This window comes from Mesorhizobium sangaii (assembly GCF_014207355.1).
Taxonomy (GTDB): Bacteria; Pseudomonadota; Alphaproteobacteria; order Rhizobiales; family Rhizobiaceae; genus Mesorhizobium; species Mesorhizobium sangaii.
This window is the reverse complement of record NZ_JACHEF010000003.1, coordinates 261186-317916: the sequence shown is the minus strand read 5'-3', so window position 1 is coordinate 317916 and position 56731 is coordinate 261186. Positions and strand designations below refer to the sequence as shown.

Annotated in this window: 53 protein-coding genes, 2 tRNA genes and 3 pseudogenes (1 of these 58 running past the window's edge); 28 read left to right on the top strand and 30 right to left on the bottom strand. The window is 59.1% G+C overall.

All coding sequences use genetic code 11. From position 1 onward, the window contains the following. Window positions 1-3985 carry the 5' portion of a GAF domain-containing protein gene (locus HNQ71_RS16570; RefSeq protein WP_184873621.1) on the bottom strand. It extends 662 nt beyond the left edge of the window, so only the first 3985 of its 4647 coding nucleotides appear in the window; the start codon lies at window positions 3983-3985; its stop codon lies off the left edge, out of view. A gap of 672 nt (window positions 3986-4657) precedes the next feature. Between HNQ71_RS16570 and HNQ71_RS16565 the strand changes: the two genes are divergently transcribed. From HNQ71_RS16565 to HNQ71_RS16545, 5 genes and pseudogenes are all read left to right on the top strand, one after another. Next, window positions 4658-5194, top strand: a complete 537-nt coding sequence (locus HNQ71_RS16565) for a cytochrome b (RefSeq protein WP_184873620.1) — start codon at window positions 4658-4660, stop codon at window positions 5192-5194. A gap of 78 nt (window positions 5195-5272) precedes the next feature. Then, window positions 5273-5470, top strand: a pseudogene (locus tag HNQ71_RS16560) (hypothetical protein); the annotation flags it as partial. Between the two features lie 503 nt (window positions 5471-5973). Next, window positions 5974-6720, top strand: a complete 747-nt coding sequence (locus HNQ71_RS16555; RefSeq protein ID WP_246461604.1) for a phosphatase PAP2 family protein — start codon at window positions 5974-5976, stop codon at window positions 6718-6720. Beyond that, on the top strand, window positions 6684-7643 hold the full coding sequence (locus HNQ71_RS16550) for a diacylglycerol/lipid kinase family protein (RefSeq protein ID WP_246461602.1): 960 nt from the start codon (window positions 6684-6686) through the stop codon (window positions 7641-7643). The genes HNQ71_RS16555 and HNQ71_RS16550 overlap by 37 nt, the downstream gene beginning before the upstream one ends. Window positions 7644-7659: 16 nt before the next feature. Beyond that, window positions 7660-8469: a metallophosphoesterase gene (locus HNQ71_RS16545; RefSeq protein WP_184873619.1), complete on the top strand. Its 810-nt coding sequence runs from the start codon at window positions 7660-7662 to the stop codon at window positions 8467-8469. 289 nt (window positions 8470-8758) lie between these two features. Here the strand turns inward: HNQ71_RS16545 and HNQ71_RS16540 are convergent, their stop codons facing one another. Then, window positions 8759-9163, bottom strand: coding sequence for an MAPEG family protein (locus HNQ71_RS16540; RefSeq protein ID WP_184873618.1), 405 nt, complete (start codon window positions 9161-9163; stop codon window positions 8759-8761). 264 nt (window positions 9164-9427) lie between these two features. Between HNQ71_RS16540 and HNQ71_RS16535 the strand changes: the two genes are divergently transcribed. The 6 genes from HNQ71_RS16535 (at window position 9428) to HNQ71_RS16515 (ending at window position 12200) form a co-directional block, all read left to right on the top strand. Further along, window positions 9428-9619, top strand: coding sequence for a hypothetical protein (locus HNQ71_RS16535; RefSeq protein WP_184873617.1), 192 nt, complete (start codon window positions 9428-9430; stop codon window positions 9617-9619). Between the two features lie 106 nt (window positions 9620-9725). Further along, window positions 9726-10004 carry a PepSY domain-containing protein gene (locus HNQ71_RS16530; protein WP_184873616.1) on the top strand — a complete coding sequence of 93 codons (279 nt, stop codon included), beginning with the start codon at window positions 9726-9728 and terminating at the stop codon, window positions 10002-10004. A 43-nt stretch (window positions 10005-10047) separates the two neighbouring features. Further along, window positions 10048-10578, top strand: a complete 531-nt coding sequence (locus tag HNQ71_RS16525; protein WP_184874377.1) for a cytochrome b/b6 domain-containing protein — start codon at window positions 10048-10050, stop codon at window positions 10576-10578. A gap of 400 nt (window positions 10579-10978) precedes the next feature. After that, a complete protein-coding gene (locus HNQ71_RS16520) occupies window positions 10979-11278 on the top strand; it encodes a hypothetical protein (protein WP_184873615.1) in 300 nt (99 codons plus the stop codon). Beyond that, window positions 11266-11643, top strand: a complete 378-nt coding sequence (locus HNQ71_RS36065; RefSeq protein WP_484502679.1) for a hypothetical protein — start codon at window positions 11266-11268, stop codon at window positions 11641-11643. Before HNQ71_RS16520 ends, HNQ71_RS36065 begins: the two co-directional genes overlap by 13 nt. Then, complete coding sequence (locus tag HNQ71_RS16515) at window positions 11565-12200, top strand: recombinase family protein (RefSeq protein WP_184873614.1); 636 nt, start codon at window positions 11565-11567, stop codon at window positions 12198-12200. The genes HNQ71_RS36065 and HNQ71_RS16515 overlap by 79 nt, the downstream gene beginning before the upstream one ends. Before the next feature lie 418 nt (window positions 12201-12618). On the opposite strand, the gene HNQ71_RS16510 is transcribed toward HNQ71_RS16515, so the two are convergent. Genes HNQ71_RS16510 through HNQ71_RS16490 form a run of 5 tightly spaced genes read right to left on the bottom strand, consistent with a single transcriptional unit; the run spans window position 12619 to window position 17327 of the window. Further along, window positions 12619-13539 carry a phosphorylase family protein gene (locus HNQ71_RS16510; protein ID WP_184873613.1) on the bottom strand — a complete coding sequence of 307 codons (921 nt, stop codon included), beginning with the start codon at window positions 13537-13539 and terminating at the stop codon, window positions 12619-12621. A 14-nt stretch (window positions 13540-13553) separates the two neighbouring features. Continuing rightward, complete coding sequence (locus HNQ71_RS16505; protein WP_184873612.1) at window positions 13554-14345, bottom strand: ABC transporter permease; 792 nt, start codon at window positions 14343-14345, stop codon at window positions 13554-13556. Beyond that, on the bottom strand, window positions 14338-15225 hold the full coding sequence (locus HNQ71_RS16500) for an ABC transporter permease subunit (RefSeq protein WP_184873611.1): 888 nt from the start codon (window positions 15223-15225) through the stop codon (window positions 14338-14340). Before HNQ71_RS16500 ends, HNQ71_RS16505 begins: the two co-directional genes overlap by 8 nt. Next, window positions 15222-16259 (bottom strand): ABC transporter ATP-binding protein, encoded by a 1038-nt coding sequence (locus HNQ71_RS16495; RefSeq protein WP_184874376.1) that lies wholly within the window; start codon window positions 16257-16259, stop codon window positions 15222-15224. Before HNQ71_RS16495 ends, HNQ71_RS16500 begins: the two co-directional genes overlap by 4 nt. A gap of 27 nt (window positions 16260-16286) precedes the next feature. After that, the gene (locus HNQ71_RS16490) at window positions 16287-17327 is read right to left on the bottom strand and encodes an ABC transporter substrate-binding protein (RefSeq protein WP_184873610.1); all 1041 of its coding nucleotides are present in this window, start codon (window positions 17325-17327) and stop codon (window positions 16287-16289) included. A 146-nt stretch (window positions 17328-17473) separates the two neighbouring features. Here HNQ71_RS16490 and HNQ71_RS16485 point away from each other — a divergent pair, with 146 nt between their 5' ends. Continuing rightward, complete coding sequence (locus tag HNQ71_RS16485) at window positions 17474-18523, top strand: LacI family DNA-binding transcriptional regulator (protein ID WP_246461600.1); 1050 nt, start codon at window positions 17474-17476, stop codon at window positions 18521-18523. 289 nt (window positions 18524-18812) lie between these two features. Here the strand turns inward: HNQ71_RS16485 and HNQ71_RS16480 are convergent, their stop codons facing one another. After that, window positions 18813-19754 carry an alpha/beta hydrolase family protein gene (locus tag HNQ71_RS16480; RefSeq protein WP_184873609.1) on the bottom strand — a complete coding sequence of 314 codons (942 nt, stop codon included), beginning with the start codon at window positions 19752-19754 and terminating at the stop codon, window positions 18813-18815. 469 nt (window positions 19755-20223) lie between these two features. On the opposite strand from HNQ71_RS16480, the gene HNQ71_RS16475 reads away from it, so the two are divergent. Continuing rightward, complete coding sequence (locus tag HNQ71_RS16475) at window positions 20224-20433, top strand: hypothetical protein (protein WP_184873608.1); 210 nt, start codon at window positions 20224-20226, stop codon at window positions 20431-20433. Window positions 20434-21058: 625 nt separating this feature from the next. Here HNQ71_RS16475 and HNQ71_RS16470 read toward each other — a convergent pair. Next, window positions 21059-21694: an SDR family NAD(P)-dependent oxidoreductase gene (locus HNQ71_RS16470; protein WP_184873607.1), complete on the bottom strand. Its 636-nt coding sequence runs from the start codon at window positions 21692-21694 to the stop codon at window positions 21059-21061. 463 nt (window positions 21695-22157) lie between these two features. Between HNQ71_RS16470 and HNQ71_RS16465 the strand changes: the two genes are divergently transcribed. Both HNQ71_RS16465 and HNQ71_RS16460 read left to right on the top strand, forming a co-directional pair. Next, the gene (locus tag HNQ71_RS16465; protein ID WP_184873606.1) at window positions 22158-22988 is read left to right on the top strand and encodes a hypothetical protein; all 831 of its coding nucleotides are present in this window, start codon (window positions 22158-22160) and stop codon (window positions 22986-22988) included. A gap of 647 nt (window positions 22989-23635) precedes the next feature. Next, window positions 23636-23938, top strand: coding sequence for a hypothetical protein (locus HNQ71_RS16460; RefSeq protein ID WP_184873605.1), 303 nt, complete (start codon window positions 23636-23638; stop codon window positions 23936-23938). 193 nt (window positions 23939-24131) lie between these two features. Here HNQ71_RS16460 and HNQ71_RS16455 read toward each other — a convergent pair whose 3' ends face one another. Next, window positions 24132-24536, bottom strand: coding sequence for a host attachment family protein (locus HNQ71_RS16455; RefSeq protein ID WP_184874374.1), 405 nt, complete (start codon window positions 24534-24536; stop codon window positions 24132-24134). A gap of 574 nt (window positions 24537-25110) precedes the next feature. Here HNQ71_RS16455 and HNQ71_RS16450 point away from each other — a divergent pair. Together HNQ71_RS16450 and HNQ71_RS16445 are read left to right on the top strand one after the other, a co-directional pair. Continuing rightward, a complete protein-coding gene (locus tag HNQ71_RS16450; RefSeq protein ID WP_184873604.1) occupies window positions 25111-26151 on the top strand; it encodes a sensor histidine kinase in 1041 nt (346 codons plus the stop codon). 79 nt (window positions 26152-26230) lie between these two features. Then, the gene (locus HNQ71_RS16445; RefSeq protein ID WP_184874373.1) at window positions 26231-26623 is read left to right on the top strand and encodes a response regulator; all 393 of its coding nucleotides are present in this window, start codon (window positions 26231-26233) and stop codon (window positions 26621-26623) included. Window positions 26624-27114: 491 nt separating this feature from the next. Here the strand turns inward: HNQ71_RS16445 and HNQ71_RS16435 are convergent, their stop codons facing one another. From HNQ71_RS16435 to ligD, 3 genes are all read right to left on the bottom strand, one after another. Beyond that, the gene (locus HNQ71_RS16435; protein WP_184873603.1) at window positions 27115-27330 is read right to left on the bottom strand and encodes a hypothetical protein; all 216 of its coding nucleotides are present in this window, start codon (window positions 27328-27330) and stop codon (window positions 27115-27117) included. Between the two features lie 408 nt (window positions 27331-27738). Beyond that, window positions 27739-28758 (bottom strand): ATP-dependent DNA ligase, encoded by a 1020-nt coding sequence (locus HNQ71_RS16430; RefSeq protein ID WP_184873602.1) that lies wholly within the window; start codon window positions 28756-28758, stop codon window positions 27739-27741. Next, window positions 28755-31403 carry a DNA ligase D gene (gene ligD, locus HNQ71_RS16425; protein WP_184873601.1) on the bottom strand — a complete coding sequence of 883 codons (2649 nt, stop codon included), beginning with the start codon at window positions 31401-31403 and terminating at the stop codon, window positions 28755-28757. Before ligD ends, HNQ71_RS16430 begins: the two co-directional genes overlap by 4 nt. Window positions 31404-31675: 272 nt before the next feature. Here ligD and HNQ71_RS16420 point away from each other — a divergent pair, with 272 nt between their 5' ends. The 3 genes from HNQ71_RS16420 (at window position 31676) to HNQ71_RS16410 (ending at window position 34435) form a co-directional block, all read left to right on the top strand. Next, a complete protein-coding gene (locus HNQ71_RS16420) occupies window positions 31676-32671 on the top strand; it encodes a L,D-transpeptidase family protein (RefSeq protein WP_184873600.1) in 996 nt (331 codons plus the stop codon). Between the two features lie 39 nt (window positions 32672-32710). Continuing rightward, window positions 32711-33346 (top strand): LolA family protein, encoded by a 636-nt coding sequence (locus HNQ71_RS16415; protein WP_184873599.1) that lies wholly within the window; start codon window positions 32711-32713, stop codon window positions 33344-33346. Between the two features lie 198 nt (window positions 33347-33544). Beyond that, window positions 33545-34435 carry a DUF72 domain-containing protein gene (locus HNQ71_RS16410; RefSeq protein WP_210333936.1) on the top strand — a complete coding sequence of 297 codons (891 nt, stop codon included), beginning with the start codon at window positions 33545-33547 and terminating at the stop codon, window positions 34433-34435. 281 nt (window positions 34436-34716) lie between these two features. On the opposite strand, the gene HNQ71_RS16405 is transcribed toward HNQ71_RS16410, so the two are convergent. From HNQ71_RS16405 to HNQ71_RS16370, 8 genes are all read right to left on the bottom strand, one after another. After that, window positions 34717-35379, bottom strand: a complete 663-nt coding sequence (locus tag HNQ71_RS16405; protein WP_184873598.1) for a hypothetical protein — start codon at window positions 35377-35379, stop codon at window positions 34717-34719. Beyond that, window positions 35360-35773, bottom strand: coding sequence for a phage holin family protein (locus tag HNQ71_RS16400; RefSeq protein ID WP_184873597.1), 414 nt, complete (start codon window positions 35771-35773; stop codon window positions 35360-35362). Before HNQ71_RS16400 ends, HNQ71_RS16405 begins: the two co-directional genes overlap by 20 nt. A 15-nt stretch (window positions 35774-35788) precedes the next feature. Beyond that, window positions 35789-36307: a hypothetical protein gene (locus HNQ71_RS16395; protein ID WP_184873596.1), complete on the bottom strand. Its 519-nt coding sequence runs from the start codon at window positions 36305-36307 to the stop codon at window positions 35789-35791. Between the two features lie 633 nt (window positions 36308-36940). Beyond that, window positions 36941-37780, bottom strand: coding sequence for a PRC-barrel domain-containing protein (locus HNQ71_RS16390; RefSeq protein WP_184873595.1), 840 nt, complete (start codon window positions 37778-37780; stop codon window positions 36941-36943). Window positions 37781-37982: 202 nt separating this feature from the next. Further along, the gene (locus tag HNQ71_RS16385; protein ID WP_246461599.1) at window positions 37983-38369 is read right to left on the bottom strand and encodes a response regulator; all 387 of its coding nucleotides are present in this window, start codon (window positions 38367-38369) and stop codon (window positions 37983-37985) included. Between the two features lie 45 nt (window positions 38370-38414). Further along, window positions 38415-39416, bottom strand: coding sequence for a YhjD/YihY/BrkB family envelope integrity protein (locus HNQ71_RS16380; protein WP_184873594.1), 1002 nt, complete (start codon window positions 39414-39416; stop codon window positions 38415-38417). 340 nt (window positions 39417-39756) lie between these two features. Then, window positions 39757-40659: a GGDEF domain-containing protein gene (locus HNQ71_RS16375; RefSeq protein WP_184873593.1), complete on the bottom strand. Its 903-nt coding sequence runs from the start codon at window positions 40657-40659 to the stop codon at window positions 39757-39759. A gap of 707 nt (window positions 40660-41366) precedes the next feature. Beyond that, window positions 41367-41900 carry an inorganic diphosphatase gene (locus HNQ71_RS16370; RefSeq protein WP_184873592.1) on the bottom strand — a complete coding sequence of 178 codons (534 nt, stop codon included), beginning with the start codon at window positions 41898-41900 and terminating at the stop codon, window positions 41367-41369. A 118-nt stretch (window positions 41901-42018) separates the two neighbouring features. Between HNQ71_RS16370 and HNQ71_RS16365 the strand changes: the two genes are divergently transcribed. Next, the gene (locus HNQ71_RS16365) at window positions 42019-42228 is read left to right on the top strand and encodes a hypothetical protein (RefSeq protein WP_184873591.1); all 210 of its coding nucleotides are present in this window, start codon (window positions 42019-42021) and stop codon (window positions 42226-42228) included. 148 nt (window positions 42229-42376) lie between these two features. Here the strand turns inward: HNQ71_RS16365 and HNQ71_RS16360 are convergent. The 3 genes and pseudogenes from HNQ71_RS16360 to HNQ71_RS36060 form a co-directional block, all read right to left on the bottom strand. Beyond that, window positions 42377-42654: pseudogene (locus HNQ71_RS16360) on the bottom strand (hypothetical protein). A 987-nt stretch (window positions 42655-43641) separates the two neighbouring features. After that, window positions 43642-44248, bottom strand: a pseudogene (locus HNQ71_RS16355) (cysteine hydrolase family protein). A gap of 385 nt (window positions 44249-44633) precedes the next feature. Beyond that, entirely contained in the window at window positions 44634-44921 is a 288-nt protein-coding gene (locus tag HNQ71_RS36060) for a DNA ligase-like domain-containing protein (protein WP_246461597.1), read from the bottom strand. A 637-nt stretch (window positions 44922-45558) separates the two neighbouring features. Here HNQ71_RS36060 and HNQ71_RS16345 point away from each other — a divergent pair. Continuing rightward, window positions 45559-45750, top strand: coding sequence for a hypothetical protein (locus HNQ71_RS16345; RefSeq protein WP_184873590.1), 192 nt, complete (start codon window positions 45559-45561; stop codon window positions 45748-45750). Between the two features lie 724 nt (window positions 45751-46474). Here the strand turns inward: HNQ71_RS16345 and HNQ71_RS16340 are convergent. The 4 genes from HNQ71_RS16340 to HNQ71_RS16325 form a co-directional block, all read right to left on the bottom strand. Next, on the bottom strand, window positions 46475-47620 hold the full coding sequence (locus HNQ71_RS16340) for a hypothetical protein (protein WP_184873589.1): 1146 nt from the start codon (window positions 47618-47620) through the stop codon (window positions 46475-46477). Next, window positions 47610-47951, bottom strand: coding sequence for a hypothetical protein (locus HNQ71_RS16335; RefSeq protein ID WP_184873588.1), 342 nt, complete (start codon window positions 47949-47951; stop codon window positions 47610-47612). Before HNQ71_RS16335 ends, HNQ71_RS16340 begins: the two co-directional genes overlap by 11 nt. Before the next feature lie 205 nt (window positions 47952-48156). Beyond that, window positions 48157-48357, bottom strand: coding sequence for a helix-turn-helix transcriptional regulator (locus HNQ71_RS16330; RefSeq protein WP_184873587.1), 201 nt, complete (start codon window positions 48355-48357; stop codon window positions 48157-48159). Between the two features lie 197 nt (window positions 48358-48554). After that, window positions 48555-49691: a tyrosine-type recombinase/integrase gene (locus HNQ71_RS16325; protein WP_184873586.1), complete on the bottom strand. Its 1137-nt coding sequence runs from the start codon at window positions 49689-49691 to the stop codon at window positions 48555-48557. Window positions 49692-49978: 287 nt separating this feature from the next. On the opposite strand from HNQ71_RS16325, the gene HNQ71_RS16320 reads away from it, so the two are divergent. Both HNQ71_RS16320 and HNQ71_RS16315 read left to right on the top strand, forming a co-directional pair. Beyond that, window positions 49979-52999: a caspase family protein gene (locus HNQ71_RS16320; protein ID WP_184873585.1), complete on the top strand. Its 3021-nt coding sequence runs from the start codon at window positions 49979-49981 to the stop codon at window positions 52997-52999. Between the two features lie 96 nt (window positions 53000-53095). Beyond that, complete coding sequence (locus HNQ71_RS16315) at window positions 53096-53644, top strand: histidine phosphatase family protein (RefSeq protein WP_184873584.1); 549 nt, start codon at window positions 53096-53098, stop codon at window positions 53642-53644. Here HNQ71_RS16315 and HNQ71_RS16310 read toward each other — a convergent pair. Continuing rightward, the gene (locus tag HNQ71_RS16310; RefSeq protein ID WP_184873583.1) at window positions 53641-54111 is read right to left on the bottom strand and encodes an SRPBCC family protein; all 471 of its coding nucleotides are present in this window, start codon (window positions 54109-54111) and stop codon (window positions 53641-53643) included. The two genes, HNQ71_RS16315 and HNQ71_RS16310, sit on opposite strands and share 4 nt — an antisense overlap. Continuing rightward, entirely contained in the window at window positions 54108-54347 is a 240-nt protein-coding gene (locus HNQ71_RS16305) for a hypothetical protein (protein ID WP_343068174.1), read from the bottom strand. Before HNQ71_RS16305 ends, HNQ71_RS16310 begins: the two co-directional genes overlap by 4 nt. Before the next feature lie 268 nt (window positions 54348-54615). Between HNQ71_RS16305 and HNQ71_RS16300 the strand changes: the two genes are divergently transcribed. The 4 genes from HNQ71_RS16300 (at window position 54616) to HNQ71_RS16285 (ending at window position 56730) form a co-directional block, all read left to right on the top strand. Beyond that, window positions 54616-54689, top strand: a tRNA-OTHER gene (locus HNQ71_RS16300). Between the two features lie 2 nt (window positions 54690-54691). Continuing rightward, a tRNA-Leu gene (locus tag HNQ71_RS16295) sits at window positions 54692-54760 on the top strand. Window positions 54761-55128: 368 nt separating this feature from the next. Continuing rightward, entirely contained in the window at window positions 55129-56271 is a 1143-nt protein-coding gene (locus tag HNQ71_RS16290) for a slipin family protein (RefSeq protein WP_184873582.1), read from the top strand. 177 nt (window positions 56272-56448) lie between these two features. Then, window positions 56449-56730, top strand: coding sequence for an acyl carrier protein (locus HNQ71_RS16285; RefSeq protein WP_010909964.1), 282 nt, complete (start codon window positions 56449-56451; stop codon window positions 56728-56730). Window position 56731 lies beyond the last annotated feature (1 nt).

Here is a 56731-nt window from a genome sequence, read left to right as displayed (position 1 = left end):
CCAAAGGCGCTCCGGCCAGCACACTGTTCAAATCATCGATGAGTTCGCCGGAGAGCGTTGAGAAGTTGTTGACGAAGTTGAGCGGGTTCTTGATCTCGTGGGCGATACCGGCGGTCAACTGGCCGAGTGAGGCGAGCTTCTCCGTTTGCACGAGGCGGTCCTGCGCGGTCCTCAGATCTTCGAGCGAGCGTGACAATTCGCGGGTACGCGCCTGCACCTCGTCGAACAGCCGGACGTTCTCGATCGCTATGCCGGACTGGTCGGCAAACGTCTCGACGAGCTCGATCTGCCTCGGCGTGAAGTCCCGCACCTGTGACCGCGTCAGCGCGAACACGCCGACCGGCGCGCCTTCGCGCAAGATCGGAACGCATAGAATGGTCCGGTAGCCGCCGAGCTTCTGAAGCTGCGTTGCCCCGTAGTCCGGGTCGGCGAGGACGTCCGAAACGTGGACGGCGCGGGCTTCGAGGGCCACCCTTCCGGTGACGCTGTCGCGACCGGCGGCGAAGGGATTGGCTTTGGCGAAAGTCGCGGCTTCAGGCAAATTGCCGTACTCGGCCGACCACCGGTAAAGATCGCCGTCACGCTTGAAGATGACGCTCGTGTCCGCGTCGCACAGCTTGGCCGCTGATTCTGCCAGCGTGTCGAGAACCGGCTGCAGGTCGAATGTGGAACGGCTGATCGCCTTCAGAACATCCGCCGTTGCCGTCTGCAGCTGCAGCGATTCGCTCAATTCCGCCGTGCGGGCCTGTACCTCGTCGAACAGACGGACATTTTCGATGGCGATCACTGCCTGGTCGGCAAAGGTTTCTACGAGTTCGATCTGCCTTTCGGTGAAGGGCCGCACCGTCGAGCGGGTGAGTGAGAAAACGCCGATTGGAACCCCCTCGCGCAGCAGCGGCACGGCCAGCACTGTGCGGTATCCGCCGAGCCGCTGTCCTTCCCACAGCGTGTAGTCGGCGTCAGCCAGCACGTCCGGAATCTGGACGGCATTGCCTTCGAGCAGGACTCGGCCGACCCCGGTGCCGCGCCCCGGGACGTGCACAAAGCCGCTGAAATATTCCTCGAGCTCGGCCGGATAGCCGTAACTTGCAGCCTCGACGAATTTGCCGTCCGTCTCACGCACGATCGAGGCGTTGTCCGCCTCGCACAGCCGGGTCACCGATTCGGCTAGAGCGTCGAGCACTGCCCGTAGGTCGAACGTCGAGCGGCTGATCGCCTTCAGCACATCCGCAGTCGCCGTTTGCTGCTGCAGTGACTCGCTCAGTTCCGCCGTGCGTGCCTGTACCTCTTCAAACAGGCGCACATTCTCGATGGCGATCACCGCCTGATCGGCAAAGGTCTGGACAAGTTCGATCTGGCTCTCGGTGAAGGGCCCGGGTTCGGGCCGCGTCATTGCGAAGACGCCAATTACCGATCCTTCGCGCATGAGCGGTACACAGAGCACAGCCGAATAACCTCCGAGTCGCGGAGCTTCGGGAAGGCCATGTTCGGTGTCCTTGGTAACATCCGGAATATGGACGACTGCCTTGTCGAGTGCTGTTCGGCCGACCCAGGATTGTCGGCTCATCGGACTCGGATTCGCCTCTTCATACGCGCGATACTTCGGGGTTTGGTCGTAGCCTGCCGCAAGTCGGAAGACATCGCCGTCCCGCATAAAGATGCCAGACGTTTTCGCACCGCAGAGCCTCACAGCAGAATCGATAAGTGTCTGCAGGACGCTCTGCAGGTCGAATGCGGAGCGGCTTATGACCTTGAGCACATCCGCGGTCGCGGTCTGCTGCTGTAATGCTTCGCCAAGCTCGGCGGTGCGAGCCTGCACCTCCTCGAAGAGCCTCACATTGCCGATTGCGATGACAGCCTGGTTGGCGAAAGTTTTGAGAAGGCCAATTTGGCTGTCGCTAAAGGGCCGCGCCTCGATGCGCCGGATCATAAGCGCTCCGATTGCTTTTCCTTCCTGCAACAGCGGAGTGGCGAGAATCGCGCGAAAACCAAGGCGTTGAGCCATCATTCGGCCAGTTGCAAACTCCTCTCCAGCGATCGTCAAGTCGTGAACGTGGACCGGAACCCGATCCAATACGGCGCGGCCGGTAACGATGTCGCGCGCGACCGGCAAGCCAGCACTGTCAATCGGAATCGGTCCGTGATGCGCTCCCACAGCCAGCCTGTCGGAGCGCAGCAGATAGATCGTTGCGTCATAGGCGTCGCAGAGCCGAGCGGCACTTTCAGCGACGGCGTCCAGCACAGGCTGAATATCCGTAGGAGACCCGGCGATCACTTGCAATATTGCGCCGGTGGCCATCTGCTGTTCCAGCGACTCGGCTAGGTCGCGGTTGCGGGACTCCACCTCTTCGAACAGCCGCACGTTCTCGATCGCGATGACCGCCTGATCCGAAAATGTCTGCACCAGTTCGATTTCGCGCGTACTGAACGGCGAGACCGACGAACGGGCGAGGACGAAGACGCCGGTCACGGCGCCGTCACGCATCAGCGGAACGCCCAGCAGGGTGCGGAAGCCGCCGAGCCGCTGGCCTTCGATGTTGGTATACTCCGGATCGTCGAGAACGTCGGTAATCTGCTCTACGGACCCGCTCTGGGCAACACGGGCGGCGATGCTGCCCCGGCCCGGCGTGACCGGGAGGTTATTCATGTGGTCCTGGAATTCTTGGCTCCATCCGATCTGTACCGTCGGCTGCAACACGTCGCCCTGGCGAAGATAGATGTAGCCCATCCCGGAATGACAGAGGTCGGACGCGGACTTCACAAGCGTATGCAGCACGGAATCGAGATCGAACACCGAACTGCTGATCGTCTTCAACACTTCGGCCGTCGCCGTCTGCTGATCCAGCGACTCGGCCAGTTCACGATTGTGCCCCTCGACTTTCTCGATCAGCCGGGCATTCTCGATCGCGATCACGGCCTGGTCGGCGAAGCTCTCGACCAGTTCGACTTGACGCGGTGAAAATAGCCCGATCGTCCGCCGCGCCAAGCCGAATACGCCGATGGTCTCCTGACCCCGCTTCATCGGAACAGAAAGTACTCCGCGGAAACTGCCCATGATTGCCGCTTCCGGCCTTTCGTATTCCGGGTCTTCAAGCGCGTCCGCCACGTGGATCGTCAATCCCTCCAGCGCGGCGCGGCCCTGGAACGTCCCTCGTCCCACGACATGTGGGTTGGCTCGTTCGTATGCATGCAGCTCAGCAGCCTGCCCGCCGCCTGCCATGAACCGCAACGTATCGCCAACGCGCAACGTGATTGCGCCCATGTCCGCCCCGGCCAGGCGTATTGCCGAGTCGACCAGCGTCTGCAGTACAGGTTGGAGATCGAAGGCCGACCGGCTGATTGCCTTGAGCACCTCGGCGGTCGCGGTCTGCTGCTCCAGCGCCTCGCCGAGATCGCGCGTGCGCGCCTGCACCTCGTCGAACAGGCGCACGTTCTCGATGGCGATGACCGCCTGGTCGGCGAAAATCTTGAGCAGCTTGATCTGCTTCTCGCTGAAAGACTTGACCTCGATGCGCCTGATGACGAGCGCGCCGATCGCCTCGGTGTCACGCATGAGAGGTGTTGCGAGCATCGTGCGGTGGCCAAGCCTTTCGGCAAGTGTTTGGCTGACAGGAAACTCCGCACCTGCAACTGCTATGTCGTTGACATGCACAGTCTTGCAGTCGGCGAAGGCGCGACCGCAGACCCAATCGCGTGCGACCGGCATCGGTTCGAAGTCGAAGGCGATGGGTCCGTAGTGCGCTTTGGGGAATAGTGTTCCGTCTCGCGCCAGGAAAATGCCGGCGTCGTAGGTGTCGCAAAAGCGCGCAGCACTCTCCGCCACGACCTGCAGGACGGGTTGGATGTCGGTCGGCGATGCGGCGATCACCCTGAGGATCGCACTCGTCGCATTCTGCTGTTCAAGGAGATTGGCGACCTCCGCGGTGCGTACCTGATTTTCTTCGCGCGCCGCTGTCAACTCGGATCGAAGCGAGCTGATCGTCATCTCAGAGTCGGAGTCGGGCCCTCCCATTGAGGCGCTCCTTTTTTCTCTGCTGAGTGTCGGCTTTGGCCAGCCCAGCGTCAAGTTTGGTGACCTGCAACGTCCGTTTGTGACGCAGCTCGGCCGCTTTGGTGATGCACCTGAGCGTCGGCTTTGGGAGCTGTTGCAGATAGGGAATACGTCCGAGATGGGGGTCGTAGGCTGAGTGCCCGCTTCTTCGCACTTTGACCTACCAGTCGGTCGTCAAGTGTTCCCCGCGGTGCCCCATCATCATCATCCGGAAGCATACATCGTGACTGATAGAACGAGTGCGCGCACGGCAGATCGCCAGTTGTGGTCGGCAAGCGCTAGTTCGGCTTTCAGGGTTGTCGTCCAAATCCAACCGGCTATTGCGATCATACACCGCTATGACTCAGCCAGCTGGACTGCTGGCCGCTTTGACCGTTGTTGGCTTAGGACAGGCAGACGGCAAGTCGGGGGCACCAAAGTTAGCGAACCGGAACCCGCCGGGAGTGCGAGCGCCTATTGGAGGCACCGTTGAAGCCCCGCGCGGCTGGACACCGTTGAAGGCAGGACCGGGGGCGAGATCGTTACAAAACCGTAATTTGGCGGCCACAAGTCTGACAGGAAGCCAACGGAAGAAGGATATCCTTTTTAACAGGAGCCCCTCGTCGGATGACATCTCCCGCGTACACTTCCACCCAGAAGTTTCTTCACTGGTCTCTCTTCGTGCTTGTCCTTTTGCTCTACGCACTGACCTTCGGCGAGGACCTGTTGCCTCGTGGCGATCCTACGGTCGATTCCATCTGGCGGCTGCATATTTCGTTTGGCCTTCTGTTGGCTGGCCTGGTGCTTTGGCGGGTCGTTCTGCGCGGCCTGAAAGGAGCCCCCGGTCTTCCGGATGAGATGTCGGCGCCAGAGCGGGCGACGGCCAAGTTTGGTCACCTTGTCCTCTATGCATTATTGATTGCGATCCCTGTCCTAGGTATCCTTTTGACTTGGTTCAGGGGCAACGAGTTGAGCTTCTTCGGCCTGTTCACGGTCCCGGCTCCTTTTCCACCTGATCGAACTACGGCTCGCACGATCCGAGAACTTCACTCATTGTGCGCGAATGGCATTCTGATAGCCGTCGGCCTGCATGCCTTGGCTGCGCTGTACCATCATTTCATCCGCCGCGATGCAATTTTGACGAGAATGCTCCCAAAGGGTTGAGCCTTTGTGGGCGCTAACGCCACGGGCAGGGTCCAGTGATCTTGGCGTCAGGTGGTTCGCGTTTCGAGGTATCTAGGTTTGGGACGCCATCCACGAGGTCATCGAAATGAACCTGGCCGCTTCCTCTGGCAATTCTGGGCGCTGCTATCACCGACTTTCGCCGCGCTGACGGCAATTTTCGCCAAGGTTTGCATCGAGAACATCAATTCCGATTTCGCGACCTTAATCCGCACGGCCATCATCCTGATCGTGTTCGCGGCCGTTCTCGCCGCCAGCGCCAGTTCGTGAGGCGGAGCTAGAAGTTAAATTTGCCGCGCCGCCTGCCGAACCGCTCTATGCGGCGAAGTTTTCACCCGCAGTGGATGCCTTCTGGATGGGCACTGTCCCAACATGGAAAGGCGATGTCCCTCATCCAGAACTCCATTCGGGCGCCGTGCGCTTGTCAATTGCCCATCCCTCGAATACGTCGGCTGGCGCAATTTTCCGGGCTTTGGAGAGACACCGAAGGCGAGGATTATATGTGAGATTCAGACAATAGCGGCAGCGAAATTGCTCCCCGGCGAGCTAGGAAGACAGTTTTACTGCTGGAACAGTCAACCTGCTCAAATTCTTTGCGCAGGTATTCCCGTCACACATGCGCCCCCAAGCAAGGGGTTAGCTAGCCGGGTGCGTCATGCAGCCGGTCAGCCAACCGCGTGGACCGGGGTCTGGACCGCATTTATGATTGGGGAACCTGGTTCATACGAAGCCGTTGTGGACTATAGATCGAGGTGCTGCGCTTGAGCGAACCAGTCCCAGATACCGAGCGCCGGCGCCTAGGGAGTTACCAGCCTCGCCCGCCATGTCAAATCAGCGGTGCGTCCGCGCAAGGCAAAAACAGGCTTGTTGCGGCGATGCTTGTAGCATGCCTCGTTTTCGGCTTCGGGGTGCTGGCAGAGGAAGTCCTGGAAGGTGACACGACCAAGTTCGACCTGGCCATCATGTCGGCTCTTCGCGCAGCCGATCCGGCCTACCCGATCGGTCCGCCATGGCTTCAGGAAGCGGCCCGGGATGTGACCTCAGTGGGCAGCGTGGTGTTTCTTGGCTTCGTGTTGCTGGCAGGGGTTGTCTATCTTCTTCTGATCCACAAGCGGGCTCTCGCCATCTGGATGGCGGTGGCGGTGGTTGGCGGTGAACTGCTTGGCACGATCCTCAAGCTGAGCTTCAACCGGCCCAGGCCAGAGATCCCTCATGTCACGCGAGTATTCACGGCAAGCTTCCCGAGCGGACATGCAATGCTTTCGGCGATCGCGTTCCTGACCGTGGGCGCTCTCCTTTCACACGCAAATCAGGAACTGCGTCTCAACGTGTATTTCATGTCCATCGCCGTGTTTCTGACGGTGGCCGTTGGAATAAGCCGGGTCTATCTCGCGGTCCACTATCCCACAGATGTCCTGGCGGGATGGTGCATTGGTTCTGGCTGGGCGATCCTGTGTTGGATAGCCGCGTTATGGTTTCAGGAAAGGCCGAAGCGGGTGGAAACTTGAAGGTCCTGGCCCTCATCAACAAAAATGCCGGCGCTGCGGCGCACAAGGGTGACATAGAGAGAGCCGTACGGGATGAGTTCGCCGAACGTGGCGTCGAGGCGGATGTCCGATTGGTGGTTGGGCGAGAGGTTGGAGAGCTGGCTCAGCGCTTCGTCGACGAAAACAAGTCGAAGTCCGGCCATGGATCAATATTGGTGGTGGGCGGTGGCGACGGCACCCTCAGCAGCGCAGCCTCCGCGCTGGCGGGGACCGATCTGGTGCTCGGTGTCCTTCCGCTCGGCACATTGAACCACTTTGCCAAGGATTTGGGTGTGCCTCTCGACCTCGCAGCGGCGATCGATACAATCACGACAGGCAAGCCTGTGGCAGTCGATGTCGCCGAGGTCAACGGCCGCGTCTTTCTCAACAACTCATCGATTGGGATCTATCCCTTCTTTGTTGCAAAGCGTTCAGCCGAGCAGCGGCGCCGTGGGTTCGGCAAGCTTGCCGCCATCGGACCCGCCCTCATGAGAACGTTGAGATCCGCCTCGTGGCAGGCTGTCCACGTCGCTGCTCAGGGCACCCGCGAAAGACTGCGGACGCCCTGTGTGTTTGTTGGTAACAATCTTTACGACATCGCCGATCTTGGCCGTCGCCGCAGCCTGTCGTCAAAAGAGCTGTGCGTTTACGTCGTCAAGCAGCAGTCCTGGCTTGGACTGGCATTGCTTCCGTTCAAAATCGCGTTCGGCATGATCGACGCCACCCGAGATCTTGAAACCTATCGGGCAAGCTCACTCCAAATCACATCGCATCGCCACGCCATGCTGGTTTCTCTGGACGGCGAAGCCGTCAGTATGGACATGCCCTTGAACTTTCAGATTCGACCAGCTGCCTTGCAGGTCCTTGCGCCTGCCAAAATGACCAGAAGCCGGGGCCATAGGTGACAGCGGAGAGCTTTCAGTGAGAACCCTCGTCCACCTCTCGGATTTGCACTTCGGAAGAACGGAGAGCCAGCTTGTGGAAGCGATCGCGGTCGAGGTTCGCGCCGTCGACTCTGATTTGCTCGTCGTATCGGGGGATCTAACGCAGCGCGCCCGGAAAGCCGAATTCCTGCAGGCGCGAGCCTTCCTTGATTCTATTCCTGGTCCCCGCATCGTAGTGCCCGGCAATCACGATGTGCCGCTCTGGAATGTCTTCGCGCGCGCATCGACGCCTCTGTCGCGTTACAGGCGCTACATCGAGGCGGACACCGAACCGTTCTATGCCGACAGCGAAGTCGCTGTCGTCGGGATCAACACGGCACGATCCCTGACAATCAAGGATGGCAGGATCAATGTCCGCCAGCTCGCGGCTGCGACAGAGAAATTCTCACGTATGTCCGATGACATTACCCGGGTCGTGGTCACTCATCATCCTTTTGAAGGGCTGGATCTGGAAAGCGACGAAGGCATCGTTGGCCGCGCGGCTCTGGCAATGGATGCCTTCTCGCGCAGCGGCGTAGACATCATATTGTCTGGCCACCAGCATCTTCACCGCACCGGTTCGAGCGCAAGGCGTTACCTCATCGACGGCTATGCGGCGCTGCTCATTCAAGCGGGAACGGCGGTTTCATCGCGGCGTCGCCACGCTGCAAATTCGTTTAACATCATTCGCATCGAGCACCCGAGCATCTCCGTCGAGTGTCGAGCCTGGCAGCCTTTGCGGCCCGGGTTCGAGATCTCAGCCAGTTATTCCTTTCGGCACGGTCCACGCGGGTGGGAAGCTGCTTGAAGGGCGATCAGGAACAGCGTCTTACTCATCCGCAACGGAGACACCGCGTTAAGTCGCTGCCCCAACGACTGCGGCTGAGCGTGGATGGCTGTTTTCCCGATTGATCCGTGACACAAAAATCGCGCGAATCCGGGGGTGGCGAAATTCGGTTTTGTCCCTACTGAAAACTACCTAGGCTGACAGTTGAGGGAAGACAATGAACAGCGACCCGCAGACATGGTTGGCCGTGGTTCCGCTATGGTCGCAAAGGTTGGTCGCTACCTTCGCTATCCCAAGATCCTCACGCCCTCTACGATAAAAGGGCGCACGCCCAATACGCGCCAATTGCCATCTGGACGGCAAATGCCGTGAACCGCAGACTCACTGCAATCTGACTGGTGGAAACGAGATGGATAACCGACTGGACGAGGCGTGCTCCCAAAAGCACGAAGGCTAGAGGGTCGGTAAGCGCCGTTCTCGATGTCATTATTGCAACGCCGAGCAAGCCGCCAAAGATTGGAAGGCCTTCAATGCAGTTGGCATGAGCGCGTGCCAACCTCTCCATGAAGGGGCAGAGTCCGCTATTGTCAGGCGCAAACCCATTAGCAGGCACCCGTCGGGAAACCACGAGATATGTGCGGATCACTTCCATCACGATCAGCAAGATCAGTGTCCATGAAATGAACCCGACCAAACCGTAAGCCGTTGCAGACATTGCCTCTCCCCCATGTACCACGGTCCTTTTAGCTGATTTGCTCTAGGTCGGCGAGGGAGATGGGTTCGAGGCCAGTCGCCATAGATTGGCTTTAACTTCCCACCTTCGAGCCGCGATACGTTCAAGATGGAACGGCCAGGAGATCGAGCTCAGGGCGAGGTCACCGTGTCGATGGCGAGTTGGTGACGATTAGCCGATTAGCCGCCTGCCCGTTCTGGAAGGGTTTCCTCATCGTTTATCCGGTGTCCTCGCACGGTTAGAGAAATGCAGCTGTCGATCGTCACAGCCGGCGTCACCTCTCCCGCCTCTACTGCCGGCAGCAAGCCCGAGCGCACCTATCCTCGATGTGGTTATCATGGCGATGTCCTTCCGGACGGCGGCAGAAGTGCTCTACATCCGGTCCTCATCCCGTTCATGAACGTCGCTCTTGCAGCTGTCAGCCAGTTGTCAGGTTGAATTGGCTATGTCGCACCAATGACGGTGAAATGGCCGTCTGACACGACCGATCGAAATCCCAACGGCAGGCGCAACATTCGCGCCCAACCTCCCGAATGGAGCCATCATGTATCGCACAATCGTTCTCGCCGCTCTTGCCGCCACGATTGCAGGACCGGCGCTCGCCGCCGGCGGCAGCTGCAGCACCGCCCCGAAATCGCAGTTCAAGCCCAAGGCAACGCTGGAGGCGCAGTTAACCGGCGAGGGCCTCACCGTCCGCCAGATCAAAGTCGAGAAGGGCTGCTACGAAGTCTACGCGGTCGACAAGGCCGGCAAGAAGGTGAACCTGGCCTACAATGCCGAGACCCTTGAAAAGCTCGACAATGCCGAAGCCGGCGAAAATTGATCCGAACGTTTCGATAGCCACGGAGGCGCGAGCATCTCCAGAGATGGTGCGCGTCTGGGACCGGGTCGTGCGGAGTTTCCACTGGGCGCTGGTGCTCAGCTTCGTCACTGCCTGGCTCACCTCCCATTCCTCGGAGGACATTCACCATTGGGCTGGCTACGCCACTGCCGGGCTGGTCGCGATGCGGCTCTTGTGGGGGGTTCTTGGCACTCACTATGCGCGCTTCTCGCAATTCGTGCGTGATCCAGCAACAGTGCTACGCTACCTCTCGGCGTTGCTGAGCGGTCGCGAGGCCCGCTATATCGGCCATAATCCCGCCGGCGGCGCGATGGTGATCGTGCTGATCGGGGCGATGGGATCGACCGCGCTGACCGGATGGCTGATGACAACGGACGCCTATTTCGGCGTGTCCTGGGTCGAGACCGCGCACAGTCTGAGCGCGCACGGCTTACTTGTGATGGTGCTTTTCCATATAGGCGGCGTCGCGCTGGCAAGCTTTCGCCATCGCGAAAACCTGGTACGGGCCATGATCACGGGGCGAAAACGCAAAGCTGAGCCCGCGGACGTAGCCTGACGACCTTTACCAGGCCGGTGTCAGTTTCGATGAGGTTACAGCAAAAGACGCCCGGGGTCCTTGGACATTAAGCACGTTGTTTTGGCGACGCTCCTTAATGGTACGCGGAGGAGCATGCGACAGGCAGGTGCGGTGAACCCATGTATCGGATAATTCTCTCACTCGTGATCTTTGTTGTTGGACGGCGCTGCTAGCGGGCGGCATCTGGCTCGCTCATCTCGGCGGATCGTGGTTCTACCAAGGGGCGCGGCGCTGGTGGTTTCGGCAGCGCTAACCTTCACGCGCCACCCCGCTGGCTTGGCGCTATATGGCGTAGCACTGCTGGTGACGCTGTGCTGGTCGATAAAGGGGAGTTGGCTTCGACTGGTGGGCGCTTTCGGCGCGCGGTAGCCTGCTCATTATGCTCGGCGTGCTGCTGCTGTTACCGCCGATGGTGCGGTCACTTCACAGAATTGACACCGGCTCAGCCCGATACAACGGCACCAGCCGGCTTTTGGCCGCCTCCCTCGTAATCGCGGTGCTTGCCGGCGTCTACACCATGTTCCAGTCGCCGCACGATGTAGCCGGCACCTTTGCCGACGATCGCACGCGACGCGAGACCTTAAAAGCACCGTTCCGGATGGCGAATGGCAGGCTTACGGCCGCACTGCGGCCGGTGACCGTACTACCCAGCTCACTCCGCAAAACATCGGCGATCTGAAAGTCGCGTGGACCTACCATACGGGGGACATTCGCGGCCGAAACGATCCCGGCGAGGCGACCTATGTGCAGAGGCCCCACAAACCACCCCTGCCCGGCCGCCTGCCGACAAGGGGGGCGGGTACCGACCGTCGCGGAAGGGCGGCTTGCCGTCGCCTCATCCCGACAATCGGGACGAAGAACCAGCATAGTGTGAAATGGGTTCCTAAAGAGCGTCCGTTAGGGCTGACTTGGATCAACGGACAAGTTAGTCAACGGACGCAACCCTTTCGGATAGGAGTCGGCCTGTGGCCAAGACAGTCTTTTATGCGCGCGTCTCAACTGCCGACCAGACGCTTGAGCATCAACGCAGGCAGGCCGAGCTAGCAGGTTTCAAGATTGATCAAGAGATTGCCGACCACGGTGTGTCCGGCATCTCGACCAAGCTGGCGGAGCGACCTCAAGGAAAGCGGCTTTTCGACATCCTCCGCCCTAGTGACACCCTGGTGGTGCGCTGGGTCGACCGGCTGGGCCGCGACTATCGGGACGTGTCGGATAGCATCCGGCTTTTCATGCGTGACGGTGTGGTGATCAAGACGGTCATCAATGCCATGGTGTTCGACGGAGCGACCAAGGACCCCATCCAACAGGCCGTTAGGGACGCGCTGATAGCCTTCATGGCAGCAACGGCGGAAGCACAGGCGGTCGCCACCAAGGAAGCCCAGAAGGCAGGTATAGAGGACGCCAAGTCCGACCCCAGGTCGTACCGTGGCAGGAAGCCGAGCTACGACCGTGAGGCATTCGACACGGTGGTTACAATGCTGGGCACAGGGGCTGGTGCATCAGCCATAGCCAAGGTCACGGGCTTGACGCGGCAGGCGGTCCTCAGAATCAGGGAGGACCGGATTGGAGCGGAGAAGGCCCTGGCCATGTGGGCGCTCTAGGCGTGGTCGGTGGCAAAGTCACTCGGCCCATCCTTACCACGCCAAGAGGCAGAGCTTATGGAGTCGTAGACGAACGGTACTGCCCTGACGGTTTTTCGGACACGCAGTTAAGCTAGCATAGATTTCTCCTCGAACTCGACGGGGCTTAAATAGCCGCGTTCCGTCTCGATATTCTGATTGCCCGACAAAAATCCCAGCTCGCAAGCTTGCTCACAGTGATCTCCACTGCCTCCGGCGGACAAAGGTTCTGAAATTGCTGCCGGCAATATGCCGGGAGCGATCGTCGCTACGTGATCACTGAACGACCGAAATGTGGCCGGAAGCGGACCGGACGCTTCGAGCATGAGACCTTCAAAAGCGGACTCTCGGTTCGGCGCCAGCATCGGCGTGAGTGACCAATCCAGACGCCATCGCTGCTTCAGAACCGGGTAGAACGCTCTGCCGGCTGGGGCGTCTTTAAGCACTGGCAAGAGCATTCGGGATTAGCCGGAAGTCGTGCCGCGGTCTCCAGGGCGACCCGCGAGGCTGTCATAGAGAGGTTCGGCAACACGTCCTCCTGCAGCAATTTCTGGCGATTGCGGTCCATATAGTCATTGAAACCTGCCGTTACGAAAGCGAGAGGCACGAAACAAGCGCCGATCTCGCGCGATAAGGTAGCCTCAGGGGCAATCGAATGGTTGAGCACGTCCGCTCCCATGTTTCGATACGCCAGAGCTTCGGCGGGAGTTGTCAGTCGCGGCCCGTAACAGTGGGCAGCGACCAACTGCTGTTCGATGCCATGAACGCGGAATTCGGCTGGCCAATGACGGCGGGCGGTTTCGACCAGAACTGCCGCACATCTGGGACATACGATCTGCTTGCCCGAGCAGTCGAAGCTCTGGCGGCCAGGCAGCAGTGAAAACGGGGTCTGCGACAGTTCGATGATATCGGCGTTCACCACCATGTCTCCGGGCTGGATCGCCTTGTTGACGGCGCCAACGGTCGAGCAGGCGAGCACTTGTCGTACAGCCGCCTGCATCAAGACCCAGAATGCGCGGCGATGGCAGGAATGGTCGATATGGTCGCGGGGATTGCCGTGCGAATACATGCACAAGGCACGTTTCGCTTTACCTTCGACGGTAATCGACGCATCGAACTCGAGCAGCTTCCAGTTGTCGGAGCGACCGAAAGGCGTCTCAAAACTCATGTCGCGCCGCAAGGTGCGCACGCCCTCGAATTCGACATCTTCCGGGAAGGCAAGCCCCCAGTTTGCCGAGCCGGTGATGATCGCCAACCCGACCTGGGGTATGTCCGTTGATTGATCCGCCGGAGCACCGGCTGCGCGATGATTTGTGGGCATGTTTCCAGTCTCGGTCAGGATTTTTGGCGAAGGGTCACAATCAGGACTACGGCCACAACGATGACGGTCCATAATGTCGAGATCGCCGCAATGGTCGGATCGATCTGATCGCGCAGCGACAGGAACATAAGTTTCGGCAGCGTGCTGTTTTGACCGCTGGCGACGAAGATCGAAATCACAGACTCGTCGAGCGAGGTCAGGAAGGCCATCAGCGTCGCCGACAACAGACTGATCTGAAGTTGCGGGACAATTATGCCGCCAATGGCTCTCGCCCAGTTTGCGCCGAGGCTGCGCGCCGCCTGAACCTGGTTCCAGTCAAAGCGAGCCAGAGCGGGCAACAACACAATGCACGCGACCGGAATGGCCAGCACCACATGTCCGACCAGGACACCGAACAGCGTTCCGACCAGACGTTGCGCCGCCAGAACAAAGAACAGACCGATCGCCAGCAGGATGCCCGGCACAATGGACGGGGTGAGCAGAACGCCCTGAATGGCTACGGCGGCCTTTCCGCCGAGCCTGTTCATCGAGATGCAGGCCAGCAGCCCCAGGGGCACTGCGATCATCGCCGTCAATGTGCCAAGGATCAGGCTCGTCCTGAGTGCGGCCATCCATGTCGCCGAGCCGAAGAAAGCCTCGTACCAGCGCAACGAGTATGCCCGCGGTGGGAACTCAAGAAGATTGGACGCCGAAAAGGAGAGCGGGACGACGACTAGCGTCGGCAGAATCAGGAACGCCATTACGAGCGCGCAAAAGCTCCACAGAAGGATGCGGGCCAGCCTGTTGTCTGGGTAGGCTTCAAGCATGGCCTGTACCGACTTTGCGCCCGGCAATCAGCCGCCGCGCCGCCAGGAACATCACACCCACCAATGCCATTAAAATGAGGAGCAGAATACCCAGGACGCTTGCCGACCCCCAATCCTGAAAGGTCGACAGCGTGCGCTCGATCCGGGTAGAGAGAGGATTTACCTTGCCGCCGCCAAGCACAGCCGGCGTGATGAAGAAACCTATCGTATAGATGAAGACGATGATCGAGCCCGAGAAGATGCCGCCGGCGGAAAGCGGCAGAATGACGGTGCGGATCGTTTGCCCGAGAGTGGCGCCCATGCTCGCCGACGCGCGGACGAGGTTTGCGTCGATGTCGCGCATCGCCGCATAAACGGGCAGCAGAAAGAGCGGCAGCATGTAGTGAACCATGCCGATGAGCGTTCCGGTGAAGTTGTAGACCAGCGGCAATGGCTCGGCTGTCAGGCCTGAACCTGTCAAAGCCGCGTTGATCAGCCCATCGCGCCGCAAGAGCACGAGCCAGCCATAGGTGCGCACCAGAATGGAAGTCCACAACGGCAACATGACGAAGGCCATCAGCAAATTGGCCACCCTTGGTCTGGCGCTGGCCAGGGCGAGCGCCAGGGGGGTGCCGAGAAGAATGCAGATCGCCAGTGTGCCCAGGGATAGCTGAAGCGTCGTGACGAGCGCCGACCATGTCAGTCCGCTTGACAGCACCTTCTCGTAATTGCCGACAGTGTATTCACCCCCTGTGGTCAGGAAGGATTGCCGGATGATCCAGACGATGGGCAGGATCGCCGCCAGCCCAACGATGAACAGCGCCGGCAGCGAAAGCGAGAGGAAGAACCGCCGCTCGCGTCGGGCGTCTGCTGCCAGGAAAGGATCGGCGATTACGGTCACGCTCTTGCTCCCGGTATCGCGTGAACTTTTGCCGCCGGCGCATAGGCAGTCAGTCGTTGGCCAGTGGCGAGCTCTGCGCAGCCAGTGGCCAGCGCTGCCGGGATGCAGACAAGGATCTCTTGCCCGCCGTCAAGCGCCAGCGTCAAAAGCCAGTTCTCGCCGCGAAACGCCTTGGCGCGCAGCGTTCCCTCAAGCGCCACCCCGTCTCGCCCGACGAGCTTCGCATCAAGATGGAAGCTTTCCGCGCGGATCATCAGAGCTTCACTTGACGCATCGGCGCCGTCTATTCTTCGCACCAAGCCTGGGGCTATAATGTTGGCCTCGCCCATGAATTCCGCGACGAAGCGGGTCGATGGATGATTGTAAATACGCTGCGGCGTATCGATCTGCTGGATGCGGCCGGAATTCATCACCGCAACCCGGTCGGACATGATCAGCGCTTCGCGCTGGTCATGCGTCACATAGATCGTGGTGATCCCCAGATCATCGTGCAGACGCCGGATCTCGTACTGCATGGTTTCGCGCAGATTCTTGTCGAGCGCCGACAACGGCTCGTCCATCAGCATCACGCGTGGCTCGAAGACGATCGCCCGTGCCAGCGCCACACGCTGGCGCTGGCCGCCGGACAATGCGGCAATGTTGCGCTCCGCCAAACCATCCAGCTTCACGCGGGCCAGAGTGTCGAGTGCCCGCTGGCGGGCCTCGGCTTTCGGCGTCTTGCGCAGCACCAACGGATACTCGACATTTGCCAGAACGCTCATGTGGGGAAACAGGGCGTAGTTCTGGAACACGATGCCGATGTCGCGCTTGTTGGGGGCCAGGCGGGTAATGTCCCGATCGTCCAACGAGAGCCTACCGGAATCGGGCCGGACAAAACCAGCCAGAGCCATGAGCAGCGTGGTCTTGCCCGACCCGGACGGCCCCAGCAGCGTCAGGAATTCGCCAGCCCGAATGTCGAGCGAGACATCGTCCAGCGCGACGTAAGATCCATAGGTCTTGCGCACGCTGTCGATGGTGATCGGGAGCGACTTCATCATGTGCTTCAGCCTTGGAGCTGAGCCTCAGCGGGCCATCATCTCATCGAAGGCTTTTTGGGCAGCCTCGCCATTCTTGACCCACCAGTCCGCATTCGAAAATACCGAAGTGCCGGCATTTTCAGGCGCGGTCGCCAGGGTCTTCAGACGGTCCTCGGGAATAAGGCCTCCCTCATAGCCGGCAGGATTGACCGGGCCATAGGCTATGAAGTCGGTCAGCTTCGCGACGCGCGCGGGCTGTGTCATCGCCGCGATGAGCTTCATGGCTGCTTCCTTGTTTGGCGCCCCCTTCGGTACCGCCAGGCAGTCGGTGCCGATGACGGAACCCTTGAACGTGTAGTCAGCCGCGCCGCCATCTTTTTTCACAGTCTCTGCCCGTCCGTTCCAGGTGATGACCAAATCCGCCTCACCGTCTTTCAGCAACTGCGCGGACTGCGCTCCCGACGTCCACCACACCGCGACATTTGGTTTGATCGCTTCAAGCCGCTTGATGGCGCGCTCTAGCCCTTCCGGCGTGCTGAGCACGGAATAGACGTCCGCGGGTGCCACACCATCTGAGAGCAGCGCGATCTCGATCGAGTCTTGTGCATTGGCGCGCAGGGCGCGACGGCCCGGAAATTTGGCAACATCCCAGAACTCCGCCCACGTCTTCGGCGGATTCTCGCCATAGGTCTTGGTGTTCCACGACAGGACGGTGCCATAAGAGTCGAACGGATAGCAGTAGTCGGACTTTGCAGCGGCCGGCACGGAGTTGGGATCGATGATCTTGTAGTCGAGCGGCTCCAGCAGTGACTGTGCCGCCGCCTGCGCGCCCTCCGGTGAGCCTAGATGAATGACGTCGGTCGTGATCGCACCCGAGGTGACCTGCATCTTCAAGGCGGCTAGGCCGTCGCTTAGGGTCTCCTCGTGGACATCGTATCCAAGCTCCTTTGCAGCAGGGCCCCACATGGCTTCCTTCATGGCGTTGCCATAATCGCCACCCGCGGTCGTGATGGTGACTGTTTCAGCATGGACGGGCAAGGCAGCCGAGATTGCGAATGCTGTTAAGGAAATGCGTAGCCAGGACATAGGTTCTCCTCCCTAGAGTATCGAAATGTCGCGCAAAAGAGCCACTTAGGTATAATCGTAACGTTACGATTGCATCCAACTGCCCCAGAGTCAAGCGGCTTACAGGGGGCGCTCGGATTGACGGTGAGGTGGAATCCGGTAACGTTATGACGGTCAGCAAAAATCAGCCGGCGCTTTCGCAAATGAGGTCGGGCGACATGGCCAATCTAAAACAGATCGCGGCGGAACTTTCCCTTTCGGTGACCACGGTATCGCGCGCTCTAAAGGATGGGCCGGAAGTTCATCCCTTGACCATCGTTCGCGTCAAGGAGGTGGCGAAGCGGGTCGGCTATGTGCCAAATCATCATGGCTTCGCGCTCAAAACCGGCCGCACGCTGACGATGACGGCAATATACCCGATGGAGACACAAGACCATCTGTCCGATCTGTTGAAGCTTCCCCTGATCGAAGGCATGACGCTGGCGGCACGGCAAGCGGGTTATAGTCTGTCCATCTATTCCACCACTCCCGACGACGATCCCATTGAGAGTGTGCAGCGGCAGCTTCAGGCGCGCAGCACAGATGGACTGATTATCACGCGCATGGTGTCAAGCGATCCGCGCGTCAAGCTGCTGCTGGATCAAGGCATGCCATTTGTCGCGTTCGGAAGAACCGACCTGGATACCCCGTATGCTTATGTCGACATCGACAATGAACAGATTGCCTACGAGGCGACCCGACGACTCATGGACAAGGGCTGTCGACGCATTGCGCTGCAACTTCTCGTTCCGGAGGATCAGGCGAGTGCCATGCGTCTTGCTGGGTACGGACGGGCAATGGCCGAGGCCGGTATTCCGATCGACCAGTCGCTGATCGGTCATGGAATGTTCACCATGGAATCGAGCGCAGCCTGGTTCGATCGCATGCTGGCCTGGTCAGATCCGCCGACGGGCTTGGCATGCGCCAACGAACTGGGCCTTCTCGGGGCGTTACACACTCTTGGAAGAAGAGGTCTTGCGCCGGGGAGCGACATCCACATTGTCACTCGGGACAGCACGCGGCTGTCGCGCTTCCTGCCGGCGAAGATTGGAGTTCATTTCGTCGACATGGCGGGTGTCGGACGCAAACTTATCGAGGTTCTGGAGAGCCGGATCGCAAATCCGCTTGGGCCGGTCGCTACAGTCTTGTTCAAAGGTGAGTTCGATCCTGGCGAATAGTCGGACCGGAAGAAGTCGGTTGGTCGACCGCGATGTCCGCTTTCGAGGAGCAAGTAGCTTTACCGCTATGTCCGAGATGAGGCGCATTGCTGCTCGGCAGCTTTGGGGCCTCAAACGGAATGACAGCTTTGCAGACATCGAGAAAGGAAAGCGGACCTTAGCTGCCATAGGCTCAACAACCCCCCGTCCCGAGGGCAACTAGGGTGGCAGCCCGCGCGTCAATCCTCCTCCCAGAGTCCTTGCAGCGAGGGTATGCCCTGGCGCCCTAGCGCCGCTGGACGGTCAATGGCTAGTGGATAGTCGTTCGATAGCTTAGCCCGGGAAATGAAACAGCGTCGGGCATTAGCCTTGGCCTGCCGGCGGGGTGGCCTTTGAGGATGTCGAGAAAGAACGCCGTGGTCAGCGCGTTCGCTTGCTTAGAGTTCATGAACATCATGTGCCCGCCACTATCGAATACGGCCAACGCCTTGTCTTGGCTGCTGATCTGATCATACGCCCACAGAGCGTTGTCTTTAGGCAACACAACGGCATCGTCGGAAGCGAACATTATCAGCGTCGGCACCTTGACCTCCGCAATGCCAGTGTCGCCAAGGGCATGCAGCTCGCCGCCCGGAGCTCCGGCGACGAGAGCGGCTACGCGTTTATCCCAGAGGGGCGGCATTGGCGCTGCAAACGGTTCAGCGACCCCAAAGTGCGTCGCGACCGCCTGCTCGTGGCCTACGAAGTTGCAAGTATCATTGGCGGATGGCTCGTTTTTGTTTACAGCGCACCATGCGTCGAGTTCACTGAAGTTGACTTGGGCGCCTCCCGCCTGGAACACAGTGGTCCCGCCACTCGAATGCCCCCAAACACCGATGCGGGAGGTGTCGATTATTCCGGCCAGCATGCCGCCCCGGGCGGTCAATGTATCAGCGTACCCGATCACTCGGACCACGTTGGCAGGGCGATCGTAAAGCAACCAAGTGGTCCACTGATCTTCCCGGCCAACTCCTTCATCTAGCGGTCCTCGCAATCCGGTATCATAGTCTGCAGCAGCGACGACGAAACCATACGAAGCGAGTTGCCGACCCAAGGCGCCGTAGAGGCCGCCGGTACCCTCGAGGCCGTGGATCAAAATCACCAACGGATATGGACCGGTTGTTGCAGCAGGTGCATCCATCGACACCATCAAGATTGCGGTGTTGGGATCGGGTGCGGGACCGGCGGCGGGATACCAGACCATGGTAGCCATGGGATGTTTGCCAGAAGTGTCGGGGATAGTGAACTTCTGGAGGCCAACTGCAAACTGTCCTGGCTTCGTGAAGTCTGCGGCGAACACGGGTGAGAGAACGGCCACTAGCCACACGACAAGCCCGGCCAACGGAAGGCTCAACCTGAACATAATCTCGCCTCTTAGCCGGCTCCGTAATCGTCGGCCTTCGGAGGGGGAATTGTGGTGCAGATTGGTGTCATTGACAATGCCGATTATTCCGTCTCTCGGCCATTTGGCGGCAGCCTGGCCCGCCGGCCGAAGCCAGTGGGAAAGGGCTGGAGTACCAGGACCGGAGAAAGTTCCTGGCACATTGCGAACGGTCTGACCGGCACTTGTTTCAGATTCCTTTTGGACGACCGCCCCGGTGGCCAGATTGCTGCATCGTCGGAACGAATGCGATCAGCGGCTGTTTAGCAATCGAAGGGACCGCAAACCCAAAGGATGCGGAATGTTTGATTTTCAGAACTTGGAACTTGCCACTGCCAGGCAACGAGTGAACCGAGCACAACTCGTCCATGAACGTGCTGAGGAGATGCTCAACGAGGATTGCGGCGTCGGTATCAACCTAGCGCTTTGCTGCAGGATTAGGTCGGCGCGACGGCGTGCGATCGATGCAAGCGCGCGCCTGGTGAAGATCGATCCGACCAGCGCGCGCTGAGGGTGGCAGTGCGATGATAGCGACCTTTGACATTGAGACTGCGAAGCCTAGCGGCATGTACCGTGCCGAATGTAGATGGTTTGCGCCGGACCATGCCCGCCTGCCCGGACTCCAGCATTTCGTCCGCTTTCGGGCCTCAACAAAGTTCGGCTCTATGACCGACATGAGGCGCAAAGCAGCCACGGTACCTCTGCCACCACGACGCGTAGGCCGAAGGTCCAACATTTTGAACCGGATATTCTACTCGTCCATCAGGTACGACCAAAAAATCCGACAAGGGAGAGTGTACCCGCTGGCGGATCCCAATCCGGGCCGACTTCATCTGCCAACCGCCTCAGAGACTCTGCCCACCCAGTCAACTTGGCTGTCCATTCAGGCGTCATGCGCCGGTCAATTGCCCAGCCCTCAAAAACGTCGGCCAAGTGGATCATATGGCGATGCCCGAGCTCCTTTCGTAGGTCCTCCGACCAGCGTTGCTCTGCAGCTTGATCGAACATGCGTGCGAGTCCTTCAGCAGAGGACCTTCCCCGCTTCATTGATGAGGTTTACAACACCCGCCGATTGCACTCAGCGCTCGGCTATCTCAGCCCGCAACAGTTCGAAGACCAACACGCCCGGAAGATGGTCAAAACTGCCGCTTGATCCTGTCCGCTCCGAGGGGCGCACTCCATTTCGCGTCCAATCGCGACCCCTCTGGGTGCCCAGGTTTGGGCTTATCCGGGTAGTGCATAGAGAGGGGAGCAAGCTCAAGAGCCATCACCCTGGTGAGCTGCTCGATGCCACCCTTGGACACGTTGTAAACTGTGTAGCCCGGCATCGCCATCACGCCGTTCACGGAAGACATGTGCACAATCGCCCCCTGCGTCCCCTGCGTCTTGATCTGTCGGGCCACCGCCTGACCGCAAAGAATCATGGAAACAAGATCGATCTGAAAGCCGGTCGCGAGGTCCTCGTCCGTGAGTTCCAGAAATGGCTTTTTCTTCGCGACCCCAACATTGGAGATTAGGACATCAACGCCTCCAAATGAGGCAACCGCCTCGGCGACCATCGTCTCGACCTCCTGCCGAGAAGTGACGTCAGTCCGCCGATACCTGAACCGTTCGCTTTCGCTCAGGACGCTCGACGCAGCACTCCCCTCCCATTTCTGAATGTCCGCCGCGAGAACCTGTGCGCCTTCGTCCAGCAGTCGCTGAGCACATGCAAGACCAATGCCTTGAGCGCCTCCTGTGATGATCGCCCTTTTGTTCTTGTAGCGGATCACAATCAATCTCCTAGGGCAGCTTTTGCGTCGCAATAGAGCTACAGCGTATCCACAAAAAGGGCGATCACCCAGCAACGCCGCCTCGGCACGCGCCACCCGGTTTCCTGCGCCAACTTATCCGAGTTTCGCCAGCTTTGCGGCCTGACGAATGGCTCGATCCGGCTGCAGTTCTGATCTGCCGATGTTGCTTTTGATCGATCCAGTGACCACCGCAGCCTCTACCGAATGCCCTGGCAGCATCAAGTCCGAGCCGGAAATGAAGAAGAATGGAGCCACCGCCGCATCGCCGTCTGCGTCCGTGGGTCTGGACGGATCAATTCATGCGCAATATGGATGGGATGTCGTCTGACGCGGCGCCGCCAAGGCAGTCGATGAAGACGTTGGTTCAATGACGCCGCGCCGGAGGGGTTGGCCATTCGATTTGCCGCCGCACTCGCAAAGTGTCGATATCGGGGGATTGGTCATGAGCGACAACAGGCCAGACGTTACCAAGGATTGGCAAGCAACGCAGGGCCAGAAGTCTTCCGCGACGCGGCTCCGCCTTTTCGCCGTGCTCTGCTGGATCGTAGCCATTGGCGCCGAGATCGCCGGGATCTACCTGTTCTACCGGCACAAGTTCGACCACGGCAACATGCCGCTGCTGGTCGGCTTGCTGGTCGGGATCGCGGTCTTTGCAATCGTCGGCAACTTGCTGTGGAAGGCGGCCAATAGGCACGATCCGGCCCGCGCATCCGACACGGCCAGATTCTTCTTCCAAAACCAGCTCGGCGCGATCATCACGCTGATTGCCTTCCTCCCTCTGGTTTTCCTGATATTGACCGACAAGAACATGGATCCGCAGACCAAGAAGGTTGCCGGCGGTGTGGGCGCAGCCCTTGCCGTGCTCGCGACGCTGATCGGGGTCAGCTACCAACCTCCGTCGGTCGAGCAATACACCCAGGACATGAACGCGTGTGCGACCCAGATTAAGACGGGGCAGCCAACCACAGCCTGTTCGCCCGAAGTCGCCGCCCAGGCGCAAGAGATCTCCACGGACTCCGCCGCGGTGACGGCCGCTACGAAGGACGCTAATCACCCCGCCGGTCAGGATGTTGTCTACTGGATCGCGCCGGAAAATGGCGCCAAAAAGTCCGCCGAGCCGCATGTTTTTCACCTCTGCGCAGCCGTGAGTCCACTGAAAGACAAGACCGTGAACAGCGGCTCCGTGACCGAAGCCTATGCGCAGAACGCCATCCGCATTACGAAGCAGATCGAGATGGAACAGAAGCAGTGTGGGTTCACGGTTTCGCAATAGACCTGCCGACGTTCTATTGTGCCTAGCGCCGATCCAAGCGGGTCATCATTGAGTCGATCATCAGGATTTCCAGAGAACTCGGCTTTCATGTCGTCGCCGAGGGCATAGAGACGTAGGTGGAACGCACGCCCTTGCGTACCTGGCGGGGGCCAACGTGGCGCGTATATGATGGTTGAGCGCGAGCCCCGCTTATGCCTGACGGATCGCCTCTCGGCTTCCGAAAGGCACAAAGAACCCGCTGCGCCGGTTCGCAGCGGGTTCGTAAAGGCTATTTTCTTTCCAGTATAGTGCCGTGGCTCAGATCAAAGGGCCTGGGCGTCCACGCCTGCTTTTGAAGATGGGCCTGCAAACTCCGCCCATTTTCTGAAGTGTTCGGCGTACCGGCCGCAAAGATTATCCGGCATGTCCATCAGGGTGTCCCCCAGTCATTGCAATCTAGTTTTTGGTCGAGGCGCTTGCTGTCCATTGAAGCTCGAACAATTCGGTGAAGCGTTGTCTGAATGGTCGGCTACCGTCCGGGCCGCTTCACGGACATCAGCGCGCGACCTGCAGCTCTGTGTCGTTGACTCAGGCCATGCCAAAAGCGTAAGTCGCGGTGCGCGTCTCACGTCCAAGGCGCAGCGCTTCACCCACAAAAGGTATCAAAAATGGACGACAAATATGCCAACGCGCGCGAGCACTTTTTCGCGGCGATCAGGACGCTAGCAGCCTCTTCCGACAGTGTTCAAACGCGCCTGATCGACGCAAATACGACCATTCTAGACGTTACGATCGATGAGTTCGATGGTGACCCAGAGCTCAAGTTCAAGTTTGCAAAAATACTGGATCTGCTTGCTGTCGATCAAGACGACATGGAAACGGTCGCTGTTGAGACCGCCGCGCACATGACAGATTTTGAAGCGGTCAAGGTCGCGGACCTGATTTGTGATTTCTACTATGAGCTGACGTAATTTGGCGTGACGGGCGGAGCGCTTCCGCTACGTCCGCGGCCAGTTTAACGACTCGCACGCGCAATCAAGACACCGGTCTAGATCCGCGCTGGGAGCATCCAAGAAGCCGACCGAGCAATGGAATTGTCACGATCAAGCCTTCCATTTGCGCTGGCGCAATACGACTCAGATTTTGGCATGCATGCAAATCCAACTAGGCGCCAGCAATTACCGTTTCTACCTCATGCGCGGAATGGCCTGTAAGATCCTTGGCGATTTCGCCAACAAGCACGGCTGACAGTTTCTGGTGATAGTGCTTGCGAAGTTCCCCAAGGGTTCGCGGAGCGGCGATGACAATCAGGTTGGCGATTCGTCCGTCCAGAACTTGTCGGTTAAGCAACCCGGCAGTTCCTGCCGCGAAACTGTCTTCTTCGATCTGACTGTTGTCGGGATTGGCGGAACTGCTCTGATGACGGGCGCCGGACCCCTTGTTCTCATTTGCCAGGTCTTCAACCGCCGAGACCGTCAGCTTCGGGTTGGCTTCGTCTCCGGAGTTGCAGAACAGGTTGAGTTTCTCGCCATCAGCTACTGCAATTGTCGCACCTTTGGGAATATTCATTTTAAGTCTCCAAAATTGCGCCAGTGGTTGGCTGATCCGATTAAAGCCATCTGGCGTCGGCCTCAACGTTTCAACTCGCCATTGGATGCCCTGGATTCGGAGTCTTTCGCCGAGGGCCATCGTTGGATCGGAAAACCACATCGCGCCGTTGCGAGATGCCAAGGTCATCAAGGCGCTGCATTGAGTGCGGAATGTCGTTCGTTCCCTAGCAGACGCCGCCTACTGGCCTGGTGGCAGCTTGACGCAATACATGCATGCGCCCGTTTCGCTTTTACATCGATTGTCTATGTTCCAGACAAGCGCCAAGTTGGCCGGAATGACGACATGAGGCGCATTGCGGTCCGGCAGCTTCGGGGTCGAAAGCTGTCTGAAGCTTCTGGGCCTCCGGGACTAACCGTCTTGTCGTCATATCGGGTCCATGAGTCGCCTATGTGAGGCACAGTTAATTACATAGCCAGCGACCCACAATGTGATAGGGTGGGTCATGTTTTTCGACCGGGCATGAATTCCGGTCGGCGTTCCTGCCGAGTGATGGCTCGCTTCGCGAGCTTTCGGCCCTTGAGGGCCAATTTTCATGGCATCCGTTTCAGCATCCCATCTGGAAGCCGCGAGCACGCTCGCAGTGGTCGTTTCATCGAACGAGCCGCTTCTGTTCCTGACCGATGATCTCAGGGTCATTGTGGTCAGTGCCTCGTTTTGCCGGACTTTTCAGATCGATCCAGCAACGGTTTCAGGCAAATTGCTCTCGGAAATCGGCGCAGGCGAATGGGACATGCCGAAGCTGAACTCATTGCTCCAGGCAACCGCCGCAGGCAGCGCCCAGATCGAGGCCTACGAGATCGACCTGAAGCGGGCGGGCCAGAAGATCCGTCAGTTGGTCGTGAATGCGCGCGTGCTCGAAGACGGCGATCCAGACCGAACTCGCCTCCTGGTGGCTGTAGCCGACGTCACCGATGCTCGCGCGGATGCCCGTCAAAAGGACGATCTCATTCGCGACAAGGCAATCCTAATGCAGGAAGTGCAGCACCGGGTCGCCAATAGCTTGCAGATCATCGCCAGCGTGCTGATGCAGAGCGCGCGCAGGGTCCAGTCCGAAGAGGCTCGCGGCCATCTGCATGACGCCCACAACAGGGTCATGTCGATCGCGGCTGTGCAGCGGCACCTTGCCAAGTCTGGCGTGGAGAATGTTTCGCTGCAGACCTATTTTACGCAGTTAAGTGACAGCCTTGGCGCGTCGATGATCTCCGACAAGGACCGGCTTTCAATCGTCGTTTCCGTCGACGACAGCGTCGTGAAGTCGGACATTTCGATAAGCTTAGGCCTGATAGTAACCGAACTGGTAATCAACGCATTGAAGCATGCGTTTCCGCAGGAGCGGTCCGGCAAGATCTCGGTCGACTACCGCTCGCACGGGCAGGAATGGACACTTTCGGTCCGCGACGACGGGGTTGGCATGGGCGACAGTGCCGCAAAGGCCGGGCTTGGTACAGGTATCGTCGAGGCGCTTGCCAGAAACTTGCAAAGCGACATCAGCGTCACCGACGCAAATCCCGGAACTCTCGTATCTGTTACGCACCTTGCCGACGTCATCGACAATGTTCCGGCGGCAGCATAGCCAGATGACCACACCAAAATCCGCTGACGCGGGGCAACCATTGCCCAATGCGAAATTAGGTCCCGCGCAGGCCGGAGACATTGCGGCAAACCGCAAGGCCGTCATTCTGATCGTCGAAGACAACGCCATCATCAGGATGGGCGCGGTCGACCTCGTCGTCCATGCTGGTTACGAGGCGCTCGAGGCCAGCAATGCCGAAGAGGCAATTCGGCTGCTGGAGGCACGAACGGACATCGTTCTGGTGTTCACCGACGTCGGCATGCCCGGCACGATGGATGGCATCAAATTGGCCCATCACATCCGAAACCGGTGGCCTCCGGTCAAGCTGATCGTCGCTTCCGGCAGATCGATCATCGAACAGAGCCGGCTTCCCGAAGGAAGTCACTTTTTTCCCAAGCCCTATAGCGACGGAACGATCGTCGAACAGATGCGCCGGATGCTGGCACCGATCGAGACGCGTCAAGAATCCTAGCGCGGACCGTCTGTCGCGTTTTTCAAGGCACAAGTCCCCTCACATCCAGTTGAACCAATTAGATAGAACTAAATCGGGGTCGAAACCTTTGCGGGGACTGCCGAGGGGAGCATCCAGATGAGCAACGGCGCGGTTCTGGTGGTCGAGGATGAGCATCCTCGTCCTGCTTGACGTCGAGTCGGCCCTGGAAGAATCGTTCAACGGCAAGGTTTGCCCCTGCATTGAAGTGGTCGAAGCCTACGGATAATGGTTTGTCCAAGTGGTCGAAGGCGACCAGGAACTAACCCGATCATTCGAGCTGGAATCTTTCGCTTTCGCCTATGCGAAGAGCCAGCGGATACGTCTGCCGAGTTCAAACGGACCTAGGCAGAAGGATTCGAGATCGCAATGCGGTATCGATGTCGTCTTTGAAAGCAGGCCTTTGTGGACTAGCAAATTGTTGATCGCCGCGACCGCCATCATCAGACCTTCAAGCTAAAGATTGTCGACGTTCATGGCCTGGAACTCTTTACGTGGTCGGATGGGTTCTGCCCGTCTGACTGGTGGGTCTTGTCGTCCACCTCATTGACGGGGCGCGTCAGTCCAGCGCCATTCTTGGGCTTCTTGTTTCCGGCCGCGTCCTGAGAGAAAGCATCCGAAGGGTCGGCGCCGGTCTTTGCCGGATATTTTGTTGCTCCGGTTTCGCGACGGTTTTCGTTGTCAGACATGTCTTGGTGCTCCGTGTGATCAACGATAACCGCCCCCGGCAGTGCTAGTTCCGGTCCAGATGGAACATTCCCCACGGCGGGTCGTTGGCCAGCTATTGTCAGGGAGCCGGAGAGAGCCGGCTCCAAGATAGAACGTAAAGGCCTGAACGGAAGCGGCGAGGATCTATCGCCACCCAACCCTAAGACGGCAGGTGCGTCTCCTAAGAACAAAATCCCTCTGGCAGAGCCCTTCCCTGCCAGACAAAGCCATGCGCGGCCGGTGGCACACCTCATCCGACCGACAGACCGGGAGAATAACCAACGAACTTCCTGTCCCTAACCCTGACGAGAACCGTGATCCACCAAAGCGAGCATTGCGATGAGCGGTGATTAGGTGCGCAGCGGTGGTTGCCACCGATGGCGAATGCCTCATGTTCTCAATATCTGGGCGAATGTACACTGTTCCGGAGCCTTGTCAGGGCGCCACCGCATGAACTTGGTACCGTGCCGGAAGCGATCGCCGGTGACGTGATCGAACCGGACTTCCACTACCAGTTGGGGCGTCAATGGCTCCCAATCTCCGCTCCTCTCGGTGCTCCAACGGCTCGGTCCGCCCGGCGCTTTGCCGCTAAAGCCCGGAGGCGAACGCAAGGCTTCGAGTTGTTGGGTCAGCTCTGATCGATCCTCCTGCGCGATGGTCGACGTAAATCCCACATGGTCGAGCTTGCCCTGGTCGTTGTAGAGCCCAAGCAACAACGAACCGACCTCGCGCGCGTTCGCCAGATAGCGGAAGCCACCGACCACGCAATCAGCTGTGCGCAGCCGTTTGACCTTGACCATGGCGCGCTCGCCGGGCCGATATTCGTCGTCGAGAAGCTTGGCGACAACGCCGTCCGTTGATCCGCGACCGGATTCGCCAAGCCACTTCGTTGCCGTCGCCAAATCCCGAGTACAACGCGACAATTCAAGATCGGTATGTCCCGCTGACTTTACGAACGCATCCAGCACCTGGCGCCGCGCAGACAGCGGATGATGCATCAGGCTGGCATCCGGACTGGCCAGCATATCAAACAGGATCAGCTTGGCCGGGGTTTCAGCCGACAGTTTCCGGATCCTGCTTTCCGCTGGATGCAATCGCATCTGGAGCGCGTCGAAAGAAAGTGAGCCATTGACTTCGATAACGATCTCGCCATCGACGACGAATTCCCTGGCTTTCAGCTCACGCAACATCGAGACGACTTCCGGAAAATATCTGCCGAGCCGCTTGCCGGATTTTGCTCGCAACTCCACCGTATCTCTGGCTTTGAAGGCCAGGCAACGGAACCCATCCCACTTAGGTTCGTACTGCCATTGGCTAGCGCTATCAGGCAGTTTGTCTGCAGCCTTTGCCTCCATTGGTTTCGTGTCCAATGGGACGGCAAATGACAGTTTTTCCCCTTCAGATGTCATGCGGCGAGCTTTGCAGAACCCAGCCGTTTGATGGCGCTGCTGATCGACCTTTCGCCATCGTCGTAGTCGGCCCAGGCGACGGTCTTCTTCAACAGGCTCGGAACGGTTCGGACCGTGTATTTTTTTGGGTCGAGATCCGCCTTCACCTGGCCCCATGTCAGCGGCATGGAGACAGTCGCTCCTTCCCTAGCACGCGGTGACAGCGGAGCGACGGCCGTCGCCATGCGATCATTGCGGAGGTAATCGAGAAAGATCCGAGACGTCCGCAGCTTCTTGGCCATGTTGATGAGGTAGAGGTCCGGCCGGTCCGCCGCCATTTGCATGCACACCGCCTTCGCGAAGGCCTTGGCCTCTGGCCAGGTCGTTTTGTTGCGCTGGGCGGCCAATGGGGTGACTACGTGCAGGCCCTTGCCGCCCGTCGTCTTGCAAAAGCTCACCAATCCCAGATCTTCAAGACGATCGCGCATTTCCTTCGCTGCGGCTACTACCTCGGCAAAGGAGACTTCGGGACCAGGGTCTAGGTCGAAGACAAGTCGCCCGGGTATCTCGGGATTGCCCGGCTGGCAATTCCAGGGATGCAATTCCAGGCCGCCAATCTGGGCGATCGCAGCCAGGCCTTCAACGCGGTCGATCTGCAGATACGGCTTGTGGTCGCCGAAGACTTTCACCAGTTCCAGCAGATTGGATGTGCCTGGCATTGCGTGGCGCTGGAAGAACTGCTCGCCGGCGTAGCCATTAGGGGCTCGGACAAGCGAACAGGGGCGACCCTTGAGATGTTTGATCATCCAGGGGCCAATGGCCTCAAAGTACTCTGCAAGATCGAGCTTGGTGACCGGCTGACCACCGTCGCCGGCATTCGGCCACAGCGGCTTGTCAGGCTTGGAGATGATGACGCCCAGGACGACCGGGCTTTTCGCACTCCGGGCAGTTGCCTTGCCGGGTTCGGCAATCTGCGTCTCTTGAGGATCGGCGGGTCGCTCGGCCTCAACCTCTTTCGCGGGCTTGTCTTCGCGCAAGCCCTTGAAGGCGGCCTGCCTGACATTGCCGCCGCCCGTCCAGCCGGCGAATTCGATTTCCGCAACCAGTTCGGGCTTTGTCCAAAAGACGGTTGCATCCTTTTTTGGCGCGCCATCGCCAGTGAAAGGCGACTTGACCGCCTGCATCTCCTTGAGCCTTGGCAGCAGTTGCTTGACCTTTGCCTCGCTGTATCCGGTTCCAACACGGCCGATGTAAGCGAAATGCTCGCCCCGATTGACGCCGACCAGCAGCGATCGGAATTTGCCATTGGTGGTGGCCCAGCCGCCGATGACGACCTCATGTCCGGCGCGGCATTTCGATTTTGCCCAGGTGTCGGTCCTGCCCGAGACATAGGCTGCATGAGCCTTTTTGGAGATAATGCCTTCAAGCGACAGACGACAGGCGGACCGCAGCACCGCATCGCCGCCATTGGTGAAGTGCTCGACATAGCGGATAAGGTTTTCCTCGCCGCGATCGACCTTGCCGAGCATCGCGCTCAGCTGCTCCTTACGTTGCAAGAGAGGCAGCGTTCGCAGATCAACGCCGTTGGCGAATAACAGATCAAAGGCAAAGAAGATGAGATCGTTTGTTCGGCGCTCGGATAATGCAGCTTGCATGGCGGCAAAATCGGGGGCGCCATTCTCGCCGAGCGCGACAATCTCGCCATCGATGATTACATCGGGAAGGCTGCCCGCCTCCTTTGCGATGGCGCCAAATTTGTCCGTCCAATTCAGGCCTTTTCTGGTCTTCAATGTGGTGGCGTTATCCTCGACGCGCAGCTGGACTCGGTAGCCGTCGAACTTGATTTCATGCACCCAATTCGCTCCGGCCGGCGGCCGGGAGAGCGTCTGGCACAGCTGCGGTGCGATGAAGTGGGGCATTTTCGTCCCCGACGCACGAGAAGCTCGTTTGGGGCGCGGAGATGGCTTTGACGCTTTGATGGCGCGTTCGTCAGCAGCATGGCCGCGATTGCTGTCCCACACGGCGTCCGCATCGGCCGCCGATGACCCTTGCATCATGAACGGCTTCGGTCCGGCTCCTTTGCCCGCAGCAATCTTATCCATGCTCCGCCCGGAAGCGATAGATCGGTCCTGTGCCAGCACCGCGTCGCCATTGCCGTCCACCGCGTATTTGTCGCGATGCTTGATCAGCAGCCAGTTGGTGCGTTTGCCTCCATTGCGATCGTGCTTCATGCGCACAAGGACAAAACTTCCGTGCAGGCGCTTACCGTCGAGCGTGAACTTAAGATCGCCTTTTTCCAAAGCCTGTCCAGCTGACATAGAGCCTTCCGGCTCCCAGTATCCCCGGTCCCACAGCTGCACGGTGCCGCCGCCATATTGGCCCTTGGGGATGGTGCCTTCGAAGTCGCCATAGTCTAGCGGATGGTCTTCCACCTCGACTGCGAGACGTTTGTCGTGAGGATCCAGCGATGGTCCCTTCGTAACGGCCCACGACTTGAACACACCATCAAGCTCAAGACGAAGATCGTAGTGCAGCCGCGTGGCCGCGTGCTTCTGAATGACAAATCGAAGCCGGTTAGATTTCGCGATCGTGCTTTCGCCGCTGGGTTCTTCCGTCTTGGTGAAATCCCGCTTCGCCCTATAGGTGGAAAGCTCGCCTTTTATCATGGGAAATGCCCCGGCTGATGACGCAACACGAGGCTCAACGCCGCGGACGAGATTTGGTTCGGCCAACGCTGGAATCGGACAGCAGCAAAAGCTTCGACTTAACAATTGCGATCCCCCATCTCAAACAGCGAGTTCCGCGTCGGTACTGTCGGAAGCAGGGAAGCAGCCCAGTCGAGATCAAACCTTCGCAATGCCGGTTGGGAATGGAACCAGATGTCCCGTGCCGCGTCATAGAAGCAGGTTCTTATCGTGCAGCTGCAGGAGTGACATCAATGATCAGGCCCGTTCTTGTCGCAGCCGCCGTGCTGGCCCTCGCATGCGGCAGGACAGAAGCGGCGAAGCTGGACCGAGCCGCCGTCAACAATGCCCAATTCGACGACGGCGAAGCGAAGGGCGTCAATCCGATCGTGCTGAAGGCGCAAATCCTTTTGGATCGCGCGCGGTTCTCGCCGGGCTTGATCGACGGCCGCGGAGCAGAGAACTTCGAGAAGGCGATCCGGGCATTTCAGGCGGCCAACGGATTGCCCTCCGATGGCAAGCTCACACGGGAGACTTGGAACAAGCTCGCCGCAACATCCTCAAACCCGGCCCTTGTGACCTACGAGCTGACGCGCAAGGATGTGCGTGGACCGTTTACCAAGCGAATTCCGGCTCGCATGGAAAGAATGGCTCGCCTACCTAAGCTTGGCTATCACAATGCGCTGGAAAAGATGGCTGAGCGCTTCCATACCAGCGAACAGCTGCTCGAAAGGCTCAATCCCGGCATTGGCTTCAGGGTGGCTGGCGCAAAGTTGCTGGTGCCAGCTATCGATCGAGGCGATCCTCCCGCGGCTATTGCCAGAGTGGAGGTCGACAAGAGCGCTCGCCAGGTTCGCCTGCTCGACTCTTCCGACAAAGTGCTTGCAGTGTACCCCGCTTCGATCGGGAGCCAAGAGAAGCCGGCGCCGAGCGGCCACGCAGAAGTCAAACGCGTGGTGCACAACCCGACCTATCATTACGATCCTGACTTCGCCTTCAAGGGGGTTAAGACCAACCGCCCATTCACCATAGCTGCCGGGCCAAATAATCCGGTGGGATCGGTGTGGATCGATTTGTCCATCGAAAGCTACGGCATTCACGGTACTCCCGAGCCAGGCAAGATTGGAAAGACCTTCTCACATGGTTGCATCAGGCTGACCAATTGGGATGCTGAAGACCTCGCCTCTGAGGTGCAAAAGGGCACAAAGGTTATCTTCAAAGATGAAATGGTGGAGTCGGTCAACGAGTAATTCCAGTAGCCGCGCCGCTACGTGAACTTGGAGAATCGTATGTCCACTAAGAGACTGCTTCGATGGTGTTTCTTCATTGTCAGCGCCGCCGCGACAAATCTAGGCTTTACCACTGCGCCTCCGGCCGCACCGGTTGACGCGCAGGCGATCGCCGATCACTTCTCCTCAATACAATCCATGTCTGGGGACTTCGTTCAGTCCGGCCCGAAAGCGGAACGGACAAGTGGCAGGTTTTTTCTCCAACGGCCGGGCAAAATCCGATTCAACTATGCCGGCCAATCGGGGATCAGCGTAATTGCCGACGGCAAATCGGTAGTCGTTCATAATAAGAAACTTAAAACCTCGCGGCTTTATTCACTCTCCAAGACGCCACTCAAGCTGCTACTCGACAATAGGATCGACCTGTCTGGCGGCCGTCTCAAAAGCATCAGAGAAGAAGCCGATCTGATAATTATTAAAATATCCGACAAATCATCCTTCGGGAATTCGAATATCTCCATGATATTTGACAAGAAAAAGCTCGTTTTACGCAAGTGGAGTCTTATCGACGAAAAGGGGCTGACCACAACGGTAACAATCTTCAACGTGAAGCAGGGCGTTCGCGTTGCCGAGGGAACCTTTACTATCGACTACGCGGCAAACCGGGAGAACAACACCTCAACGAAATCGCGTTGAATTTGGTGGTTCGAATCATCTCGCCCGATACCGCTGGACATAGCCAGGGTCGAAATTTGAGGCTGGTCGCATCGTCGCATCGCCACCGGACTTGTACCTGGATCCGTCCCCTGATCGGCAGCAGTCCGCCCGCGCCACTTTAGCCAGTTGAACGGAGCCATCCGACCCTGCCCACGTTAAGGCGGAGAGGGTAATGTCATGGGTTCGGAAGCCATCAAACGGAAAGCACTTGCGCCCGATGAGCGCCGTGAGCGACGTAGGCTGCGCAGAGAGAGACAGCGAATTGAAAACGTTGGGCGTGCCGACAAGATGCATTCCGCCCGATTGGCCGGGGCAATAGCAAAGCGTGATACCGAGTCGTGTTTGCAGGCATCTGCCTATGTCGGGTGCTCGGGATGGTTTTACTGGAAATGGCGGGGACAGTTTTATCCGACGGATCTGCCCACGAGCGAATGGTTCAATCACTACGCGAAACGATTCGATACTGTCGAAATTAACGCATCCTTTTATTCATGGCCAACCGTCGCAAATGTAAAAAGCTGGCTTCGGCAACCCGCAAAAAGCAGTTTCGTCTATACGGTAAAGGTCTGTGAGCTGATTACTCACATCAAGAGGTTCGAGGGGACCAAAACTCTCGTAAAGGATTTTGGAATGATAGCCGATATCCTCGGTGAGAGAATGGGCTGCTTTCTATTCCAGCTCCCGCCCAGTTACCATTTCACAAAGGCAAGACTGAACGACATTCTCGGCCAACTCGACCCGGCCCGGCGTAATGTGGTGGAGTTTCGTCACGCCAGTTGGTGGAACGAGACAGTATACTCGGCCTTTCAGGAGACAGGCACAATCTTTTGCTCATGCAGCGGCCCTCGTCTTCCGGATGTACTGGTGCGTACAGCGGAGGATGTCTACGTGCGGCTCCACGGTCCCGAGCGCTGGTACCGGCATGATTACACCAGAGACGAGCTAGGCGGATGGGCTGACAAGATCCGCGCCAGTGGGGCAAGAAGAGCTTGGGTTTATTTCAACAACGACTACGAGGGCTTTGCGCCAAAGAATGCCCTGTCGATGCGGCGCTTGCTAGAGGAATAGCCCTTAGACGATGAACAGCTATGGGCCCATGGCCACGTATCTGCCGTCGCGATCTCCAACATCAACTGCCCGCCCCTGAGGCACAGCAGGCATCCTCATATTGCGGACGCGCGCGTTTGGGATTTAGATACTTCGCCCTTCGAATCCCGGCATGGCAAAGACGTCGCTCACGAAATGCCGAATCTGACGGTCAGCACGTCGCCCGACTTTGCCGCCAAGTGGCTGGTAAACCGCCTAGGCTGGTTTGCCGTGACGCCAGAAACGGTCAGAGCGGCTACCGATCATTGAATGGGCGGATCGCTGCTACCCTCAGAGCGGCCGAAAAAGTCGCTCACTGTCGCCATTATCGCCAGGAAGGCGGCGGAGTATCTTGCAAAACCAAAAGCCTGCGCCGCCACAAGCTTTGCGCCATGCAAATGCTGGTTGACAAATTCGGAGGCTACTTCCTGGACTTCGCCCGACGCTTTCCCGAACAGCTTACGTTCTGTTTCGGTTGCATCAAACGATCGGCCAATTACGTGGCCAATCAACAACCCTCCAACTGAACCAGCGAGCATCTTGGTCCGAGCAGCGTTGGTGACGGCCTGTCGCGAGGGTTGCACCCTCGGAACGCTCGCCTCGCCCGGGCCCTGTGCTTCGCTGGCCCAGGGAAATCCATTGGGGTTCGTCGGAGGCTTGCTGCTGTCAACACTTCTTCTGCCCGCATCAAATACCGCCACCGCGCCGAGTGCTACCGTAGCCGCAGTGCCGCCGTTTTCTTTGATGGCGTCTGACACACCACTCACGGCCTCGGCCACCTTGTCCCTGGCATAGCGCGTAGTCACGTCGACCAAATGCCTGGGTTGCAGGCGGCGGCTTATTTCACTGACCGGCCCGAACAGGGCCTGACGTTCGACCCGGCATTGCGCCATGATCTCGCGGAGGTCATCGTTGTGTGGTGCCATAACGTATCCCCTGCTTCAATGCAGCTATATCGCTGCGCACCTGGTTGACGGTCTCGATTGGAGTGATGGTCAAGCCGACAAGCGCCCGCTTCGCCAGGTGAAGGGAGAGCAAACCTCCGCCAAACAATACGATGCCGACTGCCAAGCAGGCGACTATGGCGCTGATGCCGAGATGGATCATCACCAGGATCAGGAACTGGACCATAGCGAACGATGCCAGGACAAACAGGGCAACGGCCGCTATTCCACAGGCGCTGGACGAGACGATTATCGAAGACTTGCTCTTCATTTCCGCCTCTAGCAGGCGCAAATCCAAGCGAATCAACGATGCGAATTTTTCGAGCGCTTCGTTGACGAGGCTGCCGAAGGCCCGGCGATCGATACCGTCATTCATCCAAGTAAGCCTCTCTCAGGAACGATCCGAGCTGCGCATGAGGCGGGTCAGCATCACGCCGGCGAGAATCCCGACCCCAAAGAACGCCGCCGGTTGGCGTTGCGCGAATTTCGTAACGGAGTCGAGCAGTTCGCCGACATTGCGATCTCTGACGTCGGTGGAGATTCGTTCCACACCTTCGGCTGCACTCCGCACCATGCTCGCGACCTGAGGCGATTGTTTTTCGATCCCGTCTGCGGCCTCCTTGACGGAGTGCGCGATGTTCGCAATCGCATCTGCTCCGGCAGTCTTGTTGGACTCGACGGCTTCCTTGAATGCACCGGCAGCGTCGGAAGCGACAGAGCCGGCATAGTCCTTGGCGTCGGTCGACACCGAGGCGGCGGCGGTTTTGAGGTGAGTTGCGGTCTCGGCCGCGCTCGTCTTCAATTTGCCGAGCGCCTCCTTGCTTTTCCCGGCACGGTTGGCATCAGCCTGCCATTGATTCTCGTTGGAAAGACCCGATCCGAGAAAGTCGTTTGTGTCTGACGTGTTCACGATGTTTCACTCCTGTTGTGTAGAGTGGAACTTCGCCACAAGCCTGCGGTTCCTGCGTTTGTAGAATAATCCTATTGCGCCTGCCCAGCGCCGCGAACGGCATTAGAGGCGGTCCAAACATTTAACCAATACCGGCCTCCGTCGGAACTGACATCGCGGGCAATCGACAAAACTTCACGCAGCACTTGTTACGAGCGTACTCACTGGTGCAGATCAATCCGGTCGGTCACAAGGGATCTATCTGCTCCCCACCATCAATTTTCAGACGGAATGCTCGACCACTCCCAGCATCAGCCAATCGACAATCCTACCACCGAAGCCCCGGGCTTCATGCGACCGGGCTGACTGATCTGGCGCCGTTCTCATTTCGCCGCACCGTCACATCTCATCAGTGGATCACATGGCACAAAGCTCGGCCGTCTTGGATGCGTGAAAAGGCCCGCGCCACGGAGGGACCGATGGCGCGGGCCGGCCGATGTTTGCACATCGGCCTGCGACGGAGCCAAACAGCGGCATCCGAAGCATTAATCAACTATTCGGAACTGCTAATGTTCCGTCTCCGCGATTCCCGCCCACCTGCATCTCCTATAACCGGCTCGCGTCACAATAGACGCGAGCCAGCGAGAAATGTGCTTACTTGCCAAGAATGATGCGCTGCTTGTCGCGATTCTGGGCGTAGGTGCCCTTGTCGTAGGCGGCCTGCGCTTCGAGTTGGGCCTTCGTAAGGTTTGTGTAGAGGTAGCGGTTGCCGTTCTTGTCGGTCATGAACTTCAGCTCTTCCATTCCAACTGCGACCGACTTTTCTCCGATGCCCAGGAAACCACCGACGTCGACGACGATGGCGTCAACCTTCTTGTCTGTGCTCAAAACAATATCGCCGATCTCTCCAACCTTGGCATCATCGGCGCCGTATACAGTGGTTCCGATCAAATTCTCCGCGCTGATCTTGTCCGCGGGCATCTCCGTCAGGGCCGACTTGTCGATGGCGGCCGTGGCGGTGTTGTCAGTGGCAACCGCAGGCGCGGCAGAGGGGGCGGCGACTGTGTCATAGGCCTTGGCGTCGAAGTTGGCCTGGGCTTGGAGATCTTCCTTTGTCGTGTGGGCGACCAACCACCGGCTGCCGTTCTTCTCGACCCATTCAGCCTTGCTGAAATCATAGGCGACGTTCTTTTCGCCAATCCCCAGGAAGCCTCCGACACCAATGATGATGAACTTGGCTTTACCGTCCTTGGCGAGAACAATGTCATTCACGTCACCGATCTTCTCGGCATTGTCTGCGGCACTGTTGTAGACCGCAGTGCCCATGATCTTGCTCACGAGGCTCCCGTCAGGTACCGCCACAGGCGCGGTTGCAGTGGCATTTTTCGTTGCGTTGGCGGGCTTGGTGGCATCTTCAGAATGGGCGCCCGATACCAGCAGGCCTGATGACAGCAGCGTGACCACGGCGGTGGTGGTCAAAAGTTTGCGGATCATGGTATGTTTCCTTGTGCGTTTCGTTGATGCACGCCGCGCTCGGCTGAACCCGTGCAAGGCGGCTGGGCGCGGCATCTATGCACAGTCACAACGAGCCTCTCGTGGACAAGTTCCGCTTAGGCCGACCTGTGGTCCGCGCGTTCATAGGGATTTGCCCGAACATGCAAGTCCGGGCCGAGATCGAGTTGAGCGGCGGGCTGCCCTACCCTGCCTTGATCGCCTTGGAGCTGGCATGGGCGATCACGTGAAAGATGCTCTCAATGAGATCCTTTTTGCGGAATGGCTTGCTTAGCAGCGGGACGTCCGACGGACGATCGGCAATCGCGCTCGCATCAGCGTACCCGGTTATGATTACCGCTGGCCAATCCGAGCGGAGAGTGCGCGCAAACCGAATGACCTCCACTCCGGATACCAGTGGCATAGCAAAGTCTGTGACGATCACGTCGAAATCATGTGGCGTCCGTTCAATAGCCGCGAGCGCCTCGGCACCCCCTGCTGCACAAGTCACCGAAAACCCCCGCTGCCGCCGCGATTCAGCTGTCAGATGCCGAAGTGCGCTGCTGTCGTCTATCAGAAGAATCGACGTCAACAGCCCACGCCTGCTGTCCTCACCTGCCTCATCGGCTTCAACATGTCATGGACGGCTAAGGACAAGCAAAAGCGCGGTCATCGTTGCGCTGGCGCACGCAACCGCTATCAGCGCTACAATGCCACTGGAGCTGGATTTTTGCTTCGCGCGAAAGGAGACGTCTGTTGCAGCCGAACCACTGTGAACCAGAGCGCCCAGATCTGACCTGCTGCCGTGTCGAACGGAATAGGCGCGAGTGAATTCGGCTCCGAGAAGAAAGATTTCCGATGAGTAGTAAACCCAGAGAAGGATGACGAGCAGTCCACCGGCGGCGCCATACGAGGATGCGATCGCGCTAGTGCCGATATACCAACCGATAAGAGATTTTCCAATCGTGAAGAGGGCGGCGGTGATAATTGCGCCAATCCCGACATCGCGCCATTCGAGCGCTCTGTCGGGCAAAACTTTGTAAATGGCAGCAAACAGCAGGGAGATAAGGGCAAACGAAACGATGGCGTTAATCATGCTGAGGATAAGCGTGCCGAAGGGCAGATAAGCGTTGATAAAATTGCCCAGAGCCGAAATCGCAGCACTTGCAATAAGAGAGACCAGCAATAGGAAACCGAGCGCGGCCACCAAGCCCAGACTGGCAGCGCGTGCCCGCATCAGACGCGACAAGGAACTGCCCTGCGGTTCGACCTTCCATATCGTGTTCAGCGATTGCTGCATTTCACCAAAGACGCCAGACGCGGCTACCAACAAGGTGACTAGCCCGATTACTGCGGCCCAGGTCCCGTATAGCTTGCTCGATGCATTCTCCAACGCAGCCTGAAGTAGATCGGCACTTTCTGGCCCCATCAGCCCCGAGATCTGGGCAGACAAGGCTAGTTGTGCGGCATCATGACCGAAAGCGAGACCTGCGATAGCGACTACAATCAGCAAAATCGGCGCCAGCGATGTGGCAGCGAAGAAAGCCATCGCAGCACCATGACTAAGAGCATTGTCGTTGATGAAGCCGACTACGCTTTCTCTCACCAATTGCCACACTTTTGTGATCGATGGTTTCACTTCGAGTCCGTAGCCAGTGAGTTCAAAATAGCGTTCATTAGCAATGCGTCAGAACCTCCGATGTTCCAGTCGGGGGTCGCGCCATTGGACACCAAGAAAATTGCTGTCGCGTCTTCTAGGCGAAGCTCCTTTCTTCCGCTCGCGGGCGTCAGAAGGTGACACGGCAAAACGAAACAAGCTTAGTAAGCCCGTGGTCTAGCCCAAGCGCAGGTACTGAATCCAAGACCGCAGAGCTCCCAGTTCGCTGCCGCGCACGCTCGACGATATTGGTTTGATGAACGACGAAGTCGAGCCTGAGCTTGGAAGGCCATCCTGGGGAGTGTCGGTCCTGTGCGATTTATCAAGCTGCCAAATGGATGCGATTTCGGCCGGCTATTTTTGCGGAATAGAGGGCACTGTCGGCGCGCGCCAGCACGTCGGCAACAATGTCACCCACCTGAGCTGTCGCGATACCTGCCGAGAAAGTATATCCAAATTCCGGCCGACCCCTGAGGGGTATTGAGCCGCGAATGGCGGCCAGCATGCGTTCCACGATCAGCTCGGCCGCGTCCATAGATGTGTTCGGCAGCACCAAAAGAAATTCCTCACCTCCCACGCGGCCAAAACAATCGCTCCTTCTAACTTCCCGCTGGATCCGCGCTGCGAAGTCCCGCAAAATAATGTCACCCGCCGGATGTCCGAACCTGTCGTTGACGTATTTGAAGTTGTCGAGATCGATCACAGAGACGCAGCCAAGCTCATTGCGCGTTTCCGATCGACGGAGCATTTCTTCCAAACGGGCAATCACAAAGCGCCGATTGGCAACGCCCGTGAGGTCATCCGTGTTAGAGGCCTTTATAGCCAGGTCCCGATCTTGCCGAACCGATCGTCCGCTGGCCCGCAATTTCGTGATGTCGTTGGCGATACAAAGCATCCAGCCTTCACGGTCAACAGTCTCCGTCATCCAGAGCCAGCGTCCCTCAACAAGATCGGTCTCAAATGCTCTGAACCCAATCTTGCCGCGTCTCGACAGCGTGGGGGTCAGCCATGCTTCGAAATCCCGTTCACGGATAACGGTTCCTCTGCCCGCGTAATAATTGCGGCGCATGAGATCTGGCCACAACGGCATCTCGTCGGGGTCAACGAAAAATGCCGAACGAAATGCCTCATTTGCGTAGCGTAGGCGATCGAAACTGTCATACACCGCCACCAACACCGGCGTGTGATCGTAGAGATGGAGAAGCTTGCTGGAAATCTCATCCATCCCATCTTTTTACAGGTTCTGGCTTAAGGGGAAATTACCCGTCGGAGCCCGTTAAAAATGCTGAAAGAGAGCGTTTTCTGTTGGCGACGAGCGGCGCCATGAAGCCTACGCTTAACTAGCCGCCTGGCCGGCGCCCTTGAGCCCAACAAGCCCAGGAGTGGGTAAACTCACGGATGATGATCTTTGATCACGTTGCTGGTAAACGCGATCAGCTCGAAGGCCAATTCAAGAACTCCACGGCATCGAAAAAGATCGAGCTCGTAGCGTTGTTTCAAATTCGACCGGCGTCGCGTTTGCCATGCGCGGCGCAAGCCGCTTCTAGACCTGGACGCCGGCGCTACCGGTAGGACACTTGGAAGTTTCATGGCACTTCTAAGCAAATATTCCACGTTGCCTAATACGAACCCACCCCTATCAGAGGGCGATGGAAAAGCGTCCATCATACGCCGTCTACAGACCAATGCTCTGTTTTCCGTTCCTAGCTGTCATTCTGACAGTAGACGGAACAGTTACAGCCCGGCCATTTGATACGGCTAAAGATGCCTCCGCCTTCAACCGGCTGATGACTGAGGTTGAGCACCTGGCAAAGTAAAGAATTGACGATATCCCTGCATTAGAGCGGAAGCACGGTAGGGGCAGCGTGGACAAGATGAGGACCCTCGTCAGGGGACGCTCAAGACGTCCGATTGAGCACTTAGTCGCGAACCTCACTGACGGGCTGCGAAAGCATTCATGCCCTTCTTGATTGCCCTCCGAGCTTCCGCGCCGTTCTGCCAGCCTTTGAACTTTATGACCTTGTCGGTTCCAACCACGGACGAGTGAAAGAACAGCTCGATCTCGCGCCGCAAGTCATCGGGAACATGATCCGCCGCCACCGGCTCGTCCGAAGCATCCTCTTTGTGGGGACAGAAGATATAGCGATCGTTGCGCAAGACCTTCCCGCCCGCGTCCTTCTGCTTGACGCGCAAGGCACCTAGCAGATTGCATTTGATCACAACGCCAGGCGCCGTCGACGCCTGATGGATCACCAGCCCATCCAGAGGATCACCATCTTCGCCCAATGTAGACGGAATGAAACCCCAATCGTAGGGATATGTCATTCCGACCGGCAAAGGCCGGACGTAGCCAAACACCTGCGTTTCCGGATCGAACGCAAGCTTCGCCGTGGCGCCGCGCGGAGTTTCAATCACCACGCGGATGAGGCCCTTGGTGACCGTCGGCAGCTTCAGGTAGTTGGGCATCGAGGATTCGTCTCCTTCGGATTTGGGCGGCGCTCTCCCATCACCAATCGCAGGGCACGCGATGGAACTTCAGAGCGCACGGAATGTTCCAAAGAGCCGAGTAAGGAGAGATCCAGATATGACAAAAGCCTCTTTGCACGTGCTGAAGGGAGTGGGTTATCTCATCTCAACGACAAGCGTGATCATGCTCGCCATGGTAAGCTGGTCGGCCGCTTCGAAAAGCTATTTGCTGGCAGCCTGTCTGGTTGGCGGCGCCGTCTTATCGATTCTCGGCATGCTCTGCCGTTGGATAACATATGAGATTGAGAAGCGCCGAGAGAACAACTAGCCGGGATGTGGCTGACGCGTTCTGGATATCCGCGGTTTCGGCGACGTCTGACCTGGAGGATTTGGGCGGCTGCGGGCAATCTCCGCGCGATGGCGCTCGCCTGCAATTGATCGAAGGCGTGCGCCCGCCTTCGACATTCAACCCAGATTTAGCCGCCCATCATCTTTGCCATAGCGCAGAAATCTGCATGCGACTTGTTAAGTGTGGTGTCGCCGCAGTCCTTCAACACCGCATTCTGTTCGTCGGGTTTCATGGCATCCATGCGGTCTTGAAATCCGCCTCGGATTTCATGGTTTTCATGCCGGCGTCGGTGAAGAACGGCGACATCTTTGTCGGATCATCGAGCGCGGATGTGCTGCCCGCAAAAGCTGAGCCAGTCATCATTGCAAGCGCCATCGCGCCCATTGTGAGCATCTTGATGTTCATTGTTTCCTCCGTGGTCATTCGTCCTGACCTTCCGGAAAAACGTCGTCTGTTGAACTCGGTTCCCACCGCTTACGTCTATGTTCCGCCCGCCCGGCGCAACCTCCCGCGGGGCGGCGCCGGGCATCGTCCAAAAGGCTGGATTCCGTCAACTCTAGCGAGAGCGCCATTCTCACTTCTCGGCGCCGTTTCCCTCAAAAGCTCCCCCGGCAAAGGCTCGGCGCCCTCTGGTTTGTTCAGTGTCCAAAAGAAGGCGCCGGGCCAGCCGCACCGGTCGGAGGCTACGATGGAACAACGTGATGCTGAAGGTTTACCCTGCGTGAAGTGGTCGAAGCCTTCGGAGAATGGCCGATTTCACACGGGTGTAGCGCTCTGCTCACGACGTAGGCTGTCTCGGGCTTTGCCGATCATTTATGTCCGCTGGCCAATCAAGAGCGCTGGTCTCGGCAAAGAGCGCGGGCCGATCGGACGTCCTCAATTACCCGCTTCAAAGGCGATAGCATCTGGCGATGCAGGCATGACGTTGCGTCAAGACTCGGCTACCCTAACGCTGCGGCGGACCTGATTTGCCGCTTGGCCGGCGCCTTTCAGGCAACCTCCCCTATGGCGCCGGCCTTCTTCCTTCTAGCTTGCCTTCGCGTACAGGTTGCGCGATGCTGCCCTCGGGGAACTAAATAGATGGGGCAATCCAATGGCAGCCGAGATCAAGAGCGAGAAGCACGCAATTGCCATCGACAAGTGGGAGGTAGCCATGAGTGAAGTAGTCGGGGGCGTCGTTTTACTACTGTTCCCGACCGAGGGTGATGTTGTCCCGATCATACTTAGGCCTGCTCAGGCAACATAATTGGGCTACGATCTACAAACGCCCAAGTTCATACCGAAGCCGACAGTCCAATGATCTAGCGGCTACTGGCAGCCGCCAATGCGGCTCAAACACGCTCACCACGTAGGTCGTTTTGGCTACCTGTCATCGCCAGACCTAGGGCGACTTCACCAACTCGAGAGAACCTTCTCCATCTCGACCGTCTCGACCTGCTGCGCGAAGCGCTGGTGATAGACGGTCAGCAGTGCATCATGTGTCGCGTCAGAAGAGCTGCACAGCGCGTCGGTGACGAGAACCACCCGATAGCCGAAATCGATCCCGCCGAGCACCGTGGCCAGAACACACACGTCGGTTTCCCCGCCGGTGATGACCAACGTGTCGACGTTCTGTTCCATCAGATAGGCTCTTAGGTGACCCTCGAGCCAAGGCGAGTAGATATGCTTGTCCGATCGTCGTCGCCGGCGGACAGTATCCGGCGAGCGTCGGCAACAGTTCGACCATTTCGGGACCTATGTTTTCGATCGTCATCGAGGCCCACCGCTCATAATAGCGTTTCCATGTGCCGGTGCCTTGCCCCGGCTTGCGAGCAGGTAGGAAGCGCGTGAAAACCGTCTGCGGCGCGCGCCGTGCGACAAGCCGCTCTATCTGGGGGAGGACACGGCTGATCCAGGGCGTGGCCCATTGTGATGGTTCGGCAAACAGCCGCTGCATGTCCACACAGACATGCATGCATCGGTCGCCTAGCGGGCCATATACCAGTCCATGCATCGACATGCAGATGGAACTTCGGCACGCTGCGAATGTTCCGATCCTTCGGCGGCGCGCCGACTGACCGCTCGGGTTCCTCGCGGTCAAGGCCTGCCCCCCCACTTGCGAAGCGACGGGCCTACCCCACCCAATAGCCCCCGGCCAATTTCCCGCGAAGTCGTCGAGTTACATGTTGCTGGCCGGCCTTTCCGGAGGCGACGGTCTATACGCCTGCGTCTGCCTCGGCTTGACCGGAATGTCGGCCAACGATGCGCGGATCGGTCGAACGGATGCAGATAGGCTATTGGCACGGCGCTTCAACAGTGTAGCCGCCATCTTGGCAACAAGGTCACGAACTTCCATGGGCTCTCCTCCGAGAGCCCCCGCCATCGCTGCATTAGCATTGCTGCAACTACGCCGCATTTAAATTTGACATATTGAGCTGCCGCAATGCTTCCTTCTCAAAGACGCTTACGACGTAGGTTGTCACCGGGCTTGTCGGGTCATCTCTTCCCCTCCCTGAAAAGCCCGCGTCTCGTTGCGGAGAGCGCGGGCCGATCAGGTAGATCCTAGCGCCCTCGTCATCGATGATGAGTTGGGAGCGATACCCGTCGAACTTGACTTCGTGAATCCATCGATCGCCCTCGGGAGGCCTCTCCACCGGGGTTGGCATCAACGGCGGGATGAACTTCAAACGCATGAACTGTCTCGCAAAGCCGCGATTCACCCAGCATGCGCTAAAATGGTTCCGGAACAAGTTTAGGCAAATTGTGGTGATCACAAAGCTAACAGACCTTGGTCCGCCTAATCCTACGGCGGCGAACACTATTTTTTGTAACGCCGTCTTGGCAGCGGGCTTCAATGAAGGAAACAGGAAGCCGACATGACCCGGCTCTCGCGATCGAGCAGCCGGGGCATAGGGCGATCAGTAGCCGTCGCCGGTATCATCCTGGATGATGACCGGATGTTGCCCCATTTGCATGTTTCCATGAATGCGTCCTTCGGATCACGGTTTGCTGCTAACATTTCGCGAGCAATCTGTACGGGTTCGGATGGCGCCAAGGATCGAGATACCCCCTCCGGGGGCAGGCAAATCGCTGTTCGGAACGCTTTCCCTGACCGCGTGCATCTGCAATTCAAATGTTGACCCCGCGACCCGAAGGGGGGTGGCAACCCTTGGGATGATCCGACCCAAGGACCGCGCGCATCGCCCAGCGCTAACGCAATTACGGATTTCCCTCGCGCGTGCGCGCAAGCGCGCGAGGACAGGACAAAAGTGATTTTGTTGTCGGTGCCAGGCACGCTACGTTGCATCATGTACGAATGAGGAGATGAGAATGAAAACATTCCTCGTAATGGCGACAGCGCTAGGCCTCTCCGTGTCCGCCGCCTGTGCCAATTGCCCCTTTCACGAAAAGGTACAGGCATCGGTCGACACGCAGAAAACAGCGAGCGTCGAGAAGGCGGATGTGTCGAAGGCTGCGGACACTCAAACTATAAAGAAAGAAGTGCCGGCAAAGACCGAATAGCAGCGCGCAACCGGATGCCACGCAGGTGCATGGCAGCCTCGCCAGGCACCGCTTCGGCCATCTTGACTGCGTGCTCCGCGATCTCTTTCGGCGTCATGCGCCCATGGCTGGCGGCGGGCATTTCGCGTGCGGTTTTCCTGCAAAAATCAGATTTCTTACGCTTTTGCAGACTTGGATCCCGAAGCGGTTGCAGCCCCGTCTCACCTTGGCGATCGAGACCCCTACCCCTGGGGGCACGCTGCTTCGAGGTCAGCACAAACTCACCGCGATGTCGGTGGCGGAGAGGATGGCGGCCCCGAATTGCTTTGCGATCTTCAGCGTCTCAGGGGAGCGGATATGAACGCCTTAGCCCTCGATGAACGTCACCTGGCCGGCGCCTCAGGACAGCATCTGCGGCGGCTAGCATTTCTTTTCGGGTTGTCATGGTCATCGGGTGGTCATCCCAATAGGAGGAACCGGCCAGGCCTGCATTGTCAGAAAGAAATTTATACAGATTTAGCAGAACTACAGACCACATCGGTCGCAATGGTAAGACTGGTTTTTGAGCCTACACCCCGTTACCCACTCGCGCGTGCGTTCGTACGCGTCTTGGCGTCGACAACGATTGCACCACCCCTCCGCTGCTCATTGTCGTTCGCAGGCCGCAAGTCAGGCCGGATCTTCCATAGTGCCTCCCACGTTATGCGGCGCTTGGTGATGCTGTCCGTCGCGGTGGAGACTATCGTCATGCTGCCTCCTCTTCGTCGAATTGGGCGGCCCAGTCCTGGGCCATCTCGTGTACCGTTTTCACGGCTTCGGGCACCACTGAGTATCGAGGAACAAACTTGACGCGTGGCCTCTCGATGTGCGGAGTCGGCTTCCAATCATAGTCGATCACGATGCCGCTGCGGTCGACCTGTGGAATGGCTGGCGCCTCGATGCTGTCGTGAGTGTCGTCGCCGTTTTCACGCGGCAAGCACTTAACGAAACCGCCATTGTGGTAGTGCAGCAAGAGCCGAGCACGGCGCCCCACTAACTCCTCAGCGGTTTCTATGTCGCTTAAGCCCACAGCATCAAGCAGGCTGCCCAGGACCTTCTGGCCATCTGCTTGCTCGCTCTCATCATCGCTGCTGGTGACGATGAAGATGTCAGACTGAATGCCACAGTCTGTGGTGTAGTTGAAAGTCAAACACTTTGCGTTGTCGTCTTCGAGATCTTCTGGGTCGACGCTGGTGATCGTCACCCACCTCTCGACATTCGGATAGACTGTGAAGTCTGGTTTGCCGTCTTTCTTAAGTGGTCTGATGCCCGACGTGGCGTAGCCAAACGGCGGTGCATCAGCACCACCTACGTAGGTACCCGTAGGTACCACGTAGGTTTGGGGTGCGGATTCCCGCGTCGCTACACCGGTCAGGTACGCGAATTTCCGCGTAACAATGTCTCTTAGTGGCGCGGATTTCCGCGTAGGTAGGATTTCATTGCTAGGTACGCGATTATCCGCGTCGCTAGCGGGAATTTTCTTTTTGCGCTTTTTGCGTGCAATCGAACGCGATTCAATCTCAGATTTAATTTCAGCGGCCACCTCACGCACCCATTCAAAATTGAATGTGTAGGTTTTGCCGCGGGTGCCGGTGCCCTGGTCCACGATCTCTGCAAGGTGCATGTCCTGCAGCCGGCGAATTGATTCTTGAACACTCCGGATGGGGCGGCCGGTTTCGCGAGCCAGGTGTCCGGCACTCGACGGGAAGGTGACGCCATCCTTCTTCTTGAACCTGTCAATCAACTCTAATAGCACGGTGAGGTCCGTGCCATTCAGCGGCGGCTCGGCGCCCTTGGAGGCGTATAGGGCGAGCTGGAACTGGTCTAGGGAACCGACGTCCTTAATGGGCATTGACGCGTGCCTCCTTCGCGGCACGCCATTCGTCGCCAATCTCTAGGCACGGCTCAAATATCGGCCGCCCGTCACTGGTGCGATCGATTTCTCGGATTACCCCGGCCTCGAGCAGGCGCCGGATAGCGGCGCACATTGTGCGTCGCGTCGACTTGAAATCGCGCGCCAGGCGGTTGGTGGAGAGGACGCAGTGACCCTTCCGTGCCCATTCATCTACGACGATGAAGGGGATGCGAAAATCGTGTCTGCCGATGCGTAGTAGGCTTGTTGACGCTGCGGTGTAGTCAATCATCCGGCGGATCGTGGCGTCCGGTATATCTTCTAGTTGCATCTCGATTCCTGTTCGGAAGAGAGTTCTTAGTCACTGTGGGGAGAGAACGCGCCCGCGGCACTTGCCGGCAGGGTTACAATCGACGCTTGGCCGGAAAGCGCGTAGGCTTATGGGCGAGCGGCTTCCTGTTTGCGCCAAGCCTGCACCGCGCGGATGGCGGCTAGCTCGGCCTCGAGTTCCTGCAGGGACATTTCGGCGAGGCGCCTCATGCTGCCCTCGCTGCGATGCGGCCAGCAATCCAATCGCTGACCTCGCTCTCGACAAACCCAATACGCCTGTCGCCAAGCGGCACGGCTCGAGGGAAGTCGCCCGCCTTTCGTAAGCGCTTGATGAAGGTGAGTGACAGCGAGGTGCGCTTCATCACCTCGCGAATACCAACAAGTCGGTTATTGTCATTCGATGACATAGAATCTCCCCTGCTCCTGCGACTCTAGACGCAGAAATCCACGCACGCCGAAGCGCGTTAAAAAACTGAAATGAAAAGTGGGGTTGGGGTCGCCGTTAACTTTGGCGGGGCAAGTAAGTCGCCGCGACAAGCGCGAACTTGTTTTAACCAATAGGCGTTTTCACATTTTTTGTCAAGCTATTTGGCCTTTTGTGGCCCTATTGCGCCGCACTCCCGCAATAAGCCGCCCACGCCTGCATCATCTCGCGTCGCCGCTCTAGAACATCGGAGCGCGCGTATGCCCGCTGGACCTTGCCGCGCGTCTCATGTGCCAGGGCCGGCTCGGCAAGCTCGTCAGGGTAGCCCTGTTCCTGCGCCCACGTCCGAAATGTCGTGCGAAAGCCGTGTACCGTAAACCCGAGAACACCCTTCGCAAGCAGCTTAGCCATGGCCACCTCCCCTATTGGCCGGTCCCGCCGCGCTCCCTTGAACACGAGCCCCTTCCCTGGCTCGCCAAGAACGGCAATACCGGAGTCCGTGAGCGGTACACGGTGCTCGCGCGGTTCTTTCATGCGCGAGGGAGGGATAATCCAAACCTTCGCATCCGTGTCGATTTCCGACCAATCGGCGAAGCGCACCTCCTTCGTGCGATTCGCGTTCAGGATAAGAAAGCGCAGAGCGCGGCCAGCAACGGTGTCAGGGATGCCGGCGAAGAATTTCGGCAAGTCAGGATATGGCATTGACGCATGATTGCCCGCTGCGGCTTGCACCCCTAGCGCCTTGTCACGAGCCTTTGCATCCATACGGGCCGGGTTGGGGCCAGCGCGAAGCTCCATATCAGTGGCAAGCTCAAGCACGGCGGCGATCCGCTCCAGCGTCTTCTTTGCTGTCTCTGGCTTCGCTTGCCATATGGGCTTGATGACGCGCACGACGTCCGCCCTGCGAATTTCGTTGACGGGCAACTTTCGCAGCCCCTTGGCGTGGGCCTCCAGCGACGACTTCCATCCGATCTCCGTCTTGCCGCCTCTCCACTGCGGCGCGTGATCTTTGATATATTCGTCGGCGTAGTCGCCGAACTGAGGCACGCGTTTGTCGACTTGCCTAAAGGACGCATCCTTGAACGGATCCTTGCCGGCATGCAGAAGCTTGCGCACCTCATCGGCCTTGTCACGGGCATCGGCCAGGCTCACCGCCTCGAGCGGGCCAAGTCCCATTTCACGGCGCCTGCCGTGGCGCTGGTAGATGAAAATCCAGTACTGCTTATCGCCGCGCGGCATCAGCCACAGGCCGCCGCCATCGCCGATTCTTCCCGTCGCGGCCTTCACCATTCCGGCGGTTAGCTTGTAGCGGGCCATTTGCCGTTTCCTAATTTCTTTCCTAAGCTTGGAGAGGCATAGGCCATAACGGTCCAAAAGGCAACAAGTGGGAAACAGGAATGAAAATCAATCGGTTGATTGGTGCCACGAGGTTGCAAAGTACCCTTCTTAGTCCCTTACGGGCTGGCGCATAGCCTCGGTAAGCGGAGACATTTTTCCCGTGATAGGCGAGCCACGGTCGCGGCGCAATCGCGCCTGAATTTGATCATGGTCGGCTGGCAGCGTTATAGAGGGTTTGGATCATCAGGGGCGGGCGCGAACGACAAATGGGCTTTGTCGAGACTTCAAAACGCAATCTTGTCTGGCAGGCATGGCTGACAGCTTTCGTCGCCACCCTGTTTTGCCTTGCCGCGACAGCGCTTCAGGCCGCCGAAACGAAAGGCCTCAAGGGCGTGGCGCTGATCATCGGCCAGTCGAAATACGAACACATCGCCGCCCTCCCCAACCCGGCCAACGACGCCCGCGACATGGCCAAGATGCTGACCGACCTCGGCTTCGACGCCCGCAACGTCACCGACCGCGACGCCGCCAAGCTGAACCGCGACCTGGAGCGATTCAGCGAGGATGCCGAAGGCGCCGATGTCGCCTTCATTTACTATTCCGGTCATGGCATCGAGGCCGGCGGCGAGAACTATCTGGTGCCGGTCGATGCCGACATTTCGTCCCTGAAAGATGCCGACGCGGCCCTGGTGCCAATTTCCGCCGTCATGGATGCGTTGAAGAAGACCGTGCCGGTGACGATCGTGCTGCTCGATGCATGCCGCATAAATCCGTTTCCGGCGGATGCAGTGGTGCGGCGCGCCCCGACCGCCTCCGCCTCGCCGATCAGCGCCGGCGGGCTGGAACCGGTGCGTGGTGCCAGGGCCCTCGGCAACGCACCGGCGACAGACGCGAGCCTGGGCACCGTGGTCGGCTTCGCCGTCGAACCCGGTCGCCCGGCGCTCGATGGCGCTGCTGGCGAAAACAGCCCTTACGCGGCCGCCCTGCTGCGCCACCTCGCGGCGATGAAAGGCACCGAGTTCGGCTCGGTCATGCGCATGGTGACCGAGGAGGTCTATCTCGGCACCAAGGCCAAGCAGCGCCCCTGGGTCAATGAAAGCCTGCGCCGCCTGCTCTATTTCGGCATTGCACCACCCGAACCCACCGGCGACGACGGGTTGATCACCGGCGAGCGGCGGCAGCTGCTGTTGACCATTTCCGACCTGCCCGACCCGAAACGGGCACAGGTGGAACTGGCCTCGCTGCAGGAAGGCGTGCCGCTCGACGCGCTCTATGGGGTGCTGAAGGCGCTCGGCACGGAAAAAATCCCCGAGGATCCGACGGATCTGCAAAAGGTGCTCGACGCCCAGGCCGAGCGCCTGAAGAAGATGATGTCCGAGCGCGCGGCGTTGCGCACCGACGATCCCGAGATCAAACGCCTCGTCGCTTCCGCGGACGAGGCCATCCGCCAGGGCGCCATCGTGACGGCGCGCAAATTCCTCGATGACGCGGTCGGCCGGGTCGAGCAAACAGGCGCTGCGGTCGATGAAGCAGAAGATCTCGTCAAGCAGAAGCGCCTTGCCGATGCCGCGATCTACGCCAGGCGCGCCGATGCTTCGGCGCTGATCTTCGAATACAAGTCCGCCGCCGGCGATTACGCCAAGGCGTTTTCGCTGGCCGAAAAATGGGACGACAAGCTGCGCTGGAACTACAAGAACCAGGAAGCCGAGGCGTTGAATGCTTATGGCTATGCCTCCGGCGATCTCGATGCGCTGCAGCATTCCATCGAGGCCTATCGCATCATCCTGAACTTCATCCCCAATGGCGAACAGAATCGCGACTGGGCCATCACCCGCAACAACATGGCGGTGGTGCTGCAAACCATCGGCGAGCGCGAGACCGAAACCGCGCATCTCGACGAAGCGGCACAGATCTTTCGGGATTCCCTCATCGTATTCGAGCGCGAGAAGGACGACCTCAACTGGGCTGCCGCGCAGAACAACCTGGCCAATGTGCTCCTGAAGATCGGCGAACGCGAGAGCGACCCGAAGCGCCTGAATGAAGCGGTGGCGGCAATGCGCGCCACACTCGAGAAGCGCCCGCGCGACAAGGTGCCGCTCGACTGGGCAGCCTCGCAGAACAATCTCGGCCTGGCGCTCTATGCGCTTTCCGAACGCGAGGCCGCCGGCGAGCATCTGACGCAAGCGGAAGCGGCCTACCGGCTGGCGCTTGAGGAATACACCCGCGAAAAGGCGCCTGTGGAATGGGCGATGGTCGAGAACAATCTCGGCAATACGCTCGTGTCGCTTGGCATCCAGCTCAACGACGAGGCTAAGATCAACGCGGCGGCCGACGCCTTCCGTGCAGCACTCGAGGTGCGAACTCGTGAAACCTTCCCGGTCTCCTGGGCCACCAGCCGGCTCAACCTCGGCAACGCGCTGAGCGGCGTCGCCCGCTTCGACTTGGGTACCAGCGCGCTCGAGGAGGCCGCGGCGGCCTATGACGATGCGCTGACGGTGTTTACCCGGCAGCGTTTTCCAATGGACTGGGCGTCGGCGCAGAACAATCTCGGTTCGATCTACCAGACGCTTGGCCAGCGCGCCCGCGACGCGGCCAGGCTCGAACAGTCGGCGGCGGCGTTCCAGGCCGCCCGACAGGTCTATGTCAGGCGGAAATTCCCGCTCGACTGGGCAATGAGCCACTACAATCTCGGCAACACGCTGCAGCTGCTTGGCGGCGTGACCGACAAGCCGGAACACTATGGCGAGGCTATCGCCGCCTACCGCGACGCGTTGCGCGAGTACAAGCGCGAGACGAACCCGCGGCAATGGGCGCTGGCCCAGGCCGGTCTCGGCTCGACGCTGCACTGGCTGAGCATGAGCAACGCCGACCCCGAGACCTTGCTCGAGTCCATCGCCGCGCGGCGGGCGGCGCTTGAAGTGTTGACCGTCGAAGCAGCACCCATCGATTGGGCCAATGGGCAGAACGGCATCGGCATGAGCCTGCTCAACCTCGGCAATCTCCAGCGGACCGATAAATATCTCGGCGATGCCGAGGCCGCCTTTACGGCAACGTTGAAGGTGTTCACCCGCGAAAGCCAGCCGATGCAGTGGGCCTTCGAACAGAACAATCTCGGCGACATCCACTGGAACCGCGCCAGTTATGGCGGCGGCAAGGCCGAATATCGAAAGGCGATCGAATTCTTCGAGAACGCCAAGCAGGGCTTTACCGAAGCCGGCCACACTTTGCCCATCCCGCTGACCGACCAGAAGATCGATCTGGTGAAGAAACAGCTGGCGAAGAAGTAGGGCTCTGTCCGACCGCGCCTTGTCTTTCGGCTGGCTTTACCGTCCCTATATGTCCAGTCACCGGAGCCCATGCCGGGAACCGGAGAAGGATAGCCTATGATTCGATTTTTGTTGGCTTTGCTTCTCATCGCCATCCCGGCCGCGGCCCACGCAACGGACGCCGGCTGGGCGCTGTTGCGCGACGGCGGCCATGTCGTGCTGCTTCGCCATGCCATGGTCACCGGCACAACCGATCCGGCCAATTTCGACATCGACAGCTGTGCCACCCAGGTCAACCTGTCGGCGCGCGGCAAGCAGCAGGCGAGCAAGATCGGCGCCTTGTTTGCGGCGCGGGCGGCACCCATCGAGCGCGTGTTGTCCAGCCGCTATTGCCGCTGCCTCGACACCGCGCGCATCGCCTTCGAGGCCGAGCCGGAGCTGTTTGCGCCGCTCGATCTCCTGAAGGGCGACGAAACGCAGAAGGCGGCGCAGATCGCGGCGATCATGAAGGAAATCCGCGCCTATTCCGGCTCCGACAATCTGGTCATGGTCACCCATCTGGAAGACATCGTGGCGCTGACCGGCGTCTCGCCGCGCGAAGGCGAGGTCGTGGTCGTCGAGCCGCAGGGCGATGGCCTGCGCGTGCTCGGCCGGGTCACGTTCTAGTCGAGCCGAGAACCGACTGACGCGTCGGTGAGCAGCCACGCATCGATGCGGGCTTGCCACGCCTGAATCATGCGCGCGAACGCGTCCTCCGTCAGCGCCGATAGATACGACCTGCCTGACGCGTTCAGGGCGGTGAACGTGTAGGCGATCGATGCCTCGGTGCCGCCATCAGCCGCCGGATGGCAAGCCACCTCGACAAATCCGAAACGAGAATCCGGCGTGACCCTGACATAGCGGACACGATGCCCGACAGGATCCCAGTCAGCGCAGGCCCAGAGCGTCGTCTCATCACCGTGGGCGGTCCGGAAGACCATGCCTTGCTGCGTTTCGCCGCCTTGCGGATGCAGAAACTCCGGATCCCAGCCCTCCACCCACAAAGTCTCGCCGATCGGCGTGAACAGCGGAAAGACGCGATCGACCGGACCGGCAAGGACGATGCTGTGGCAACGCTCAAGATGGCTCGTCATCCGCCTTCACCCTTCCGTTCAGTCAGATGGTGGCTGTCTTCGGCGCGAAGCTCCAGCCCATAGATGCGCTTCAATTGGCCGATTGTTTCGAGCGTCGCCGGCGAAAACGGTGTCTGCCCTTCGAAAGCATGCAGCACGATGCCCTCGATGAGATCGCCGAGGCTCATGTCGCGATGTTCGGCCAAGGCCTTGAGGACCTTCACCAGTCGCTTTTCCAGGCGAACCCCTGTCTGCACGCGCTCTATATCCATCACCATCTGTACCATGGTACATTGGTACACGCAATTACCCGTGGCGACTGCCGTTTGTGTTGCCGAAATGCCACCACGGAAAGAAGCCGCAAATTGGTCACGACAATGCCGCTTGCGACAACCCGTCGCAGGGGCTATAGGCGCGCACCCGGTCACGAAAACCGAAGTGAGCACAACGGTTGGAGCTTTCGTCTCCGCCCGTGCAGGCGGCTTTGACCGCCCTGTATACGGCGCCGCTTTGGGGATTGGGATCGCGGATATAGCTCGGCGGAAGAGCGCCGGATTTGGGTCCGGAGGTCGCAGGTTCGATTCCTGCTGTCTGCACCACGGATAGCTCAGTTTGGTAGAGCATCAGATTTAGGTTCTGATTGTCGAAGGTTCGAATCCTTCTCCATTGGCCTGATAAGCCAACACCCTGCCAGGTGTTATCTGAAAACGGTCCGGGGACTGGAATGCTGAAGATCGGACGGACAGCCCAAGCCTTCGGGCGCGGGCCATCCTGAAAGTCTGACGCCATCGGCTCGCGGCCAGGCCCGCGGTGACGATCAAGGCGCAACGTCGCCGGCAAGGGAGGCTTCGGCCTCCGGCGTCCGCTTCGCTGCCCCGCGATCCGCTCCCGAAGGCCCGCCACGGATTGATGCCACCAGTCCCCGGATCATTCGTACCCGGACCATGACGCAAGAGACGATGTGAAACGAGAAACGAAGGGAAGATCGACGCATGTCTTGACGCCTCGCATGGGGCCATGCCCGACAGGAGTACGACAATGACCATTCTCGACAAGGTTCTTGGACGCGAGCGCGTCCTCGTAAGGGAAAACGAACGTGCCCTCACCCTCTACAAGGGTGAGATCAAGGCTGTCCTGCTGCCGGGCGAACATTGGCTCGCCAACCGGCGCGGAAGCCTCGAGGTGTCGCGGCACGACCTGAAGAACCCGGAATTCGTTTCGGCATACGAGAAGGCGTTGTTCGACAAGCTGCCGGATGTGGCCACGCGTCACTTCACCGTCGTTCGCACCGGGCGCACGGAGGTCGCCGTGATCGAGCGTGACGGCAACCTGCATGCCGTGCTGGCGCCGGATCGCAAGCTCGTGCTGTGGACGGATGCCGGTCCGTGGAAGGTGACGCTGATCGACACGTCGGCCGATCTCGCCATCGATGCGGCGGTCATGCGCCGGCTCGGCCAGGCCCGGAAAGCGGAATTGATGTCCGTCCATCCGGTCGTCGACGGCCAGGCCGGTCTGCTGTTCATCGACGGTGTCCTCGTACGGACGCTGGCGGCGGGCGTGCATGCTTTCTGGAACGTCGGGCGCATGGTGCAGATCAAGGTCGTCGACCTCAAGCGCCAGTCGCTCGACGTTGCCGGGCAGGAAGTGCTGACCAAGGATCGCGTCACGATCCGCGTCAACATCGCCGCCGAATACCGGGTCGTTGATCCGGTCAAGGCGGTGAGCGCTGTGAAGGACTTCTCCGAAGCCCTCTACCGTGCCCTGCAGTACGCCTTCCGCAAGACGCTTGGCGCGCTGACGCTCGACCAGATCCTTGAGAAGAAGGTGACGGTCGACGAGGAAGCGGCAGCCAAGGTCCGCGCCGACATGGCGGAGATCGGCGTCGAGGTCAGCGATATCGCCCTCAAGGATGTCATCCTGCCGGGCGAGATGCGCGAGATCCTCAACCAGGTGGTGTCGGCCGAAAAGCAGGCCGAGGCCAACATCATCCGTCGCCGCGAGGAGACGAACGCCACGCGTTCGCTGCTCAACACGGCCAAGGTGATGGCGGAAAACCCGGTGATGCTGCGGCTGAAGGAGCTCGAGGCTCTGGAAACCATCGCCGGCAAGGTCGAGCGGCTGACCGTCCACAACGGAACGGGCGGGCTGCTCAACGACCTGGTCAAGCTCCGCGACAGCTGAGCTGACGTTGCGTCAATGGGAAGGGCCGCCGGGTCGACCGGTGGCCCTTCTTGCGTTTCTTGAGCGCCCTACCCATCTGCGCCCCGCGTATCAGGCCTTTTCCTGCCGAGAAAAACCGATTAGACAGCGCCCAAACACATGCGGACAGATTCCGCCCGCAACCGAAGGAAAAGCCTCTTGTCCACCACGTTCGACAAAGTCGCCAAGATCATTGCCGACACCAGCGAGATCGATATCGACACCATCACGCCCGAGAGCCACACGATCGACGATCTCGGCATCGACAGTCTCGATTTCCTCGACATCGTCTTCGCCATCGACAAGGAATTCGGCATCAAGGTGCCGCTGGAAAAGTGGACCCAGGAGGTCAATGACGGCAAGGCTTCGACCGACGATTACTTCGTCATGAAGAACCTGTGCGCCAAGATCGACGCACTGGTCGCCGCCAAGACTGCCTGAG

Excerpts from the sequence above, each read along its gene's own strand:
- HNQ71_RS16540 (WP_184873618.1), bottom strand. The coding sequence starts at position 9,163 with ATGTCTGCAACGGCTTACGGTTTGGTCGGGTTCATTTCATGGACACTG.
- HNQ71_RS16315 (WP_184873584.1), top strand. The coding sequence starts at position 53,096 with ATGATTCGATTTTTGTTGGCTTTGCTTCTCATCGCCATCCCGGCCGCG.
- HNQ71_RS16460 (WP_184873605.1), top strand. The coding sequence starts at position 23,636 with ATGGACGACAAATATGCCAACGCGCGCGAGCACTTTTTCGCGGCGATC.
- HNQ71_RS16535 (WP_184873617.1), top strand. The coding sequence starts at position 9,428 with ATGCAGCTGTCGATCGTCACAGCCGGCGTCACCTCTCCCGCCTCTACT.
- HNQ71_RS16340 (WP_184873589.1), bottom strand. The coding sequence starts at position 47,620 with ATGCCCATTAAGGACGTCGGTTCCCTAGACCAGTTCCAGCTCGCCCTA.
- HNQ71_RS16310 (WP_184873583.1), bottom strand. The coding sequence starts at position 54,111 with ATGACGAGCCATCTTGAGCGTTGCCACAGCATCGTCCTTGCCGGTCCG.
- HNQ71_RS16390 (WP_184873595.1), bottom strand. The coding sequence starts at position 37,780 with ATGATCCGCAAACTTTTGACCACCACCGCCGTGGTCACGCTGCTGTCA.
- HNQ71_RS16530 (WP_184873616.1), top strand. The coding sequence starts at position 9,726 with ATGTATCGCACAATCGTTCTCGCCGCTCTTGCCGCCACGATTGCAGGA.
- HNQ71_RS16525 (WP_184874377.1), top strand. The coding sequence starts at position 10,048 with ATGGTGCGCGTCTGGGACCGGGTCGTGCGGAGTTTCCACTGGGCGCTG.
- HNQ71_RS16450 (WP_184873604.1), top strand. The coding sequence starts at position 25,111 with ATGGCATCCGTTTCAGCATCCCATCTGGAAGCCGCGAGCACGCTCGCA.
- HNQ71_RS16480 (WP_184873609.1), bottom strand. The coding sequence starts at position 19,754 with ATGGCTACCATGGTCTGGTATCCCGCCGCCGGTCCCGCACCCGATCCC.
- HNQ71_RS16505 (WP_184873612.1), bottom strand. The coding sequence starts at position 14,345 with ATGCTTGAAGCCTACCCAGACAACAGGCTGGCCCGCATCCTTCTGTGG.
- HNQ71_RS16405 (WP_184873598.1), bottom strand. The coding sequence starts at position 35,379 with ATGGCACCACACAACGATGACCTCCGCGAGATCATGGCGCAATGCCGG.
- HNQ71_RS16345 (WP_184873590.1), top strand. The coding sequence starts at position 45,559 with ATGAAAACATTCCTCGTAATGGCGACAGCGCTAGGCCTCTCCGTGTCC.
- HNQ71_RS16335 (WP_184873588.1), bottom strand. The coding sequence starts at position 47,951 with ATGCAACTAGAAGATATACCGGACGCCACGATCCGCCGGATGATTGAC.
- HNQ71_RS16325 (WP_184873586.1), bottom strand. The coding sequence starts at position 49,691 with ATGGCCCGCTACAAGCTAACCGCCGGAATGGTGAAGGCCGCGACGGGA.
- HNQ71_RS16415 (WP_184873599.1), top strand. The coding sequence starts at position 32,711 with ATGTCCACTAAGAGACTGCTTCGATGGTGTTTCTTCATTGTCAGCGCC.
- HNQ71_RS16465 (WP_184873606.1), top strand. The coding sequence starts at position 22,158 with ATGAGCGACAACAGGCCAGACGTTACCAAGGATTGGCAAGCAACGCAG.
- HNQ71_RS16420 (WP_184873600.1), top strand. The coding sequence starts at position 31,676 with ATGATCAGGCCCGTTCTTGTCGCAGCCGCCGTGCTGGCCCTCGCATGC.
- HNQ71_RS36060 (WP_246461597.1), bottom strand. The coding sequence starts at position 44,921 with ATGCGTTTGAAGTTCATCCCGCCGTTGATGCCAACCCCGGTGGAGAGG.
- HNQ71_RS16320 (WP_184873585.1), top strand. The coding sequence starts at position 49,979 with ATGGGCTTTGTCGAGACTTCAAAACGCAATCTTGTCTGGCAGGCATGG.
- HNQ71_RS16330 (WP_184873587.1), bottom strand. The coding sequence starts at position 48,357 with ATGTCATCGAATGACAATAACCGACTTGTTGGTATTCGCGAGGTGATG.
- HNQ71_RS16370 (WP_184873592.1), bottom strand. The coding sequence starts at position 41,900 with ATGCCCAACTACCTGAAGCTGCCGACGGTCACCAAGGGCCTCATCCGC.
- HNQ71_RS16430 (WP_184873602.1), bottom strand. The coding sequence starts at position 28,758 with ATGACATCTGAAGGGGAAAAACTGTCATTTGCCGTCCCATTGGACACG.
- HNQ71_RS16495 (WP_184874376.1), bottom strand. The coding sequence starts at position 16,259 with ATGAAGTCGCTCCCGATCACCATCGACAGCGTGCGCAAGACCTATGGA.
- HNQ71_RS16435 (WP_184873603.1), bottom strand. The coding sequence starts at position 27,330 with ATGTCTGACAACGAAAACCGTCGCGAAACCGGAGCAACAAAATATCCG.
- HNQ71_RS16290 (WP_184873582.1), top strand. The coding sequence starts at position 55,129 with ATGACCATTCTCGACAAGGTTCTTGGACGCGAGCGCGTCCTCGTAAGG.
- HNQ71_RS16375 (WP_184873593.1), bottom strand. The coding sequence starts at position 40,659 with ATGGATGAGATTTCCAGCAAGCTTCTCCATCTCTACGATCACACGCCG.
- HNQ71_RS16485 (WP_246461600.1), top strand. The coding sequence starts at position 17,474 with ATGACGGTCAGCAAAAATCAGCCGGCGCTTTCGCAAATGAGGTCGGGC.
- HNQ71_RS16490 (WP_184873610.1), bottom strand. The coding sequence starts at position 17,327 with ATGTCCTGGCTACGCATTTCCTTAACAGCATTCGCAATCTCGGCTGCC.
- HNQ71_RS16410 (WP_210333936.1), top strand. The coding sequence starts at position 33,545 with ATGGGTTCGGAAGCCATCAAACGGAAAGCACTTGCGCCCGATGAGCGC.
- HNQ71_RS16510 (WP_184873613.1), bottom strand. The coding sequence starts at position 13,539 with ATGCCCACAAATCATCGCGCAGCCGGTGCTCCGGCGGATCAATCAACG.
- ligD (WP_184873601.1), bottom strand. The coding sequence starts at position 31,403 with ATGATAAAAGGCGAGCTTTCCACCTATAGGGCGAAGCGGGATTTCACC.
- HNQ71_RS16455 (WP_184874374.1), bottom strand. The coding sequence starts at position 24,536 with ATGAATATTCCCAAAGGTGCGACAATTGCAGTAGCTGATGGCGAGAAA.
- HNQ71_RS16475 (WP_184873608.1), top strand. The coding sequence starts at position 20,224 with ATGTTTGATTTTCAGAACTTGGAACTTGCCACTGCCAGGCAACGAGTG.
- HNQ71_RS16565 (WP_184873620.1), top strand. The coding sequence starts at position 4,658 with ATGACATCTCCCGCGTACACTTCCACCCAGAAGTTTCTTCACTGGTCT.
- HNQ71_RS16400 (WP_184873597.1), bottom strand. The coding sequence starts at position 35,773 with ATGAATGACGGTATCGATCGCCGGGCCTTCGGCAGCCTCGTCAACGAA.
- HNQ71_RS16520 (WP_184873615.1), top strand. The coding sequence starts at position 10,979 with ATGCTCGGCGTGCTGCTGCTGTTACCGCCGATGGTGCGGTCACTTCAC.
- HNQ71_RS16550 (WP_246461602.1), top strand. The coding sequence starts at position 6,684 with ATGGTTTCAGGAAAGGCCGAAGCGGGTGGAAACTTGAAGGTCCTGGCC.
- HNQ71_RS16365 (WP_184873591.1), top strand. The coding sequence starts at position 42,019 with ATGACAAAAGCCTCTTTGCACGTGCTGAAGGGAGTGGGTTATCTCATC.